Raw genomic sequence first — 54,071 nt, forward strand, 5'->3', positions numbered from 1 at the left:
TTTAAAATTTTTTGGGGGGGGGGGGGGGGGGGGGGGGGGGGGGGGGGGGGGGGGGGGGGGCGGGGGGGGGGGGGGGGGGGGGGGGGCGCCGGGGGGGGGGGGGGGCCCCCCCCCCCGCGCCCACGTCCCTACGCCCCCCTGCCCTTCCCCAACTCGCAGCGCCCGTCGACGCACTCACGCCGCAGCCGCCCCCGTGACACCGTCTCCAGCAGTCCGATCACCCAGCACGTCGGACACCCCCGGAAGGCCTGCAGCGCGACCGGCAGCAGGAGCAGCGCCACCGGCCCGGCGAACGGCAGCAGCGCGAACGCCCCCAGCAGCGCGCCGAATCCGACCCCGCCGCGCAGCAACTGCCCGGTCAGCGTCCCGCTCGCGTACCCCGGTCCGCCCGCCTTCACCGCTCCCCTCCGAGCGTGACCGCCCGCACCGAGGCCCGCGCCCGGTGCAGCCGCGACTTCATGGCGGCCGTGCTGAGCCCCAGCACATCGGCCACCGTCCGCCCGCTGAGCCCCTGCACGTCCCGCATGATCAGCACCCGTCGCTGGTCCTCCGGCAGCGCGGCGATCGCCTCCGCGACCCGCCCGGCCTCCAGCCGCCCGAGCACCTCGTCCTCCACCGACCGGTACGACGCCTCCCCGGCCGCCGGACGCTCCCTGAGCACCGAACGCGCCCGCCGCAGGCACTCGTTGCGCACGATCCGGAACATCCAGGAGCCCAGCGCCCCGGTCGCCCGCAGCATCCCGATCTTGCGGTACAGGATGATCAGCGCCTCCTGCGCCGCGTCCTCGGCGTCCTCCGGCGTGGCGCACAGCGAGCGGGCGAACCGCCGCACATGCGGGTGCGCCCCCGAGACCAGCGCGGCGATCGCCTCCACATCCCCGTCCCGCGCCATGGCCACCACCGAGCTCCCCACCCACTCCCGCACCTCAGCCACGCCGCCGACCCCACTTCCGCAGCACGGTCACGCTGCACGTCACGATCAGTGCCACACCGGCCGCCACAGCCACCCAGACCATCACCGGAATCCTCCTCCTCCGCCCCGGCGCTCACCGAAGCCGCCCATAAGAGGCGGCGACCCCGCGGAAGGATTCACCCCGCCCGTGAAACCGGGGCCGGGGTCGGGGTCGGAGCCTGAGCCGGGGCCGGCAGATCCGGCGCGTACGTGAACCAGACCACCTTGCCGGTGCCCGAACACTCCCAGCCCCACCCCTCGGCCAGCGCCTCCACCAGCAACAGGCCCCGGCCGCCGGTGGCTTCGGGCTCCGCCCCGTCGCTCACGAGCGCCGGACGGACGTCCGCGACCTCGACCCGCAGCAGGCCGTTCGCCCAGCGCGCGGTGACGGTACAGCGCTCCCGGGTGTGTTCCACCGCGTTGGCGATCAACTCGCCCGCGCACAGCTCGACTTCCCCCAGGGCCTCCGCCGAGAGCGGCACGCCCCGCTTGCGCGCGCTCTCCACCACCGACCGCCGCGCGGCCACCACCGCCTCCTCGTCAGGCGGGACGGCCCAGGCGCCGAGAACGGGCGATCCGGCCTTCTCCGACAGGCTGATGGTCATGAGGGGCTCCGTCCGGTCAGTGGTGCGCACGGGGCACGAGCGCCTCCGCACGGCCGATGGGCTGACGTACAGTCAACGCGGGTACACGGAGAGGGAGTATCGGCGAAGCTGGTCCGGTCGTTGAACCGGTTGAACGGAGAACGGGGATCGCGATGGCGAGACGACCGCGCACACCCAACACCGCGCTGGCCGCACTTCTCCTCCAGGCGCGTTGGAGCAACGACCAGCTGGCCCGCGCGGTGAACCGGACAGGGGTGGAGGCCGGTCTCGCGCTCACCTACGACAAGTCGTCCGTCTCGCACTGGCTCTCCGGCGTGCGGCCGCGCGCGGAGGTCCACGAGCTGCTCCGGGAGGCCTTCGCGCGCCGACTGGACCGCCCGGTGACACCGGAGGAGACCGGCTTCGGCGAGCACGACCGGCGAGGCGGTCGCACCAGCACACTGTCCGACCTGATGTCGATCGGAAAGGCCGATATGGATCCGTCCCGCCGTGGGGTGCTCGCTGCCGGGCTGTACTCCGTCGCGCTCACCCTGCCCGTGTTCGACGATCCGGAGGCCGCCGAGCGGGCCGCCCGGGCGGGGACGGGCCGGACGGTGCGGGTGGGGGCGGGCGAGGTGGGGACGGTCCGGGCGATGACGGAGCGGATCGCCGGGATCCTCGACGAGCTGGGCGCGGCGCACGCCCGGCCGATGGCGGCCGCGTTCCTGGTCAACTCGGTGGGGCCGTGGCTCCGGGCGGCCGGGAGCGCTCCGGTGAAGGCGGAGCTGCTCGCGGCGGCGGCCGATCTCACCTATCTCACCGGCTGGATGGCGATGTACGAGACGGCCCACGGACTGGGGCAGCAGTACTACGTCCAGGCGCTGAGGCTGGCCCGCGAGGCGCGGGACCACACCACCTACTGCCGGACCCTGCGCGGCATGGCCCTGCAGGCCTCGAACCTCGGCTACGGACCGAGGGCGCTGGAACTCGCGGACTCCGCCGCCGAGGCCGCTCCGGCGGCGGGGCCGCGGCTGCGGGCCTTCCTCGCCGGTCAGCAGGCGCACGGCGCCGCGATGGTGAAGGACCGCCGACAGGCGTTCGCCCGGCTGGCCGAGACCGAGGCGGCGCTCTCCCGCGCGGACGGGCGCAACGACGCCGTCGGCGGCTACGACCAGGCCGCCTTCCACTTCCACGTCTCGCACGTGCTGTACGAACTCGGCGACCTGCCGGGCTCGATCAAGGAGCTCCAGACCTCCACCCGGGCCCGTCCGGGCCACGAGAAGCAGGGGCGGGTGCACGCCAACGGGCTGCTCGCGCGCAGGCAGTCGGAGCTCGGCCACATCGAGGCGGCGTGCGAGACCTGGCACGGCTTCCTCGACGACTACGTGACGCTCAGCTCCGCCCGGGGAGACGAGCACTTCCGCGCCCTCGGCGCCGCGCTGCCCGGCCACGCGCAGATCCCGGCCGTCCGCGGCCTCCGGCAACGCACCCATGACGTGGCCCGCCAGAAGGCCGCTTAGCGCCTGTGCGGGCAACCGGAACCGCCGTGCGGACCGGGTCGCGGAGCGGCGGGGGTGCCAGGGGGACAGGGGCAGGGTGGTCAGCCGAGTTCGGTGAAGAGGGTGAGCTGGAGGGCACCGGGGGCTTCCAGGCGGGAGTTGAGGGAGTTCCAGGGGGTGCGGACCGGCTCGGCGATCACCTCGGCTCCGGCGGCGGAGAGCCGGGCGGTGGTGGCGGTGGCGTCGTCGACCTGGAAGGCGACGCGGAGGTGGCCGGCGACGCGGCGGCCGACCTCGACCTCGTCGATGTAGTCGGCGTGGCTCGGGTCGGCGATCTCCAAGGTGGCGCGGCCGGCTTCGAGGATGGTGACCCGGCCGTCGGGGGAGGCGAAGGCGCCGCGTTCGGGCAGGCCCAGGACGTCGCGGTAGAAGTGCAGCGCCTGCTCGTAGTCGGCGGCGGTGACGACCAGACGGAGTTCGCGCACGGCGGGGATCTCGTCGGACGGCTGGGACACATCGGCTCCTCTGCCGGAAACGGAAGGCGGCCCCACCGACAACTGCGGTGGGGCCGCTTTCATTTCAGGAGCGGGGCGTCAGTGCCGGTGGCTCCGGCGGCGGGAGGCGAGCACGAGGGCCGCACCGCCGAGGACGACGGCGGCGCCGATGCCGCCGATCAGCGCGACCTGGCTGCCCGTCGCGGCGAGGCCGCCGCCGCTGCCCGGCTGCTGCGGCGTGCCGGTGGGGGCCGGGTGGGCGCTGTCGCTACCGGTCGCGGTCGCCGAGGACGAGGCCGAGGCGGAGGACGAGGCGGAGGACGACGGCGAGGTGCTGGGCGAGGTGCTGGGCGAGGCGCTCGGCTCGGTGGAGGGCGAAGCGGAGGGCGAGTCCGTCGGGGACGGCGAGGAGGTGGTCACCGTGACCGTGGCCGTGCACTCCCCCGCCGTCGAGCCGGCCGGGCAGTTGCCACCGGGCCGGTCGGCCACCACGGTGTTGCGCAGCGTGTGGTCCCCGGCGGCCGGGTCCTTCACCTTCACCGAGTACGTCACCCGGGCGCTGCCGCCGACCGGCAGGTCGCCGGTCCAGCCGAGCACCGGCTGGGTGTAGGACACCTTGCCGGCGCTCGCGGTGGCGTCCCCGTTGTAGACGGCGTCGTCGAGGACGGCCGACAGGTCGTCGGTGACGGTCAGCCCGGTGAGCGGCGCGTTGCCGGTGTTGGTGATGTCCACCTGGTACTTCACGGTGTCGCCGGGCAGGGCCTGGGCCTTGTCGGCGCTCTTGGCGAGCCGGTAGCCGGCGTGCTCGGCGACGGTGTTGCGCACGGTGTTGCTGGTGCGCTGCTGGTCGCGGCCGGTCTGGACCCCGCGGTAGGCGAGCGAGGAGGTGTTGTCGAGCTTGGTGCCCGGCGCGAGCCCGGCGTCGACCCGGGCCCGGAAGGAGACGGTGGTCTCGGCGCCCGGTGCCAGGTCGGCGGCTATGCAGGTGACGTTGCGCCCGGAGGCGGTGCAGCCGGGGCCGGAGCCGTCGACGTAGCTGGTGCCGGCGGGCAGCACGTCGGTCAGGGTGACGCCGGTGGCGGTGTCGAGGTCGGCGCTGGTGCCGTCCTTGTGCCGGTTGGCGAGGTTGAAGCTGTAGGTGATCTCGGCGCCGGGGTCGACGGTACCGGGCGGGTTGTTCGTGGTGGAGCCGGCCGGCTGGTTGGCCTTGGTGATCTGCAGGTCCGGTTCCCGGGCGTCGACGGCGAGCCAGACCGCCTGCGGGTGCAGCGCGTCGCCCGCGCCGTTGATCCGGAGCACGGCCTGGTGGCTGCCGCCGGGGATCCTGCCGGTGACGTCGATCATCCGGGCGTCGTAGCCGTAGTTGTTGACCGGAGCGGGCTGGCGGGTGGTGATGTTGCTGCCGGTCCCGTCCGCCGCGACGTGGTCGATCCGGCTGGTGAAGGCGTTGTCGGTGGCGACGCCATTGGGGCCGGGCATCGGCAGCAGCGTCAGGTTGTCGGTCGTGGAGCCGACCAGCAGCTGGTCGCCCTGGATCGGCACGTCGCCGTCGCCGACGGTGACACCCATGGTGGCCGGCGGGGCCGTGGCGGGCGTGCGGATGCCGGAGAGGGTGAGCGTCGCCAGGTTGTCGGGGCTGCGCAGCAGCTGGAAGCCGTCCCAGACCTGGAGGTAGCGCAGCGGCTCCGCCTGGTTCTCGTAGGCGACGACCAGCGACCAGCCGCCCCAGCAGCCGACGTTGTTGCCGCCGTAGTTCTGCGCGGAGGAACGTCCGGCGCACGCCTGGATGTTCGCGACGGTGTAGCTGCCCGGGCCGGCGGCCTTCACCTGGGCGGTGACGTCCTTCACGCCCGCCCCGGCCAGCAGCGGCTCCGGCGGGGTGCCGCCGACCTGCTGGTCGAACCAGTCGTAGGTGTCGGCGGTGAGCTGCTCGTAGGAGGAGCCGCCCGGAACCTTCCAGGACACCTGGTTGCCGGTGTTGATGTCCCCGGAGGTGCCGCCGGCGTTGCTGGTGTTGGTCGGGTTGAACTGCCAGTACAGCCGCGCCGACAGCACCTTGGCCCCGGCCGGGATCTCCAGCTGCGCGGAGGACGCGTTGTTGCCCGGCGCGTTCGGGTCGCTCTTCACGTACTTGGTGCGGTTGTTGTTGGTGCCCTCGGTGTCGTTGCAGACCGAGCCGTCGCTGTCGTCGCACGTCAGCACCGAGTTGGACGCCATGGTGAGGTTGCCGTGTGCGAGCAGATCCACCGTCGGGTCCGGGCCGATCGGCCGCTGGGCGCCCGCCCCGCGAGCGGCCTTGCCCGCGGCCGTGGCGGCCGACGCCGTGGGGGCCACGAGGGCCGCGGACGACGCGAGCACGAGTGCCGAGGCGGCGAGGGCCCCGAGGACCGCCCGGCCGGGCGTGCGCCGGGGCCGGTGTGCGGGTGCCGGGCGTTCCCCGCCGGCGGCGGGAGGCGTGCGGTCTCTCATGGGGGACTCCAGGGATGTTCGAGGGTACGGGAGGGCGAGGGGTCCCTCCCGGCGGAATCGAATCGTGATGATACGTCCGATTTCAACCAGACCCAATAATATGTCACATTCCTTAGTTCATCCCTCAACAGTTTCGCCGCGACCTCAAGCGGCGGGCCGGGAAAACCCGTTGACCGTCCCGGACCCCTTTGTGTCAGCATGACGATATGAGCGACGAACGCACGATCGACCCCGTGGAGACCCGCGACCGCGCCGCGCTGACCGCCGCCGTGGCGGCCGGCGCGGAGCCCAAGTGGCTGATGTTCTGGGGGCATCAGGACCAGCGGGACGGCTCGCTCGGGCCCGGGGTGCTGAGCCAGTGGTGGCCCGACCACCCGTTCACCGTCGACGGCGTCGAGTACGCCACCGCCGAGCACTGGATGATGGCGGGCAAGGCCCGGATGTTCGGCGACGAGCGGACGCTCGCCCGGATCCTCGCCGCGGCGAGCCCCGCCGAGGCGAAGAAGCTGGGCCGCCAGGTCCGGAACTTCGACGACGCGGCCTGGAAGGCCGGGCGGTTCGAGCTGGTCGTCGAGGGCAACGTGGCCAAGTTCGGCCGCCACGAGGAACTCGGCGCCTATCTGCTGTCGACACGTCAGCGCGTCCTGGTGGAGGCCAGCCCGCTCGACCGGATCTGGGGCATCGGCCTGCGCGCCGACAACGAGAGCGCCGGGCGCCCCGCCGAATGGCGCGGCGAGAACCTGCTCGGCTTCGCCCTCATGGAGGCCCGCGCCCGGCTGGCGGCGACCACCGGGACCGCCGCCGCGCGGTGAGCTGTCGGACGGCGCGCCCGCGGGGCACGCGCGCCGGTCGGCTCACCACTTCTGCGCCCCGCGCGCTCCCGGACACCACTCGCAAGCCAGTGGACGCACTGCCGTAACGCCTACGCCGTATTTCGACGCGAGGATGTCTTGCCGTCAGGGCCAAGTTGGACAGGTTGCGGTGATCATGCGTACACGGCACATGGAACAGCCCCTCGCCCCGGACGCGGGCGGCAGTGAGAGCGAGCAGGCGGCTCTCGAACTCAGGGCGCAGCTGGACGAGTTACTGCGTGCCCGGCAGTACGCGGGGCAGCGCGAGCGGCGGCTCGCCGAGGCGCTGCGGGCGCTGCCCGACCGGCAGCGGCCGGACGGCGAGCTGCTGCGGCAGCTGACCCAGGCGCGGACCCTGCGCGAGGGGCTGGGGGCGCGCTGCCTGGAGCTGAGCGACCAGCTGAAGGCGCTGGAGGAGCGGCTGCGGCAGCCGACGCCGCGTCGGTGGATCCCGCGTCAGCCCACCGGCGCGCCCGCCGACCCGTCCACCGGCATGCCCGTCGACGCGCCCCCCGGCACGCCCGTCGGCGTGCCCACCCACGCGCCCACCGACGAGAGCGGACACACCGACGGAAACGGACCCGACGGGAGCCGAGCCGACGGCAGCGGAACGCACGACGCCCGGCAGGCCGCCGCCGCGCAACCGACACCCCCCGCCCCGCCCCGGCGCCGCTCCCCCGCCGAGCTGTCCGCCTTGGCCGAACGCATCACCGCCCTGTACCGCCGGGCCTCCCCGGACGAGGCCGCCGGCATCCTGGACCAGGGCGCCGAGCACCTCACCCCGCAGGACACCGCCCACCTGGCCGCCCTGCTCGCCCGCCGCGGTCCGGCCGGCGCCTCCGTCCAGCTCGTCCGCAGCGCCGTGCACGCCGGACCCAAGCACGCCGCCACCACCCTCGCCGAGCTGCGCGAGGCCGGGCTGGCCGAGGAGGCCGGCGACCTGTTCCACGCGCTCCGCTCCTGCCCGGCCGCCGCCCTGCCCGCGCTGCTGGACGCGCTGGAGCGGGCCGGGCAGCACGCCGACGGCGACACCCTGCTCTGGGAGTGGGGCTCCGCGCCGACCGCCGAGCTGGCCGCGCTGGCCACCGGGCTCTACCGGTCGGACCGCACCGCCGACGCCCGGACCCTGCTGCGCCAGGCCGCCGGCCGGCCCACCGGGGACCTCGCCGCCCTCGCCGTCACCATGGCCCCGCCGCTGCCCGCCCTGCTGCTGGGCGAGCTGCCGGCGCTGCGCCCGCCGGCCGAACTGGTCCGGCTGGCCGCCGCGCTGGCCGGCCGCCCGGACCTCTACGAGTCGCTGCTCACGCCACTGCTCGACGATCCCGTCCGCCACCGCACCACGCTCGCCGCCCTGCGCACGGCCGGCCTGCCCACCACCCCGGCCGGCCGCCCGCGTTCCCGCTGGGGTCGGCGCCAGGGCGCGTCCTAGGTCCCGACCGGAGCAACACGGAGCCCCCGCCCGCCCGGAAAGGGCGGACGGGGGCTCGGTGCGGGCGGACGGACGTCAGCAGCCGATGAGGCGCGCCGCCAGGTAGGACTTCACCTGGTCGAGCGAGACGCGCTCCTGCGTCATGGTGTCGCGCTCGCGCACGGTCACCGCGTTGTCCTCCAGGGTGTCGAAGTCGACCGTGACGCAGAACGGCGTGCCGATCTCGTCCTGGCGGCGGTAGCGCTTGCCGATGGCACCGGCGTCGTCGAACTCGACGTTCCACGCGGTGCGCAGGTCGGCGGCCAGGCCGCGGGCCTTCGGCGAGAGGTCGGCGTTGCGCGACAGCGGCAGCACCGCGACCTTGACCGGGGCCAGGCGCGGGTCCAGGCGCATGCCGACGCGCTTCTCCATGACGCCCTTGGCGTTCGGCGCCTCGTCCTCGAAGTAGGCGTCGAGCAGGAAGGCCAGCAGGGCGCGGTTGAGGCCGGCCGCCGGCTCGATGACGTACGGGAAGTACCGCTCGCCGGACTCCTGGTCGAAGTACTTGAGGTCCTGGCCGGAGGCCTCGCTGTGCACCGACAGGTCGTAGTCGGTGCGGTTGGCGATGCCCTCCAGCTCGGAGAACTCGCTGCCGCCGAAGTTGAAGCGGTACTCGATGTCCACCGTGCGCTTGGCGTAGTGGGAGAGCTTCTCCTTCGGGTGCTCGAACAGGCGCATGTTCTCGGTGCGCAGGCCGAGGCCGACGTACCAGTCCCAGCGCTGCTGGAGCCAGTACTCGTGCCACTGCTCGTCCTCGCCCGGCTTGACGAAGAACTCCATCTCCATCTGCTCGAACTCGCGGGTCCGGAAGATGAAGTTGCCGGGGGTGATCTCGTTGCGGAAGCTCTTGCCGACCTGGGCGATGCCGAACGGCGGCTTCTTGCGCGAGGTGGTCTGGACGGCCTTGAAGTTGGTGAAGATGCCCTGGGCGGTCTCCGGGCGCAGGTACGCCAGGCCGCTCGCCTCCTCGGTGACGCCGAGGTGGGTCTTCAGCATGCCCGAGAAGTCCTTGGGCTCGGTGAACTGGCCCTTGGTGCCGCAGTCCGGGCAGTTGATGTCCTGGAGGCCGTTCGGCGGCGGGAAGCCGTGCTTGGCCTCGTACTTCTCCTCCAGGTGGTCGGCCCGGTGGCGCTTGTGGCAGGAGAGGCACTCGGTCAGCGGGTCGTTGAAGGTCTGGACGTGGCCGGACGCCTCCCAGACCTCGCGGGCCAGGATCACCGACGAGTCGAGTCCGACGACATCCTCACGGGCCTGGACCATCGCACGCCACCACTGGCGCTTGACGTTCTCCTTGAGCTCGACGCCCAGCGGACCGTAGTCCCAGGCGGCACGCGTGCCGCCGTAGATCTCGCTGCAGGGGTAGACGAAGCCACGGCGCTTGCTCAGGCTGACGATCGTCTCGATCTTGTCGGCTGCCACAGTGCTCTCTTCAGTACGTACGGCCCGGTCAGGGCACGGCTGGTTGCGCGTACCCGAATACCTCAGGTTACCGGCCATATGGGTACGGGGTTCAAATCGGTATCGCCGGTACCGGCCCACTCACCGTCACACCTCGTTCACCCGTCCGAGTGATTTGACAATCATTTCCATCTAATCTGAGAATGGTTGTCATGATGATCCGACGACGTGCCCGCAGCGCCATAGCCCTGGGCGCCACCGCCCTCGCCGCCGCCCTCACCCTGACGGCCTGCGGCGACGGCGGTGGCGCCCGGAGCGCGGACGGGAAGCTGAACGTCGTCGCGTCCTTCTACCCGATGGAGTTCCTCGCCTCGACCATCGGCGGCGAGCACGTGAAGGTCACCGGCCTGACCCCCGCCGGCGTCGAACCGCACGACCTCGAACTCACCGCCAAGCAGGTCGGACGCGTCCAGAAGGCCGACGCGATCGTCTACCTCAAGGGCCTGCAGCCCACCGTCGACAAGGCGGTCGCCGACTCCCGCGCCAAGTACCGGATCGACGCCACCGCCGCCGCCCCGCTGGAGGACCACCACCTCCCCGAGGACCACGCGGAGGACGACGGCCACGACCACCACCACGACGAGGCCGCCGGCGACCCGCACATCTGGCTCGACCCGACCCGCTACGCCGCGGTGGCCCGCGGCGTCGGCGACGGCTTCGCCCAGGCCGACCCGGCGCACGCCGCCGACTACCGGCGCAACACCGACGAACTGGTCGGCCGGCTCACCACCCTGGACCAGGAGTTCAAGGACGGACTGAAGGACACCAGGACCCGCACCTTCGTCACCAGCCACGCCGCCTTCGGCTACCTCGCCGAGGCCTACGGCCTCACCCAGGTCGCCATCAACGGCGTCGACCCCGAGTCCGAGCCCACCCCGGCCCGCCTCGCCGACGTCCAGAAGGCCGCCAAGGAGAACGGCGCCACCACGATCTTCTTCGAGACCCTGGTCAGCCCCAAGCTCGCCGAGACCGTCGCCAAGGACCTCGGCCTCAGGACCGCCGTCCTCGACCCGCTGGAAGGCGTCAAGGACCCGGCCAAGGACGACTACCTCACGGTCATGCGGCAGAACCTGGCCAACCTCAGGACCGCCCTGGGCGCCGACGGGAACGCCGCCCCGGACGCCACCGCCACCCCCACCAGCTGACGGGACCACCGGCATGACTCCCCCGACACCCCCGGCCGTCCGCCTGCACGACGCCGTCGCCTCGCGCGGCGGGCGGCCGGTGCTGCGCGGCGTCGACCTCACCGTCCGCCCCGGCGAAGTGGTCGCCCTGCTCGGCGCCAACGGCTCCGGCAAGTCCACCACCGTCAAGGCCGTCACCGGCGCCGTCCCGCTGGAGCGCGGCGGCCTGGAACTCTTCGGCACCCCGCTCGCCCGGTTCCGCGCCTGGCACCGGATCGGCTACGTCCCCCAGCGCACCACCGCCGCCTCCGGCGTGCCCGCGACCGTGCGCGAGGTCGTCTCCACCGGCCGGCTGCCGCTGCACCGGCTGCTGCCGTTCCGCCGCGCCGACCGCACCGCCGTGGACCGCGCGCTGGCCGCCGTCGGCATGCTCGACCGGGCCGGCGACGGCGTCGCCGACCTCTCCGGCGGCCAGCAGCAGCGGGTGCTGATCGCCCGCGCGCTGGCCGGCTCCCCCGACCTGCTGATCATGGACGAGCCGATGGCCGGCGTGGACGCCGCCAGCCAGCAGGTGCTCGCCGACACCCTGCGCGCCGAGGTCGCGCGCGGCGCCGCCGTCCTGCTGGTGCTGCACGAACTCGGGCCGCTGGAGCCGCTGATCGACCGCGCCGTGGTCCTGCGCGACGGCTGCGTCGCCCACGACGGCCCGCCCGTCCCCAACACCGGCCTGCACGCCCTGCCCGGCCACGACCACGTCCACCCGCACGCCGACCACGGCCACGACCACGAACGGATCCGGGGACTGCTGTCATGACCGAGATGCTCAGCTACGACTTCATGCAACGGGCGCTGATCGCCGCCGTCCTGGTCGGCATCACCGCCCCCGCCGTCGGCATCTACCTGGTGCAGCGCCGCCAGGCCCTGATGGGCGACGGCATGGGCCACGTCGCGATGACCGGTGTCGGCCTCGGCTTCATCTTCCAGACCAGCCCGGTCTGGATGGCGGTGCTGGTCTGCGTGCTCGGCGCCGTCACCATGGAACTGGTCCGCTCGCGCGGCAACCAGCGCGGCGACATCGCCCTCGCGATGCTCTTCTACGGCGGCATGGCCTGCGGCAAGCTGCTGGTCTCCAAGTCCGCCCAGGCGGGCGCCGGTTCACTGGAGAGCTACCTCTGGGGCTCCATCCTGACCGTCTCCCCCGCCGACCTGGCCACCATCGCCGCGCTCGGCGCCGTCGTCGTCGCCGTCACCCTGGGCCTGCGCCGCCAGCTCTTCGCGATCTGCCAGGACGAGGACTTCGCCAAGGTCACCGGCGTCCCGGTGCGACTGCTCAACCTGCTGCTCGCGGTGATGGCCGCGGTCACCGTCACCGTCGCCATGCGGGTGGTCGGCCTGCTGCTGGTCAGCGCGCTGATGGTGGTCCCGGTGGCGGCCGCCCAGCAGCTCACCCGCTCCTTCGCCGCGACCCAGGCCGGCGCCATCGCGGTCGGCGTGATCGTCGCGCTGGCCGGCGTCACCGGCTCCTACCAGCTCGACGTGCCCTCCGGCCCGGCCATCGTGCTGCTCGCCATCGCGGTGTTCGCGGTGTTCAGCGCGATCGCCGCACCGCTCGCCCGGCGCCGCCACCGCGGCGCCCCCGACGCCGCCCCGAAGGTCTGCGACGTCCGTCTGCCGGACCCGGAGCCGGCTGCGGCGGGCACCCCGGGCCGGGCCGACGCGGCCACTCCGGCGCCCGGTGCGGGGCTGGCACAATGAGGTGCCAGCCGCCCCAACCACCAGGAGGACCCACGGTGACCACCGCAGGCCCGTCGCCGCGAGCCCGATCGACCCGGCAGCGCGCCGCCGTCTCGGCGGTCCTGGACGAGATCGAGGACTTCCGCAGCGCGCAGGAGCTCCACGACATGCTGAAGCACCGGGGGGACTCGGTCGGCCTCACCACCGTCTACCGGACGCTCCAGTCGCTCGCCGACGCCGGCGAGGTCGACGTCCTGCGCACCGCCGACGGCGAGGCCGTCTACCGCCGCTGCAGCAGCGGGCACCACCACCACCTGGTCTGCCGGCAGTGCGGCGCCACCGTCGAGGTCGAGGGCCCGGCCGTCGAGCGCTGGGCCAACTCGGTCGCCGCCGAGCACGGGTTCAGCGACATCGCGCACACCCTGGAGATCTTCGGCACCTGCGCGGAGTGCGCCAAGAGCGCCTGAACGCGCGCCCGAACGACGACGAGGGCCCGCGGGAGAGTCACCTCCCGCGGGCCCTTCCGCGTACCGGGCGCCGGACGGCGCGCTCAGCGCTGCGCCGGCACCTCGGCGGCCAGCTCGGCCGGCACCTCGTTGGGGATCGCCCCGCCGAACCGGCGGTCGCGCATCGCGAACTGCTCGCAGGCCCGCCACAGATCGCGGCGGTCGAAGTCCGGCCAGAGCACGTCCTGGAACACGAACTCCGCGTACGCCGACTGCCAGAGCAGGAAGTTGGACGTCCGCTGCTCCCCGCTGGGCCGCAGGAAGAGGTCCACGTCCGGCATGTCCGGGTGGTACAGGTACTTGGCGAGGGTCTTCTCGTTGACCTTCTTCGGGTCCAGCCGGCCCGCCGCCACATCGGCCGCGATCGCCGCCGCGGCGTCCGCGATCTCGGCCCGGCCACCGTAGTTGACGCACATGTAGAGCGTGACGGCGTCGTTGTCCCTGGTCTGCTCCTCGGCGACCTGCAGCTCCTGGACGACGCTCTTCCACAGCTTGGGCATCCGGCCCGCCCAGCGCACCCGCACGCCCATCGCGTCCATCTCGTCGCGGCGGCGGTGGATGACGTCCCGGTTGAAGTTCATCAGGAACTTCACCTCGTCGGGTGAGCGCTTCCAGTTCTCGGTGGAGAACGCGTACAGCGAGATGTTCTTCACGCCCAGCTCGATCGCGCCCTTCAGCACGTCCAGCACGACGCCCTCGCCGACCTTGTGGCCCTCGGTGCGCGGCAGCCCGCGCTCCTTCGCCCAGCGGCCGTTGCCGTCCATCACGATCGCGACGTGGTTGGGGACCAGCTCGCCGGGGATCTTCGGGGGCCGGGCGCCGCTGGGGTGCGGGGACGGGGGAAGGTACTCCCGCTGCTTGCCGCCGCCGAAGAGCCGTCGCGCTGCCATGTGCTCACTTCTCCACGTATCTCATCGAGCGGATGCCCCGCTCCAGGTGCCACTGCAGATAGGCCGCGACCAGGCCGCTGCCCTCCCGCCAGTACCTCGGCTCGCAGGCGTCGGCCGTCCGCCAGTCCCCTGACAGCAGCGCCCCGAGCAGTACCAGTGTCTCAGGGGAGGGTACGGCACATCCGGGCACGCGGCAGTCCGCGCACAGGACGCCGCCCGCCTGGAGCGAGAAGAACCGGTTGGGGCCCTCCATGCCGCACTTGGCGCAGATGTCGAAGCTCGCGCCGTACCCGTTGACCGCGAGCGAGCGCAGCAGGAAGGCGTCCAGCACCAGGTGCGACTCGTGCAGCCCGGCCGCCAGCGTGCGCAGGCCACCGACCAGCAGCAGGTACTGCTGGACGGCCGGCTGGCCCTCGTTCTCGGCGAACCGTTCCGCCGTCTCCAGCATGGCCGTTCCGGCGGTGTAGCGGCCGTAGTCGGCCACGATCGGACCGCCGTACGGGGCGATCGTCTCCACCTGGGTGCAGAGCGGCAACCCGCGCCCGATCAGCTCACTCCCCCGGCTGAAGAACTGCACGTCCACGTGCGAGAACGGCTCCAGGCGCGCGCCGAACTTCGACTTGGTCTTGCGCACCCCGCGCGCCACCGCGCGCACCTTGCCGTGGTGGCGGGTGAGCAGGGTGATGATCCGGTCGGCCTCGCCGAGCTTCTGTGCCCGGAGCACCACGCCGTCGTCCCGGAAGAGGCTCATGCGCCCGCCTCGCCGCAGCGGGCCCCCGACAGCGCGGCCTCGAACAGTGTGGACATCCCACCATTGTCCCCCAGCCGTCGCACCCCGACGGACAGCCGTGTGCCCGCACCGGGCCGTGGGGGGTCGCCGAGCGGTGCGGGTCACGGCGGGCCCCGGGGGGGAGGCCCGGTTGTGGGGGTCCAGGAGGAGGGACCAGGAAGGACTGGGGGGACGGGGAAGGAGGTCTAGTACGGCGTCCGGGTCGCCGCCTCCAGCAGCGCCCCCACCCGCGCCTGCGGCAGGTCCAGGCAGCGCCCGACGGCGTCCAGCGCCTCCCGCTCCTGCGGCCGGTACCGGCCGTCGGCCAGGGCGATCGCCGCGCCCTGCAGCAGCAGCCGCTCCCGGCCCGGCTGGGCCAGGTGCGGGGCGAGCGGTTCGAGCACCGCGTGCAGTTCCACGGCCAGTCCCCCGGCCATGCCGTGCGCGTCGTAGAGTTCGCCGCCGAGCCCCGACAGCGCCGCCAGCGCGGCCAGCACCTGGGCCTCGCCGCAGTCCTCGAAACCGGCGTCGCGCACCGCCGCGCAGGCGGCCTCGCGGGCCGCGCGGTGGGCGGTGCCGCCGGCGGCCAGCAGGGCCAGCGCGACGGTGTACTGGGCGTCGCGCAGCATCCCGCCCAGGCGCACACAGGTGGGCTGTTCCAGGCTCTCCACCCCGAACCGGCCGTGGCAGCTGGTGCACTGCACGCTGCCGATCACCGGTCCGAGCGGAAGCACCGGGGTTCCCAGCAGCCGCAGCCACCGCCGGCCGTGCTGCCGGCGGTAGTTGCGGTCCCCGCCACAGCCTGGACAGAAGAAGTCACCGAGAACGTCAGTCCGCCACCGCGGGCGAACACCCCACATCCCTGTCACGGCGCCACTCCCCAGACATGGCAGGCGGCCTGCACAACAATGGGCAGGTCACGCGACCGGCCGCCGGGCCGTCCCACCGACCCGGCTTTCCGGTGGGACGATGTTGCCACGGTTGCCGACAGGTGTCAGTACTTCGAACGGCCCGATCCACGAAAAAATGTGGCGCAGGACACAGCGTGCGCGCCCCGGGCGCCGGACGCGCCCGGTCCGGCCCGGGAACGCCGCCGGGCCGCCCCCGAGGGGACGGCCCGGCCATGACCACTCGTACGAACTACCCGCGCCGCGCCCGGTTGACGGCGCTGATCATCGCCTTCAGCGAGGCCAGCACGGTGTTGCCGTCGATCCCGACGCCCCACAGCACCCGGCCGTCCACCGCGCACTCGACGTACGCGGCGGCCTGGGCGTCGCCGCCCTCGCTCAGCGCGTGCTCGGCGTAGTCCAGCACCCGTACGTCCACGCCGATCTGCGCCAGCGCGTCGGCGAACGCCGAGACCGGGCCGTTGCCGGTACCGGCCAGGGTGACCGGCGAGCCGTCCACCACGGCCTCGGCGGTCAGCGCGTCCCGGCCGTCCTCGGTGGTCAGGCGGCGCGAGCCGCCCAGCGAGATCCGGCCCCACGGGTTGGCCGTGGTCGGCAGGTACTCGTCCTCGAAGACCCGCCAGATCTCGGCCGGGGAGACCTCGCCGCCCTCGGCGTCGGTCTTGGCCTGGATGATCCGGGAGAACTCGATCTGCATCCGGCGCGGCAGGTCCAGCTTGTGGTCGTTCTTCAGCACGTACGCCACGCCGCCCTTGCCGGACTGGCTGTTGACCCGGATGACCGCCTCGTAGGTGCGGCCGACGTCCTTCGGGTCGATCGGCAGGTACGGCACGCCCCAGGTGTGCTCCTCGACCGGCACGCCCGCCGCGGCCGCGTCCGCCGCCAGGACGTCGAAGCCCTTCTTGATGGCGTCCTGGTGCGAGCCGGAGAAGGAGGTGTACACCAGGTCGCCGGCGTACGGGTGGCGCGGGTGCACCTCCATCTGGTTGCAGTACTCGGCGGTGCGGCGCACCTCGTCGATGTCGGAGAAGTCGATCTGCGGGTCGATGCCCTGCGAGAACAGGTTCATGCCCAGGGTCACCAGGTCGACGTTGCCGGTCCGCTCGCCCTGCCCGAACAGGCAGCCCTCGATCCGGTCGGCGCCGGCCATGTAGGCCAGCTCGGCGGAGGCGACGGCGGTGCCCCGGTCGTTGTGCGGGTGCACCGACAGGCAGACGAACTCGCGGCGCGACAGGTTGCGCGACATCCACTCGAACTGGTCGGCCTGGACGTTCGGGGTGGCCCGCTCGACCGTGGCCGGCAGGTTCAGGATGATCTCGCGGCCCTCGCCCGGCTGCCAGACGTCCATGACCGCCTCGCAGACCTCCAGCGCGAAGTCCAGCTCGGTGTCGACGAAGATCTCCGGCGAGTACTGGTAGCCGAAGACGGTGTCGTCGCCCAGCAGCTTCTCGGCGTACTCCATCACCAGCCGGGTGCCGTCGACGGCGATCGCCTTGGTGGCCGCCTCGTCGTTGCGGAACACCACCCGGCGGAACAGCGGCGCGGTCGCGTTGTACAGGTGCACGGTCGCGCGCGGCGCGCCGACCAGCGACTCGATCGTCTTCTCGATCAGCTCCTCGCGCGCCTGGGTCAGCACCGAGATGGTGACGTCCTCGGGGATCGCCCCCTCCTCGATCAGCGAGCGCACGAAGGCGTGGTCGGTGGCCCCGGAGGAGGGGAAGCCGACCTCGATCTCCTTGTAGCCCATGGCGACCAGCAGGTCGAACATCTTGCGCTTGCGGGCCGGGGACATCGGGTCGATCAGCGCCTGGTTGCCGTCCCGCAGGTCGGTGGAGAGCCAGCGCGGCGCCTTGGTGATCACCTTCGACGGCCAGGTGCGGTCCGGCAGGTCGACGGTGCCGAAGGGCAGGTAGCGGCCGTACCGCATCCCCGACGGGGCCTGGCGTACCGAGCCGGCGGTGATCGGGGTGGGACGGTCGACGAACGCGCGGGCGGCGGGAACGGGCGCGGCGGAGCTCTGCTCGGTCATGGAGGTGAGTCTCGGCTTCCTGTGATGCGTGGTGCGGGCTGGTCGGGGCGGTGTCCTCACCCGAGGTGTCGTCACCCGACTCGGCCGGCCTGCTGCCGCTCGCGGCCCTCCGTGGGGCCACCGGAATTCAGCGCGCAGCACAGTCCCCGCGGCGAGGGAGCCGGCCCTGGTGGACTACAGGCCCTCGACGCGGCAGCTAAGAAGAAGCAGCCCGTTGCGCATGATGCGGCCCAGCCTAACCCAGCGCCGCGCGACCCCGAAGCCGGCCGCCCGCTGTTCCCACCCCTTGAGACGGCGCACGGCGGCGGCCGGGCGGCGCGCAATCCCGTTCGCGCCGGTGACAACAGGTCATCGATGCCTCACCCTGGGCCACATGACAGCCGAACCGACGCTCTGCGCGATCGTTCCGCCGTACGTCCTGGACCGCCTCGCCGAGGACGGTCACGAACCCGCCGTCCGCTCCCTCGCCCTCGACGCCGCGCACCGGGCCGCGCGGCTCGCCGCCGCCCTCCCGGCCCCGGCGGCCACCGACCGCCTGGAGCGGGTGATCTCCGACGCCGGGCACCGCGAGCGCCTGCCCGGACGCACCGTGCGCCGGGAGGGCGAGAGCCCACTGCCCGACCAGTCCGTCAACCACGCCTACGACGGCCTCGGCGCCACCTGGACCCTGTTCTCCGCCGTCTTCGGGCGGCACTCCATCGACGACCAGGGCCTGCGGCTGGACGCCACCGTCCACTACGGCCAGGACTACGACAACGCCTTCTGGGACGGCCGGCGGATGGTCTTCGGGGACGGCGACGGCGAGGTGTTCGGCGACTTCACCGCCTGCGTCGACGTCATCGGCCACGAACTCACCCACGGCGTCACCCAGTTCACCGCCGGCCTGGAGTACCGCGACCAGCCCGGCGCCCTCAACGAGTCGGTCTCCGACGTCTTCGGCTCACTGGTCAAGCAGTACGCGCTGCACCAGGACGCCGCCGCGGCGGACTGGCTGATCGGCGAGGGGCTGCTCGCCCCCGGCGTGCAGGGGGTCGCGCTGCGCTCGATGAAGACGCCCGGCACCGCGTACGACGACCCCCGGCTGGGCAAGGACCCACAGCCCGCCCACATGCGCGACTACGTGCGCACCGCCCAGGACAACGGCGGGGTGCACATCAACTCGGGCATCCCCAACCACGCCTTCTACCTGCTCGCCACCGCGCTCGGCGGCTCGGCCTGGGAACGCGCCGGCCGGATCTGGTACGACGCGCTGACCGGCCGGCGGCTGCCCGCCGACGCCGACTTCACCGCCTTCGCCCGGGCCACCGTGGCCGCCGCGAAGGCCCGCTTCCCGGAACCGGAGGTCGCCGACACGGTGACCGCGTCCTGGGCGAAGGTCGGCATCAGCCCGACTTGAGCCGCAGTTAAGTCAAGGTCCGGGAAAACCCCGGCAAACGCCATCGCTGGGTAGCACCATGGACACCATGCGTATCCAGGTGACCCGGACCGGCGGCCTCGCGGGACACGTCCGCCGCGCTGAGCTCGACACCACCGAGCGGGTGGACGCCCCGCACGTGCACGCGCTCGCCCGCGAGGCCGTCGCGGGCGGGCTGCGCACGCCCTCCTACGGGGTGCCGGACGGCTTCCACTACGAGATCACCGTCGACGGGCGGACGGTGCACTGCGCCGACCCCAAGCTCACCGAGTCCCAGCGCGAACTGGTCTCCCTGGTCCTGCGCGAAGGGGCCTAGCCGGGCCCGGCCGCAGCCGCGCCCAGGGGTTTCACAGCCAGCCGTCGAGGGAGGCCAGGAAGCCCGGGAGGTCGTCCCGGTGGATGGTGTGGCCGGCCCCGGCGACCGTCCGGACCTCGTAGCCGAGGCCGCGCAGGGTCGCGGCGTCCTCGGGCCCGATCAGCCAGCTGTCGTCGGCGAGCTGCACCAGCGAGGGCACGGCCGGGGCGCCGGGCAGCGCGGCCCGGTCGCGCAGCGCGGAGAGCGCCAGCGCGGTGTCCGGGTCCCACAGCGCCAGGGTGGCCAGCTCGGTCTCCACGTCGTCGGCGCCCCAGCCCGGGTTGACCGCGGTGAGCTGCTCCCGGGTGGCCTGCTTGAACTGGGTGAAGACCGCCGGGTCGAACAGACCCGGCCGGGCGAACCGCCAGGCCGGGTCGGAGTAGACCGCCCGGGCGGGCCGCAGCCGCTCCACCGCGTGCAGCAGGGTCAGCGCGCCCAGCGAGTGGCCGATGGCCAGGTCGGCGCCCCGCGGCAGGGTGTCGACCAGGTCCTCGGCGTACCGCTCGGGGCCGTAGCGCTCCGCTGGGGTGGCGCCCTCGCCGCGCGGGCTGGCGCCGTGGCCGCGCAGGTCGACGGCGATCACCCGGTAACCGCGCCCGGCGAGCGCCGGGCCGACCGACCGCCAGCTGCGGTGGTCGGACATGATCCCGTGGACCAGCAGCGCGACCCGCTCGCCGGTGCCCCACTCACGCGTGTGCAGCTTCATGCGGCGCCCTCCCCGGCGGTCGGCGGTCAGAACCCGAGCTTGCGCAGCTGCTTGGGGTCGCGCTGCCAGTCCTTGGCGACCTTGACGTGCAGGTCCAGGTAGACCGGGGTGCCGAGCAGCGCCTCGATGTGCTTGCGGGCGGTGGTGCCGACGTGCTTGAGCCGGGCGCCCTTGGCCCCGATCACGATCGCCTTCTGGCTCTGCCGCTCGATGTAGACGTTGGCGTGGATGTCGAGCAGCGGCCGGTCGGCCGGACGGCCCTCGCGCGGCAGCATCTCCTCGACCACGACGGCCAGCGAGTGCGGCAGCTCGTCGCGCACGCCCTCCAGCGCGGCCTCGCGGATCAGCTCGGCCACCATGATCTGCTCGGGCTCGTCGGTGAGGTCGCCGTCCGGGTAGAGCGGCACGCCCTCCGGGAGCAGCTTGCTGATCAGCTCGCCGACCAGCTCGACCTGCTTGTCGCCGACCGCCGAGACCGGGATGATCTCGGCCCACTCGATGCCCAGCTCGGCGCCGAGCTGGTGGACGGCGATCAGCTGCTCGGCCAGCCGCTTGGAGTCGACCAGGTCGGTCTTGGTGACGATGGCGACCTTGGGGGTCTTCTTGATCTCGGCGAGCTCCTTGGCGATGAACTTGTCGCCGGGGCCGAGCTTCTGGTCGGCGGGCAGGCAGAAGCCGATCACGTCGACCTCGGCCCAGGTGCTGCGGACCAGGTCGTTGAGGCGCTCGCCGAGCAGGGTGCGGGGCTTGTGCAGGCCGGGGGTGTCCACCAGCACCAGCTGGGCGTCCGGGCGGTGCACGATGCCGCGAACGGTGTGCCGGGTGGTCTGCGGGCGGTCGGAGGTGATCGCGACCTTCGTCCCCACCAGAGCGTTGGTCAGGGTCGACTTGCCCGCGTTGGGCCGGCCGACGAAGCACGCGAAGCCGGAGCGGTACGAGGAGGAAGGGGCATTCATGGGCTCCATTCTCCCTGATCACCCCCGCCGGGGCGGACACCGGCCGTCGGGGCGCTCACTTCTTCCCCTTGAACGCCGCGCCCAGGCCCCAGCCGAGGACGATCACCAGGAAGGAGACGGAGCCCCAGAGCCAGAACGGCGACCCGGTCTCCTGCCACTTGCCCATGCCCATCACGCCCGCCAACAGCCCCGCGAAGAACGCGAACGTCCCCAGCATCGCCCAGCCCCCTCACCGTGCCGGCTCCCCGCCCGTCCCCGGTGAGATTATCCGCCCGAATCAGGGGGCCGGAACGGGCCGGTGCCCGGGGCACGAGCCCCGGGCACCGTACGGACCGCGCGCGTTCGGCGAGCCCCGACCAAGGTGCTCAGCGAGCTCCGACCGAGGCGCGCAGCGCCCCGTCCGGGCCGGCCAGCAGCAGCGGGGTGCCCGCACCGCCGAGGTCCCGGACCGCCGCGAGGTCGGCCTCCGCGGGCTGCTCCGCCTCGGTCACCACGGCCGCCGCCTCCAGCGACTTCGCGCCGCTGGCCACCGCCATCGCCACCGCCGTCTGCACCGCGCTCAGCCGCAGCGACTCCAGCGCGACCGTCCCGGCCACGTAGGTGCGACCGGTCTCGTCACGCACCGCGGCCCCCTCCGCCACGCCGTTGCGGGCGCGGACGGAGCGGGCCAGGGTGATGATCTTCTTGTCTTCGGGGTCCAGCTCGACGATGTCACTCATGCCCAGGAGCATAGGCCCCGGCCGCGGGACCGGCGGGCGTCCTCAGTGCCCGACCGGGTTGGGCGGCCCGGGCCGCATCACCTTCACGAAGGTCTTGGGGCCGCTCGGCATCCCCAGTTCCTCCCCCGTCCGCTTGCGCCAGTACGGGTTGTCGTGCGGCAGGTGGCTGCTGACCCGCCCGTACATCCCGAACGCGGTGATCACCACGCCGAAGGCGAAGGCGAAGATCACGTTGGAGATGCCGAAGTTCAGGATGTTGGCGTCCGGCCGGCCGAGCACCGTCAGCCCGTAGAACCCGGAGAGGATGAACAGCACGCCGGCCGCCATGTTCAGATTGGCGGCGAAGTTCCCTCCCACGACCGCGCCGATCACCAGGATCGCGCCCACCACGATGGACAGGACGCTCAGCGCGCCGTTGGTGGACATCCCGGCGATCTCATTGCCCTGGGTGTTCAGGAAGCCCGGGTGGTCGGCCAGCCCCAGGCTGCCGAACACGATCAGGAAGACCCCGCCGAGCCCCGCGCCGATCCGCCAGACCAGCACCAGTTTGTGGTCGACGGGCAGTTCGTCTTGCAGCTTCATGGCGACCTCCGAGGTGGCCGTAACGCCTGGCTCCGTCCCTGGGGACGGCTAGCTGTAGGGGTGGGCCCCCTGCATGTGCGGCACCTCGTGCATGTACAGCGAGCCGCACTGCTGGCAGCCCCGGAGCCCGGTCCCCCACTCCTGCTCCGGCCGGCTCTCCGCCTCGGCGGGAATGGTCCGGCCGCACAAGGCCGTGGCCGGGTCCTTCTCCCGCACGACGTGCCACACCTTCACCCCGCCCGCGCTCCCCTGCGGGCCGTACTCCGCGCGAAGTTGGTGAGTCATGCCTCCCATCGTCGCTCCGGAAGCACCCGAACGCTACTCGCCGCCCTCCCGGTCCGCCCCCGGCCCGGTGCCCACCGGGGCGGCGACGACGGAGCCGATCCGGTTGCGGCGCCCGGCCGAGCTCTCGGCGGTCAGCCGGATCGCGGTCAGTCCGCCCGGGACCTCCTGCGGCACCGGGATCTCGCAGGACGAGCCGGGGATCGGCACCCGGCCCAGGTGCTTGGCCAGCAGGCCGCCGACCGTCTCGACGTCCTCGTCCTCCAGCTCGATCCCGAACAGCTCGCCGAGGTCCTCCACCAGCAGCCGGGCGGTGATCCGGTACGAGCCGTCGCCGAGGTCCTCCACCGGGGGGATCTCCCGGTCGTACTCGTCGGTGATCTCGCCGACGATCTCCTCCAGGATGTCCTCGATGGTGACCAGACCGGCCGTGCCGCCGTACTCGTCGATCACGATCGCCACGTGCGAGCGCATCTGCTGCATCTCGCGCAGCAGGTCCGCGGCCGGCTTGGAGTCCGGGACGAACACCGCCGGCCGCAGCACCGCGCCGACCTCGTCGGACTCCGAGTCCCGGTTGATGTGGGTGCGGCGCACCAGGTCCTTGAGGTAGACGATGCCGACCACGTCGTCCTCGTTGTCGCCGACCACCGGGATCCGCGAGAAGCCCGAGCGCAGCGCCAGGGTCAGCGCCTGCCGCACGGTCTTGTGCCGCTCGATCATCACCAGGTCGGTGCGCGGCACCATCACCTCGCGCACGATGGTGTCGCCCAGCTCGAAGACCGAGTGCACCATCCGGCGCTCCTCGTCCTCGATGACGTCGTTCTTCTCCGCCAGGTCGACCAGCGCCCGCAGCTCCGCCTCGGAGGCGAACGGGCCCTCCTTGTAGCCCTTCCCGGGAGTCAGGGCGTTGCCGAGCAGGATCAGCAGCCGTGGGATCGGGCCGAGGATCCGGGCCAGCGGCAGCAGCACGAAGGAGGCCGCGGTGGCGGTAGTGAGCGGGTGCTGGCGGCCGATCGTGCGCGGGGAGACGCCCACCGCCACGAACGACACCAGCACCATCACGCCGAACGCCAGCAGCACGGCCTGCCAGGTCGTGTCGATGGTGCGCACACACACCACGGTGACCAGGACCGCCGCCGCCATCTCGCTGGCCACCCGGATCAGGGTGGCCAGGTTGAGGTAGCGGATCGGGTCGGTGGCCAGCGCCAGCAGCCGGGCCGAGCCCTTGCGCCCGGAGCGCACGGCCTCCTCCGCCCGGAAGCGGGAGACCCGGGAGATGCCCGCCTCGGCGCACGCGGCCAGCCAGCCGAGCACGACGAGCAGCACGGCACCGAGGATGAAACTCGTACTCTCACCACTCACAGGGGTTCGGGCTCCGCGCTCAGTGGGTGGTGGGGGCCGGCGAGATGCCGCCGAGGCCCCGCTCGGCCCGCCAGCCGTCCAGGATCGCCTTCTGGAGGCCGAACATCTCGGCCTCCTCGTCCGGCTCCTCGTGGTCGTAGCCGAGCACGTGCAGCACGCCGTGGACGGTGAGCAGCTGCAGCTCCTCGTCCATCGAGTGCTTCGACGGGGCCGCCTTGCCCTGCTGCTCGGCGACCTCGGGGCAGAGCACGATGTCGCCGAGCAGGCCCTGCGGCAGCTCCTCGCCCTCCTTGCCGGGGCGCAGCTCGTCCATCGGGAAGGACATCACGTCCGTCGGGCCCGGGAGGTCCATCCACTGGATGTGCAGCTCCTCCATCGCCGCCCCGTCCACCAGGATCACGGACAGTTCGGACTGCGGGTGGATCCGCATCTTGTCCAGTGCGTAGCGGGCGACGTCGAGGATGGACTCCTCGTCGGCGTCCCAACCGGACTCGTTGGCGATGTCGATCGACATGACGGGCTGGTTACTCAGCTTTCGGTGCGATGGGACTGTCGGGGTGCGCGCGAGCCGCGCCGCTGGGCGGGCTTGACCGGGAGCCTGCGCTCCTCGGTCTCCTGGGCCTCCTGGCGGGCGTCCCAGCGCTCGTACGCGTCCACGATCCGGCCGACCAGCTTGTGGCGGACCACGTCGGTGCTGGTGAGGACGGAGAAGTGGATGTCGGGCACGTCGGCCAGGATGTCCTGGACGACCTTGAGGCCGCTGCGGGTGCCGCCCGGGAGGTCGATCTGGCTGGTGTCGCCGGTGACGACCACCCGGGAGTTGAACCCGAGGCGGGTGAGGAACATCTTCATCTGCTCGGGCGAGGTGTTCTGGGCCTCGTCGAGGATGATGAAGGCGTCGTTGAGGGTGCGGCCGCGCATGTAGGCGAGCGGTGCGACCTCGATGGTCCCGGCGGCCATCAGGCGCGGGATGGAGTCCGGGTCCATCATGTCGTGCAGCGCGTCGTACAGCGGGCGCAGGTACGGGTCGATCTTCTCGTAGAGGGTGCCGGGCAGGAAGCCCAGCCGCTCCCCCGCCTCGACGGCCGGGCGGGTCAGGATGATCCGGTTGACCTCCTTGGCCTGCAGGGCCTGCACGGCCTTGGCCATCGCCAGGTAGGTCTTGCCGGTGCCGGCCGGGCCGAGGCCGAAGACGATCGTGTGCTTGTCGATCGCGTCGACGTAGCGCTGCTGGTTGAGGGTCTTGGGACGGATGGTCCGGCCCCGGTTGGACAGGATGTTCGCGGTGAACACCTGCGAGGGCGCCGGGCTGTCCGGGTCGTCCGCGGCACCGCGGAGCATGGCGATGGAGCGCTCCACGGCGTCCTCCGTCAGGGGTTGGCCGGTGCGCAGCACCAGCATCATCTCGCTGAACAGCTGCTTGACGAGGGCCACCTCGGCGCGCTGGCCGGTCGCGGTCACCTCGTTGCCGCGGACGTGGATGTCGGCGGCGGGGAAGCCCTGCTCGATCACCCGCAGCAGCGAGTCGGCGGCGCCGAGCAGGGTGACCATCGGATGCTTCTCGGGGATGACGATCCGGGCGCTGACGCGGCCGTCGTCGGCCGCCTCGGGGCGCGGCTGTCCGTTGGTACGGGTCTGCGATGTGTCACTCATAGGTCGGCGCTGGGGCCTGCCTCATCCCATCCGTGTCTCGTGGTGCCGCTCGGGTCTCTCCGGGGCACCAGGGTACGCCGCGCACGTGATCGACGCGGCGGGCGGCGGGGCCGCACCCGACGATGCTGCGGCAGATCGCCGGGGTCGCGCGACCGGTTTTCCGCACCAGTCGCCCGCCGTACCGGCGTCGGCGCGGGTACGCGTACGGCCGGGTCACGTGCGCCGGGGCGGTACTGGTACCCGGGCGAGGTCCTCGGCAAGCACGATCGGCCCGTCGAAGTGCTTGCGGGCGTCGGCGAGGTGCCGGCCGAGGTCCGGGTAGCGCTGGGAGAAGTGGGTCAGCACCAGGCTGCGGGCGCCCGCTTCGGCGGCGACCTTGCCGGCCTGGCCGGCGGTGAGGTGGCCGTGGTCCTCGGCGAGCCGGGCGTCGGCGTCGGTGAAGGTGGCCTCGACGACCAGCAGGTCGGCGCCCTCGGCGAGTTCGTGCACGCCCTCGCAGAGCCGGGTGTCCATGACGAAGGCGAACCGCTGGCCGGGCCGGGGCTCGCTGACCTCGTCCAGGGTGATCCGCCGGCCGTCCGTCTCGATCGCGCCCTGCCGCTGCAGCCGGCCGACGTCCGGGCCGCCGATGCCCAGGGCGGCCAGCCTTTCGGGCACCAGCCGGCGGCCGTCCGGCTCGCTGAGCCGGTAGCCGAAGGACTCGACCGGGTGCGAGAGCCGGACCGCGTCCAGCGCGAAGCGGGCGCCGGGCACCGGCAGCGGGCCGGACTCCTCGATCGGGCGGGGCCGCAGCACGGCCGTCTCGTGGTAGGCGGTGGCGTGGCGCAGCCGCTCGAAGTACACCTCGCCGGAGGCCGGGAAGTAGACGTCCACCGGGTGCGGGACCCGGTCGAGGTTGATCCGCTGGATCACCCCGGCGAGGCCGAGGCTGTGGTCGCCGTGGAAGTGCGTGACGGCGATCCGGGTGAGCTGGGTGGCCGAGACCCCGGCGCGCAGCATCTGGCGCTGGGTGCCCTCGCCGGGGTCGAGGAGCAGGCCCTCGCCGTCCCAGCGCAGCAGGTAGCCGTTGTGGTTGCGGTGCCGGGTCGGCACCTGGCTGGCGGTGCCGAGGACGACGAGTTCGCGCTGCGACACCCTGTCAGACCATGTCCTCGGTCATCGACCTGCCGCCGAGCACGTGGACGTGGGCGTGGAAGACCGTCTGCCCGGCGCCGGCGCCGGTGTTGAAGATCAGCCGGTAGTCCGCGACGCCCTCGTCGGCGGCCACCCGGCCGGCCTCGGCGAGCAGTTCGCCGGCGATCTCCGGCTCCTCGGCGGCCAGCGCGGCGGCGTTGGGGTAGTGGGCGTGCGGGATCACCAGGACGTGCAGCGGGGCCTTCGGCGCGATGTCGCGGAAGGCGAGCACCCGCTCGGTCTTGCGCACCACGGTGGCCGGGATCTCGCCCGCCACGATCTTGCAGAACAGGCAGTCGGGCTGCGGCTCGCCGGCCATCGGGTTCTCCTCGCTGGTGCTGCTCGGTCGGTCCGTACGGCGGCATGCTAGCCGAGCCCGGGCGGTGCGCGGGCAACGGCGGCGGGGTCTTCGCCGGCCGCTCGGCGAGCGCCGCCAGGGCCAGCCGCACGCCCTCGGCGAGCTGCGGGTCCTCCCCCGCGGCCCACGCGTGCGGCGGGAACGGCACCTCGACGTCCGGGTCCACGCCGTGGTTCTCCAGGCCCCAGCCGACCCGCTCCGACCAGAACGCGTACTTCGGCTGGGTCACCAGGGTGCCGTCCACCAGCGAGTAGCGGCTGTCGATGCCGATCACCCCGCCCCAGGTGCGGGTGCCGACCACCGGGCCGATGCCGAGCGCCTGGATGGCGGCGTTGACGATGTCGCCGTCCGAACCGGAGTACTCGTCGGCCAGCGCGACGACCGGCCCGCGCGGCGCGTCCTCGGGGTACGGCGACGGATTGGCGACGTCCCGGGCGACGCCCCAGCCGATGACCCGCCGGGACAGCTTCTCGATCACCAGCTGCGAGGTGTGACCGCCCCGGTTGCCCCGGATGTCGACGATCACGCCCTCCCGGGCCATCTCCGAGCGCAGGTCGCGGTGGATCTGGGCCCAGCCGGTGGTCTGCATGTCCGGGATGTGCAGGTAGCCGAGCCGGCCCTCGGACAGCTCGCGCACGGTGGCCCGCCGGCCGGCCACCCAGTCGTGGTAGCGCAGCGCCTCGTCGTCGGCCAGCGGGACGACCACCGGGTGGCGCCGGTCGGTGCCGTCCTTGCCGGCCACGGTCAGCTCCACCGGCTGCCCGGCGGTGCCCGCCAGCAGCGGCGCCGGGCCGGTCACCGGGTCCACCGGGCGGCCGTTGACCGCCAGCACGGCGTCCCCCGGGCGGATCGCCGCGCCCGGGGCGGCCAGCGGAGAGTGCGCCCGCGGGTCCGAGGACTCGCCGGGCAGGATCCGGGCGATCCGCCACACCTCGCCGTCGCGGACCAGGTCGGCGCCGAGCAGACCCTGCCGGCGGGCCGCCTCGGTGTGCCGGCCGGGCGGCACCACGTACGCGTGCGAGGTGCCCAGCTCGCCGTGCACCTCCCAGAGCAGGTCCACCAGGTCGTCGTGCGAACCGAGCCGTTCCACCAGCGGGCGGTAGCGGTCCAGCACCCCCGCCCAGTCGACCCCGGAGAGGTCCGGGCGCCAGAAGTTGTCCCGCATCAGGCGGCCGTTCTCGTCGTACATCTGCCGCCACTCGGCCGCCGGGTCGACGGTCACCCGCAGCCGGTCCAGGTCGACGTCGATCTCCTCGTCCTCCCCGGACGCCTTGTGGCCGGCCGGCAGGATCCGCAGCTCGCCCTCGTCCAGCACCGCCAGCCGGGTGCCGTCGCCGCTCACCGCGAACGCGTCCAGCCCGTCCACCAGCTGCTCGGCCCGGCGCTTGCGGAAGTCGAAGCGCTCCAGGGTGGGCCGCGGGCGCTCGTCGTCCAGCGAGGCGGCCTCGTCGCCCAGCTCGCCGACCAGCGGGACGCGGGTCCACAGCACCCCGTCCTTGGCGGCCCGCAGGGTGCCGAACCGGCCGCCCTCGACCGGGAACGGCACGATCCGGTCGGCGATGCCGTCCAGGTCGACCCGGGTCACCGGCGGCGCGTCGGCCCCGCCCTCCTCGCCGTCCGCCCGCTTGCCCCTGGGCTCGTCGTCCTCGCCGCCGACGGTCCGCCCGGCCCGGCTCGGCCCGAACGGGGACGGCGTGTCGGCGGCCAGCGTGATCAGGTACGGACGGCAGCCGTTGGGGAACGACAGGTCGAAGACGTGCGAGTCGTACACCGGGTCGAAGTTGCGCACCGACAGGAAGGCCAGGTGCCGGCCGTCCGCGGTGAAGGCCGGCGAGTAGTCGACGAACCGCTGCGGGGTCGCCTCGGAGACCGTCCGGGTGGCCAGGTTGGCCAGCACGATCTGACGCAGCGACCACGGCCCGAGGGTCGGCTGCGACCAGGCCAGCCAGGCCGAGTCCGGGCTGAACGCCAGCCCGCCGACCTCGCCGTCGGTGCTGTGCGCCAGCTCGTGCACGGAGCCGTCGGCCAGCGAGACCAGCAGCACCCGGCCGTCGTGCGCGCCGACCGCCAGCTGCTTGCCGTCCGGCGAGACCACCAGCGCGCGGACCCGCCCCAGCTCCCCGGCGGCCAGCCGGCGGCGCTCGGCGCCGAGCACCTCGGGCGCGTACTCGATCGCGTCCTCGCCCCCGGCGTCGGTCACCCAGACCACGCCCTGCCCGGCGTCCTCGCCCGCCGCGCCCGGCACCACCCGGGCCAGCCGCCCGCGCACGCCCGGCGTCTCGTCCAGCACCCGGGCCGGACCCTCCCGGTGGGCCAGCCAGTGCACGGTGCCGCGCACCACCACCGCGCCCGCCCGGCCGGTGCGGTCCGGGGCGGCGCCCTCCAGCCAGTACGCGGCGGACACCGGGCGGGGGCGGCGGCCGGCGCGCGGTCCGGCCGGCCGGACGTCGAGGCGGCGCGGCTCGGCACCCGCCAGGTCGTCCAGCAGCCACAGCTCGCCGGCGGCGTGCCAGACCACCCGGGCGCCGTCGGTGGCGGCGTCGCGGGCGTAGAAGCCCTCCGGGGAGCCGCCGTGGCGGCGCAGGTCGGAGCCGTCCGGGAGGCTGGAGTACGGCGCGCCGACGCCCTCGTGGTCGGAGAGGAACGCGATGCGCTCCCCGACCCACAGCGGCGACTCGATGTTGCCGTCCAGCTCCTCGTGGACCCGCTCGAAGCGCTCGGTGCCGATCCACAGCTTGCCGGCCCGCCCGCCCCGGTACCGCTTCCACCAGGCCGGCTCCACGCCGAACGCCGAGACCAGCAGCGTCCGGTCACCACCCGGCTCGAAGGCCAGCCCGCCGACCGGGCCGTACGGCAGCCGCACCGGCTCGCCGCCGTCCAGCGGCACGGCGTGCGCCCAGGTGCGGCGCAGCGAGGCCTGCCCGGCGGCGGTGGTGGCGATCGGCCGGCCGTCCGCCGTCCAGCCGCGCAGCTGGGTCTGCGGGTCGCCCCAGTGGGTGAGCCGGCGGGACGGGCCGCCGTCCACGGGCGCGAGGTGCACCTCGGGGGCGCCGTCCCGGGTCGAGGTGAAGGCGACGTACCGGCCGTCCGGGGAGAACCGGGGGCGGCGGACCGGGACGTGATCGGCCGTCAGCCGCCAGGCCCGGCCGCCGTCCAGCGGGGCGAGCCACACGTCGTTCTCGGCCACGAAGGTGATCAGGTCGCCGTGCAGGTGCGGATGGCGCAGATAGGCGCCCACGGGAGTGCTCTCGGGTTCGCTCACACCCGTCACCCTAGGCACCCGGCCGCGTCGCCCGCCCGGACTTTACCGACCGCGAACCCCCACGGGGGACGCTCCCCCGGGACCGGCTAGGACCAGCGGCCGGTGCGGCCCAGCAGCAGCGCGCCGGCCGCCACCCCCGCGGTGGAGGTGCGCAGCACCGAGGGGCCGAGCCGGTACGGCCTCGCGCCGTGCTCGGCGAAGGCCGCCAGCTCCTCCGGGGAGACCCCGCCCTCCGGGCCGACCACCAGCACCAGGTCCCCGCCGTCCGGCAGCGCGGCCCCGGCCAGCGGCTCGGCGCCCTCCTCGTGCAGCACGGCCGCGAAGGCGGCGCCGGCCAGCACCGGGGCCAGCTGCCGGGTGGTCATCAGCTCGCGGACCTCGGGGAAGCGCAGCCGGCGCGACTGCTTGCCGGCCTCCCGCGCGGTGGCCCGCCACTTGGCGAGCGCCTTGGCGCCGCGCTCGCCCTTCCACTGGGTGATGCAGCGCGAGGCCGCCCAGGGGATCACCACGTCCACGCCGACCTCGGTCATGGTCTCCACGGCCAGCTCGCCCCGGTCGCCCTTGGGCAGCGCCTGGACGACCACGATCCGCGGCGCCGGCTCCGGCTCGCGGCGCACGGCCGTCACCGTCACGTCGACCGCGTCCTTGCCGTGCACCGCCGCGACGGTGCCGTCCACGCCCAGGCCCAGGCCGTCCGCCAGGGTGACCGCCTCGCCCGGCTCCAGCCGCTTCACGGCGGCCGCGTGCCGGCCCTCCGGCCCGTCCAGCCGCACCGGCGCGCCGGGCGCGGCGGCGGCGATCCGCTCGGTGTCGACGACGAACACGGGCGCGGTCATGCGGGGAACCTCCGGGGTGGGAACGGGAACGGGGACGCCAAAGGGGTGCCGAGGAAGCCTCGGCACCCCCGCGCGGGACGGCTACCGGCCGTTGAAGGCGTCCTTCAGCCGGGAGAACAGCCCCTGCTGCCCGGGCGCGAACTGGCCGGACGGCCGCTCCTCGCCGCGCAGCACCGCCAGACGGCGCAGCAGGTCCTCCTGCTCGGCGTCGAGCTTGGTGGGCGTCTGCACCTCGACGTGCACTATCAGGTCGCCCCGGCCGCCGCCGCGCAGGTGGGTGATGCCCCGGCCGTGCAGCGGGATGGACTGGCCGGACTGGGTGCCGGGCCGGATGTCGACCTCCTCCACCCCGTCCAGCGTCTGCAGCGGCACCTGGGTGCCGAGCGCGGCCGCCGTCATCGGGATGGTGACGGTGCAGTGCAGGTCGTCGCCGCGCCGCTGGAACACCGCGTGGGTGGTCTCGGCGATCTCGACGTACAGGTCGCCGGCCGGGCCGCCGCCGGGGCCGACCTCGCCCTCGCCGGCCAGCTGGATCCGGGTGCCGTTGTCGACACCGGCGGGGATCTTGACGGTCAGGGTGCGGCGGGCGCGGACCCGGCCGTCGCCGGCGCACTCCGGGCACGGGGTCGGCACGACGGTGCCGAAGCCCTGGCACTGCGGGCAGGGCCGGGAGGTCATGACCTGGCCCAGGAAGGACCGGGTGACCTGGGAGACCTCGCCCTTGCCGCGGCACATGTCACAGGTCTGCGCGGAGGTGCCGGGGGCCGCGCCCTCGCCGCTGCAGGTGGTACAGGTGACGGCGGTGTCGACCTGGAGTTCCTTGGTGGTGCCGAAGGCGGCCTCCTCCAGGGTGATCTCCAGGCGGATCATGGCGTCCTGGCCGCGCCGGGTGCGCGAGCGCGGGCCGCGCTGGCCGGAGGCGGCGCCGAAGAAGGCGTCCATGATGTCGGAGAAGCCGAAGCCGGCCGCCCCCGCGCCGAAGCCGCCCGCCCCGCCGCCGCCGCCGTTGGGCGAGAGCGGGTCGCCGCCGAGGTCGTAGACCTGGCGCTTCTGCGGGTCGGAGAGCACCTCGTAGGCGGCGTTGATCTCCTTGAACCGCTCCTGCGTCTTCGGGTCCGGGTTGACGTCCGGGTGCAGTTCGCGCGCCAGGCGCCGGAACGCCTTCTTGATCTCGTCCTGCCCCGCATCCCGTCGGACGCCGAGTACCGCGTAGTAGTCCGTGGCCACCAAATGCTCCGCTTGTTCCGCCTGTAAGAGTGCTTGCGACTGCGGGACGCGTCATGTGGATGACGCGCGCCCGTTCCTACGACTCGGCCAGGATCTGGCCCACGTACCGTGCCACCGCTCGCACCGCCCCCATTGTGCCCGGATAGTCCATCCGAGTCGGACCGATCACACCCAGTTTGGCCACGCTTTCGTCGCCCGAACCGTAACCGACCGAGACGACCGACGTGGAATTCAGCCCCTCGTAGGCGATCTCGCGGCCGATCCGGACCGTCATCCCGGCGTCCGCGGTCTCACCCAGGAGGCGGAGCAGGACGACCTGCTCCTCCAGCGCCTCCAGCACCGGCTGGATAGTGAGCGGGAAGTCATGGCCGAAACGGGTCAGGTTGGCCGTGCCGGCCAGCATGATCCGCTCCTCGCTCTGCTCGGCGAGCGTCTCGAAGAGCGTGGCCAGCACGGTCGTCACGGTCGGCCGGTCGGCCGCCTCGAACAGCGCCGGCAGCCCTTCCAGCAGCCCGGGGACGTCCGGGAGGCGCTGGCCGGCGGCCCCCGCGTTGACCCGGGCCCGCAGATCCGCCAGCAGCGTCTCGCCGACCGTGCCCGGGCAGTCCACCAGCCGCTGCTCGACCCGGCCGGTGTTGGTGATCAGCACCAGCATCACCTTGGCCGGGGCCAGCGCGACCAGCTCGATGTGCCGCACCGTGGAGCGGCTCAGCGAGGGGTACTGCACCACCGCGACCTGGCGGGTCAGCTGGGCCAGCAGCCGCACCGTGCGGGCGACCACGTCGTCGAGGTCCACCGCGCCGTCCAGGAAGTGCCGGATCGCCCGCCGCTCGGGCGCGCTCATCGGCTTGACCTCGGCCAGCTTGTCGACGAACAGCCGGTAGCCCTTGTCGGTGGGGATCCGCCCGGCGCTGGTGTGCGGCTGGTGGATGTACCCCTCCTCCTCCAGCGCCGCCATGTCGTTGCGGACGGTGGCCGGGGAGACCCCGAGGTTGTGCCGGTCCACCAGGGCCTTGGAGCCGACCGGCTCCTCCGTCCCCACGTAGTCCTGGACGATCGCGCGAAGCACCGCGAGCTTGCGGTCGTCGAGCTGGCGGACCTCACCGGCCATGGGGCACGCACCTCCGTCTTCACGCGTTGTCCGTTGTGACACGCCGTTGTGGCATGTGTCCGCATTTCGAGCTGTCCGGTCCGGCCCCGCGGGGCCCCGGCCTTGGCACTCTGAACACCCGAGTGCCAGATCCGTACCTGCCAGTGTAAGGCCCGGGTCCGACGGCAGGAACGGCCCGGCCGGAGTGATCCTGCCCGCAGTCCGCGGCGCGCGGATGATGCCGCGGGCCCGCCCGGGTGGCAGCATCGAAAGCGGACGGCGAACGGAGGAACAGCGATGTCGACCTCGGGCCAGCACACCCGTTTCGCCCCCGACCGCGGCCTGACCGGCCGGATGGTGGGGACGATGTTCCTGATCGGACTGCTGTACGTCGGCTTCACCGGGCTGCTCATCGCCCTGCTGCGCGGTGCCTGGCCGATCATCGTCCTGATCTCCGGCGGCCTGTTCGTCGCCCAGTTCTGGTTCAGCGACAAGATCACCGAACGGGCCATGGGCGCCCATCCGGTCACCCCGGAGCAGTACCCGCAGCTGCACGGCGCCGTCGACCGGCTCTGCGCGCTCGCCGACATGCCCAAACCGCGGGTCGCCGTCGCCCGCAACGACATGCCGAACGCCTTCGCCACCGGCCGCAACCCGCAGAACGCGGTGGTCTGCGTCACCACCGGCCTGCTGCGCCGGCTGGAGCCGGAGGAACTGGAGGGCGTGCTCGCCCACGAGCTGTCGCACGTCGCCCACCGGGACGTCGCCGTGATGACGGTGGCCGGCTTCCTCGGCGTCCTGGCCGGCGCGATGACCAGGATCGCCATGTACGGCGGCTTCATGGGCGGCGGGCGCAACAGCAACGACCCCAACGCCGCGATCGTCGCGCTGGTCGTCCCGCTGGTGTCGATCGCCGTCTACGCGATCAGCTTCCTGCTGACCCGGATGCTCTCCCGCTACCGGGAGCTGGCCGCCGACCGGGCCGCCGCCCAGCTCACCGGGCGGCCCAGCGCGCTGGCCTCGGCGCTCACCAAGGTGACCGGCCAGATCGCCGCCATCCCGACCAAGGACCTGCGCCAGGCGCAGGCCTACAACGCCTTCTACTTCGCCCCCGCGCTGAGCGCCCGCGAGGCCGCCACCCAGCTGTTCTCCACCCACCCGACGCTGGAGCAGCGGCTGGCCCAGCTCGCGAAGATCTCCGCACAGCTCGGCCGCTGACCCGTTGACCCTCCCCCCGGAAGGACCGCCGTGGGAATCCTGGACGCGCTGTTCGGCCGCACCAAGCCCGTCAAACCCGACCTCGACCAGCTGTTCGGGGTGCCGTCCGCCGCGCTGACCCTGGAGGCCGCGGCGGGCTTCCGGCCCACCGGGCTCGGCTCGGTCTGCTTCGCCTCGGTCGAGGGCGGGGCCTTCGACGAGGTCGAACGCCAGGTCCGGGCGCTGCTGGACGCCGACACCGAGCGCGGCGGCGTCCCCGTCGAGGCGTCCAAGGACGACTACGGCTACTCCTGGCTGCTCGCCCGGCACACCGCCGAGGAGCTGCCCGACCTGGTCAACGACCTGCACGCGGTCAACAGCGAGCTGGAGGCGAACGGCTTCGGGCCGCAGCTGCTCTGCTCGCTGGTCGGTTTCCGCGACGCCGCGGGGCGCCGGCCGCTGGCCCTGGTCTACCTGTACAAGCGCGGTACCTTCTACCCCTTCGCGCCGCTGCCCGGCCGCGGGGAGAAGCGGGACAGCCCGCTGGAGCTGGAGGTCAACGCGATGCTCGGCAACGACCTGCGGCTGGAGAAGGACCTCACCCGCTGGTTCCCGGTCTGGGGCGCGCCGGGACTGTGAGCGCGGGGGCGCGGACGCCGGGGCGCGGGGCGCGGACGCCGGGGCGCGGGGCGCGGACGTCGACGCGCGGGCCCGGCGCGCGGGCCCGGCGCGCGGGCCGGAAATCCGGTGGCCACCGCTCCCCCGCTCGCCTAGGGTCCGACCATGATCGACTGGAGTGCGCTCGAAACCGCCGCCCCGACCCCCGACACCCTCGCCGCCGTGAGCGCCGCCCTGCGCTCCGCCGACCCGCACGTGCGCGACACCCTCGCCTACGAGCAGCTGTGCCGCTGGGCACCCCTGCTCACCCCGGAGCAGCGCCTGGCCCTCGGCGACGAGATGGCCGAGCGGCTGTCCGACCCCGAGATCCAGGCCCGCACCTTCGCCCCGCTGGTGCTCGCCGAGCTCGCCGACCTCGGCGCCCACCGCCCGGCCTGGCAGGACGCCTTCGCCCACTGGTACGTCGCCGAGACCGATCTGCGCGGCTGGGACCCGGAGCTCGGCTGGCTGCACGCCGTCGCGCACGGCGCCGACTACCTGGCCGCCCTGGGCCGCGGCCGGCTGCTCGCCGACCCGACGCCGCTGCTGGAGCTGGCAGCCGCCCGGCTGCTCGCCCCCACCGACCACGTGCTGGACGCCATGGAGGACGACCGGCTCGGCCTCGCCCTCGCCCAGATCCTCGCCCGCCCCGACCTGACCGAGCGCCAGGCCCTCGGCTGGCTCGACCCGATCGCCGCCCAGCCGCCGCGCCGCCCCTCCGCGACCTCCGGCGGCGTGCCCGCGGTCGTCTCCAACACCCTGCGCACCCTGCGGATGCTGCACGTGCTCGCCGACCGGGGTGTGCGCATGGAGCGCGGCGCCGATCCGGTGCCGCTGCCGCACTCGGCCGCGCTGCGCGAGCGGATCGCCGGGATCCTGGTGGTGAACTCGCCGTTCACCGGCTGACGCCTCGTAGACTCCGTGGAATGCGCAGCCGCCAGTACGGACCCGACCTGACCCCGCCGTGGAAGAAGCAGGCCCCCGCGCCGGAGGTGCCCGCCGAGCGGGACCTGGTGGTGGAGGAGGCGGCGAGCGGGTTCTGCGGGGCGGTGGTGCGCTGCGAGAAGACCGCCGAGGGGTTCACCGTCACCCTGGAGGACCGGTTCGGCAAGCACCGGGTCTTCCCGATGGTCCCGCGTGGCTTCCTGCTGGAGGGCCGGACGGTCACCCTGGTCAGGCCCTCGGCCCCGGCCCCCTCCCACGCCCCCGGCCGCACCGCCTCCGGCTCCGTCGCCGTCCCCGGCGCCCGCGCCCGGGTGGCCCGCGAGTCGCGGATCTACGTCGAGGGCCGGCACGACGCCGAGCTGGTGGAGCGGGTCTGGGGCGACGACCTGCGGATCGAGGGCGTGGTCGTCGAGTACCTGGAGGGCGTCGACGACCTGCCCGCGATCGTCGCCGACTTCGCCCCCGGCCCGGGCCGGCGCCTGGGCGTCCTGGTCGACCACCTGCTCCCCGGCACCAAGGAGCACCGCATCGCCGCCCGGGTCACCGGCCCGCACGTGCTGGTCGTCGGCCACCCCTACATCGACGTCTGGCAGGCCGTGAAGCCCTCCTCCGTCGGCATCCCCGCCTGGCCCGCCGTCCCCCGCGGCGAGGACTTCAAACTCGGCACCTGCCGCCGCCTGCGCTGGCCCGAGGACACCCCCGCCGCCTGGAAGCGCATCCTCGCGAAGGTGAACTCCTACAAGGACCTGGAGCCCGAGCTGCTGGGCCGCGTCGAGGAGCTGATCGACTTCGTCACCCTCCCCGAGTGACACTCGGCCGTATATCCTTTTCGGCAATCGGATATACGCCGTAGGAGGTCGCCATGTCCCGCACCGTGATCGACCTGGACGACGAGGCGCTGGCCGACGCCGCCCGCTACCTCGGCACCACCACCAAGAAGGACACCGTCAACGCCGCCCTGCGGGAGATAGCGGACCGCCGGCGCCGGGCCGCGGCACTGGCCCGGATGCGCGGGATGGTCGCCGAAGGCGAGATCGACTTCTCGGTCATCGGCTACCCCGACGGCGCCTCGGGCACGTCCGGAAGGCCGGCCACATGACCGAGGAGTTCCTGATCGACACCAGTGCGCTGGTCCGGCTGATGCGCGGCCAGACCGGCGCGGCCTGGGAGGAGGCCGTGACGGCGGGGCTGGTGCTGCTCTGCGAGCCGGTCCGCCAGGAGTTCCTGCGCGCGGTAGGCGGCCGGGCCGCCTACTTCGAGGCGACCGGCCTGCTCCGGGAACTCTTCCCGTCCCAGCACCTGCGCGACAGCGCCTGGGAGGACGCCGCCGAGTTGCAGGAGCGCCTCGCCCAGTCCGGCGCCCACCAGTGCGCGAGTCCGGTGGACCTGCTGGTCGCCGTCACCGCCGCCCAGCACAAGCTGACGGTCCTGCACCAGGACGCCGACTTCGAGACCATGGCCCGGCTGACCGGGCAGCCCGTCCGGCGGATCGACTAGTCCACCAGGTCACGCACCACCGCGTCGGCCAGCAGGCGGCCGGGGAGGGTGAGGGCGGCGCGGCCCTGCTCGTAGGGGGCGGGGGCGAGCAGGCCGTCGGCGAGGGCGCGGGCGGCGGCCGCACGGCCGGTGGCGGTGAGCAGGTCCAGGGGGATGCCCTCGGCCAGGCGCAGTTCGAGCAGGATCCGCTCGACGCGGCGGTCCTCGGCGGTGAGGCGCTCGCGGCCCTGGGCGGGGGTGCGCTGCTCGGCGAGGGCCCGGGCGTAGGCGGCCGGGTGCTTGGCGTTCCACCAGCGGACGCCGCCGACGTGGCTGTGCGCGCCGGGGCCGGCGCCCCACCAGTCGCCGCCGGTCCAGTACAGCTCGTTGTGGCGGCAGCGGCCCTCGGGGGTGGTGGACCAGTTGGAGACCTCGTACCAGGAGTAGCCGGCGGCGCTCAGCGCCTCCTCGGCGATCAGGTAGCGGTCGGCGTGCACGTCGTCGTCGATCATCGGCAGTTCGCCGCGGCCGACCCGGGCGGCCAGTCGGGTGCCCTCCTCGACGATCAGCGAGTAGGCGGAGACGTGGTCGGGCCCGGCGCCGATCGCGGCGTCCAGGGAGGCCCGCCAGTCGTCGTCGGACTCGCCGGGGGTGCCGTAGATGAGGTCGAGGTTGACGTGCTCGAAGCCGGCCGCGCGGGCCTCGGCGACGCAGGCCTCGGGACGGCCGGGGGTGTGGTGGCGGTCGAGCAGCCTGAGCACGTGCGGGCGCGCGGACTGCATGCCGAAGGAGATCCGGTTGTAGCCGCCCTCGCGCAGTTCCGCCAGGTACGCCGGGTCCACCGACTCCGGGTTGGCCTCGGTGGTGACCTCGGCACCGTCGGCGAGCCCGAACTCGTCGCGGATCGCGGCGAGCATCCGCACCAGGTCGCGGGCCGGCAGCAGGGTCGGGGTGCCGCCGCCCAGGAAGACGGTGCGCACCGGCGGGGCGTCCGCGCCGAGGACCCGCCGGGCGAGCCGGACCTCGGCGACCACGTTGTCCGCGTACGTCTCCTGGGAGGCGACGGTGCCCGAGGAGCGCAGCTCGGTGGCGGTGTAGGTGTTGAAGTCGCAGTAGCCGCAGCGGCTCGCGCAGTAGGGCACGTGCAGGTAGAAGCCGAACGGCCGCGAGCCCAGCCCGTCGAGGGCGTGCGCGGGCAGGGAACCGTCGGACGGCACCGGTTCGCCGTCGGGGAGTGCGGAGGGCATGACCCCATTGTCCCGTACGGCCGGGGTGATCCCCACGGGCCGTACGGGACGGGCGGGACGGACGGGAGCGAGGGCGGGCCCGGCGGGCGGCTCAGGCCTCGTTGGCGCCCGTGTACATCGCGGTGACCGCCTCGGCGTAGGTCCGCTCCACCACCGGGCGCTTGATCTTCAGGCTCGGGGTGAGCTCGCCGTGCTCGACGTCCAGGTCGCGCGGCAGCAGGTGGAACCTCTTGATCGTCTGCCAGCGCTGGAGCTGCCCGTTGAGCCGCCGCACGAAGCCCTCGATCAGCTCGTGGGTCCGCGGGTCGGCGACCACCTCGGCGTAGGACGCGCCCGCCAGGCCGTGCTCGGCGGCCCACGGCATGATCACCGCCTCGTCCAGGCCGATCAGCGCGGTGCAGAAGTTGCGGCCGTTGCCGATCACCAGGACATTGCTGACGAACGGGCAGACCGCCTTGAACTTGCCCTCCACCTCGCTCGGCGCCACGTACTTGCCGCCGGAGGTCTTGAACAGGTCCTTCTTGCGGTCGGTGATCCGCAGGAAGCCGTCCGGGGACAGCTCGCCGATGTCCTCGGTGTGGAACCAGCCGTCCGCCTCCAGCACCTCGGCGGTCTTCTCCGGCAGGTTGTGGTAGCCGCGCATGACGCCGGGGCCGCGCAGCAGGATCTCGCCGTCCTCGGCGATCCGCACCTCGGTGCCCGGCAGCGGACGGCCCACCGTGCCCACCCGGATGTCCTCGGCCCGGTTGACGCTGGAGCCGGCGCTGGTCTCGGACAGGCCGTAGCCCTCCAGGATCGGCACCCCGGCGCCGACGAAGAAGTAGCCGATCTCCGGGGCCAGCGCGGCGCTGCCGGACACCGCCCCGCGCAGCCGCCCGCCGAACGCGGCCCGGATCTTGGCGTACACCAGCCTGTCGGCGAGGGCGTGCTTCATCCGCAGCGCCGCCGGGGCGGTGCCCACGCCGGTCGCCACCCGGCTGTCCTGGACCGCGCGGGCGTACTCGCGGGCGGTGCGCGCCGCCCACAGGAAGATCTTGTACTTGGCGCCGCCCTGCGCCCGGGCCTTGCCCGCGATGCCGTTGTAGACCTTCTCGAAGATCCGCGGCGCCGAGGCCATGATGGTCGGCCGGATCACCGGCAGGTTGTGGATGATCCGGTCCACCCGGCCGTCCACCGCCATCACGTGCCCGGTCGCGATCTGCCCCGAGATCAGCGTCTTGCCGAACACGTGCGACAGCGGCAGCCACATGAACTGCACGTCGTCGGCGGCCAGCAGTCCGCTCGCCTCCTGCGCCCGGCCCTCGTAGGCCCAGCAGTCGTGCACCAGGCGCACGCCCTTGGGGCGGCCGGTGGTGCCGGAGGTGTAGATGAGGGTGGCCAGCTGCTCCTTGTCGAGGGCGGTGACCGCCTTCTCGACGGCGTCCGGGTGCCCGGCCAGGTGCTCGGCGCCGAGCCGCTCCAGCTCGGCGAGGGTGATCACGCGCAGCCGGCCGGCCGGCGGGGGCCCGTCCGGCGCGTCGAACAGGATCACCGTCTCCAGCCCGGGCAGCCGGTCCAGTTCGGCGACCACCTTGTCCAGCTGCGCGGTGTTCTCGGCGAACAGGGCCCGGGAGCCGGAGTCGGAGAGGATGAACGCGGTCTCGTCGGCGTTGGTGCTCGGGTAGACGGCCGTGGTGGCCGCGCCCGCGCACATGTTGCCGAGGTCGGCGAGGATCCACTCCAGGCGGGTGGAGGAGGCCAGCGCCACCCGGTCCTCGGCCTCGATGCCCAGCGACAGCAGCCCGGCCGCCACCGCGTGCACCCGGGCCGCGGTCTGCGCCCAGGTCAGCGACCGCCACTGCTCGGCGCCGGGGGTGCTGTCCGCCGCGTGCTCGTCCACCGGGACGGGGTAGCGGTAGGCCTCGCCGCCGGGGGTCAGCGCGACCCGTTCCCGGAACAGGTGGGCGACGGAGGCGGGACGCCCGGCGACGATGTCGGGACGGCCGGAGTCGATCAGGGACTGCGCGGAACTCAACGAGGACCTCCGGGGGAGGGTGGCCGTCTGGAAGAGGTGGCGTCCGTAGGGGCGGCCGCCGGCCCCCTGGCAACCGGGACTGGTACCGATGAGTAACAAGAGGGCTGCCAGCAGCCTAGGGGGAAACCGGTCATTCCGTAAGGGGGCGGACCGACCTGGCACCTTGTCGGACCGCCGGTGCCCGGCACAACCGCGCCCCGCGGAACGTTCGGCAAAGGGCTGGACAAAGATCCGGCTCGCTTGCCCGGAATCTCATGTACCGGCCTCCCGAGCAACGAGAATTGGGATGCCAAAGCCGCCGCCGACGACAAGAGTGAGCCAGTGCTGATCAGACTGCTCAGGGCGTACCTGCGCCCCTACACCCGACCGATCATCCTGCTGGTGCTCCTCCAGCTGGTCTCCACCCTCGGGCTGCTCTACCTGCCCACACTCAACGCCGACATCATCGACAGCGGAGTGATCAAGGGGGACACCGGCTACATCCTGCGCGTGGGCGCCGTGATGATCGGCGTCACCCTCCTCCAGACCCTCTGCTCGATCAGCGCCGTCTACTACGGCGCGCGCACCGCCATGGCGGTGGGCCGCGACATCCGGGCCGCCGTCTTCGACCGCGTCCAGAGCTTCTCCGCCCGCGAGATCGGCCAGTTCGGCGCCCCCTCCCTCATCACCCGCACCACCAACGACGTCCAGCAGGTCCAGATGCTGGTGCTGATGTCGTTCACCCTGATGGTCGCCGCACCGATCATGTGCGTCGGCGGCATCATCATGGCCCTCAACCAGGACGTGCCGCTCTCCGGACTGCTGCTGGCCGTCGTCCCCGCCCTCGGGGCCGTCGTCGCCCTCCTCGTCCGCCAGCTGCGCCCGCGCTTCCGCAGCATGCAGGAGCGGATCGACACCGTGAACCGGGTGCTGCGCGAGCAGATCACCGGCATCCGGGTCATCCGCGCCTTCGTCAAGGACGACCACGAGCAGAACCGGTTCGCCGGCGCCAACGAGAGCCTCACCGGCGTCTCGCTGCAGGTCGGCAAACTGATGGCCTACCTGTTCCCGAGCGTCATGCTCGTCGTCAACGTCTCCAGCGTCGCCGTGCTGTGGTTCGGCGCCCACCGGATCAACAGCGGCGACATGGAGATCGGCGCCCTGACCGCCTTCCTCTCCTACCTGCTGCAGATCCTCATGAGCGTCATGATGGCCACCTTCATGTTCATGATGGTGCCGCGCGCCGAGGTCTGCGCCGAACGCATCCAGGAGGTGTTCGACACCTCCTCCAGCGTGGTGCCGCCCGCGGCCGGCGTCACCGAGGTGCTGCGCCGCGGCCACCTCGAACTGCGCGACGTCGACTTCCGCTACCCCGGCGCCGAGGCGTCCGTGCTGCGCGGCATCGGCATCACCGCCCGCCCCGGCGAGACCACCGCCGTCATCGGCTCCACCGGCAGCGGCAAGTCCACCCTGCTCGGACTCGTCCCCCGGCTGTTCGACGCCACCTCCGGCCAGGTCCTGCTCGGCGGCGTCGACGTCCGCGAACTCGAACCCGGGACGCTGTCCGACAGCGTCGGCCTCGTCCCGCAGAAGCCCTACCTGTTCACCGGCACCGTCGCCAGCAATCTGCGCTACGGCCGGCCCGACGCCACCGACGAGGAACTCTGGCACGCCCTGGAGATCGCCCAGGCCAAGGAGTTCGTCGAACGGCTCCCCGAAGGCCTGGACGCGCCCATCTCCCAGGGCGGCGGCAACGTCTCCGGCGGCCAGCGCCAGCGCCTGGCCATCGCCCGCACCCTGGTGCGCCGGCCCGACGTCTACCTCTTCGACGACTCCTTCTCCGCGCTCGACTACGCCACCGACGCCAAGCTGCGCAAGGCGCTCGCCCGCGAGACCTCCGACGCCACCGTGGTGATCGTCGCCCAGCGCGTCTCCACCATCCGCGACGCCGACCGGATCATCGTCCTGGACGAGGGCGCCGTCGTCGGCAGCGGCACCCACGGCGAGCTCATGGCCGGCAATCCGACGTACCGGGAGATCGTGCTCTCCCAGCTCACCGAGCAGGAGGCGGCGTGACCAGCCCCGACAAGTCCGCGCCCGGCTTCGACAAGGCGCCGCCCGGCGGACGTCCCGGCGGGCCGGGCGGGCCGGGAGGTCCCGGTGGACCCGGTGGTCCGGGCGGCCCCGGTGCGGGCGGCCGGCCGGCCCAGGCCGGCGACTCCCAGGCCGCCGCCGCCCGCCGCGGCCCGGCCGGCCCCGGCCGCTTCATGGGCGGCCAGGGCGCCGAGAAGTCCATGGACTTCAAGGGCTCCGGCAAGCGGCTGCTCAAACTCCTCCGCCCCGAACGCGCCCTCATCGCCGGCGTGCTCGGCCTCGGCGTCCTCAGCATCGGCGCCGCCATCGTCGGCCCCAAGATCCTCGGCAACGCCACCGACCTGATCTTCGCCGGAGTCATCAGCGGCCGCTTCCCCGCCGACGCCTCCAAGCAGCAGATCATCGACGGCCTGCGCGCCCGCGGCGACGGCGACCTCGCCAACCTGCTCTCCTCCGTCGACTTCACCCCCGGCCAGGGCATGGACTTCGGCGCCATCGGCACCGTCCTGCTCTGGGTCCTCGCCATCTACGTCGCCTCCGCCGTCTTCGGCGTCGTCCAGGGCCGCCTCGCCGCCCGCGCCATCCAGCGCACCGGCTACCGGCTGCGCCAGGACACCGAGGCCAAGCTCGCCCGGCTGCCGCTCAGCTACTTCGACAAGCAGCCCCGCGGCGAGGTCCTCAGCCGGGTCACCAACGACATCGACAACATCAGCCAGACCATGCAGCAGACCATGGGCCAGGTGGTCAACTCGCTGCTCACCGTGGTCGGCGTGCTCGCCATGATGTTCTGGATCTCCTGGCTGCTCGCCCTCATCGCGCTGATCGCCGTCCCGCTGTCCGTCGTCGTCGCCACCCGCGTCGGCAAGCGCGCCCAGCCCCAGTTCGTCCAGCAGTGGAAGTCCACCGGGCAGCTCAACGCGCACATCGAGGAGATGTACACCGGCCACACCCTGGTCAAGGTCTTCGGCCGGCAGAAGGAGTCCGCCGAAACCTTCCGCGAGCACAACGAGGCCCTCTACGCCTCCAGCTTCAAGGCCCAGTTCATCTCCGGCGTCATCCAGCCCGCGATGATGCTCATCGGCAACCTCCAGTACGTGCTGATCGCCGTCGTCGGCGGCCTGCGGGTGGCCAGCGGCGCGCTGTCCATCGGCGACGTCCAGGCGTTCATCCAGTACTCCCGCCAGTTCAGCCAGCCGCTCACCCAGGTCGCCAGCATGGCCAACCTGGTGCAGTCCGGCGTCGCCTCCGCCGAACGCGTCTTCGAACTCCTCGACGCCCCCGAGCAGACCCCCGAACCGGCCATGCCCGAACGCCCCGACGCCCTGCGCGGCCGGGTCGTCTTCCAGGACGTCGCCTTCCGCTACGACCCCGACAAGCCGCTCATCGACGACCTCTCGCTCAAGGTCGAACCCGGCCAGACCGTCGCCATCGTCGGCCCCACCGGCGCCGGCAAGACCACCATGGTCAACCTGCTGATGCGCTTCTACGAGGTCAGCGGCGGCCGGATCACCCTCGACGGCGTCGACATCGCCGCCATGTCCCGCGAGGAACTGCGCTCCGGCATCGGCATGGTCCTCCAGGACACCTGGCTGTTCGGCGGCACCATCGCCGACAACATCGCCTACGGCGCCGACGGGGCCACCCGCGAGCAGGTCGTCGAAGCCGCCAGGGCCGCCCACGTCGACCGCTTCGTGCGCACCCTGCCCGACGGCTACGACACCGTCATCGACGACGAGGGCACCGGCGTCAGCACCGGCGAGAAGCAGCTCATCACCATCGCCCGGGCCTTCCTCGCCCAGCCCTCGATCCTGGTCCTCGACGAGGCCACCAGCTCCGTCGACACCCGCACCGAGGTGCTCATCCAGCGGGCCATGGCCCGGCTGCGCACCGGGCGCACCAGCTTCGTCATCGCCCACCGGCTCTCCACCATCCGGGACGCCGACGTGATCCTGGTGATGGAGAACGGCTCCATCGTCGAACAGGGCGGCCACGACGAGCTGATCGCCACCGACGGGGCCTACGCCCGGCTCTACAAGGCGCAGTTCGCCGAGGCGGTCGCCGAGGTCGAGTAGCGCCGCGGCCACCGGGGAGCCCGGGGCGGACGGTCCCACCGCCGCCCCGGGCTCCCGCGCGTCCGGGCCCGCCGCCCTCGGCCGCCACGGCGGCGGGCGCTACGGTGGGGCCGTGAGTGACGAACCGTCGACAACCGCCGCCGCCCGGCCGGGGGCCACCGGCACACCCGCCGCCGCCACCGGCCCGGACGTCTTCGAGGCCCACCGGCGCTACCTCGGCTCCGTCGCCTACCGGATGCTCGGCTCCTTCACCGACGCCGAGGACGTCCTCCAGGAGGCCTGGCTGCGCTGGCGCGCCGCCGACCGCACCGCCGTCGCCGACCCCCGTGCCTACCTCACCACCGTCGTCACCCGCCTCTGCTACGACCAGCTCGGCTCCGCCCGGGCCCGCCGCGAGTCCTACTTCGGCGAATGGCTGCCCGAACCGTCCCTCTCCTACCAGGACACCCCGGCCTCCCCCGCCGACCTCGCCGAACGCGGCGAGTCCGTCTCGCTCGCGCTGCTCGCCGTCCTCGAACAGCTCACCCCCGCCGAACGCGCCGCCTTCGTCCTGCACGACGTCTTCGCGGTCGGCTTCGACGAGATCGCCGCCTCCCTCGACCGCAGCCCCGACGCCACCCGCCAGCTCGCCTCCCGCGCCCGCCGCCGGATCAAGGCCGGCGGACGCCGGGCCGACGCCGACCCCGCCGAGCACCGGCAGGCCGTCGAGGCGTTCGCCGCCGCCAGCGCCCGCGGCGACATCGCGGGCCTGCTCGCCGTCCTCGACCCCGACATCGTCTGGCACTCCGACGGCGGCGGCGTCGTCACCGCCGGCGCCCGCCCGGTGCTCGGCTCCGCCAAGGTCTCCCGGCTGGTCCTCGGCCTCGTCAACAAGTGGGTCACGGCCGAGGCCGTGGTGGAGTTCGCGCTGGTCAACGGCGAGCCCGGCCTGGTCTGGTACGCCCGGCCGGGCGTCATCGGCGGCGTGCTGGCCTTCGCCGTCGCCGACGGCCGGATCACCGAGGCCTACGCCGTCGTCAACCCCGAGAAGCTCGCCCACCTCAACGCCCCCGCCACCCCTCCGGGAGTGTGACGCGGGTCACCGTCACAGTCCCGCGGGCGCCGTCGTCCCCCTTCCGAACACGCGGAGAAGCGTTCCCCGGCCACCCCGGGGACGCCGCGACAGGACGCCGACGACGGCGCCACGAAGGAGCGGGACGACATGAACGAGAAGCAGATCGTCATACTGGGGGCCGGCTACGCGGGCCTCGCCGCCGCGGCCCGGGCCGGAAAGCGCGGCCGGGTGACCCTGATCGCCCCCGAGAGCCGCATCCTGCACCGCATCCGCCAGCACGAGACCACCGCCGGCCTCCCCGTGACCCGGCCCGCCGTCGCCGAGGTGCTGCGCGGGCGGGGCGTGCGGCACGTCCGGGCCCGCGCCACCGAACTCGACCTCGGCGGGCGCAAGGTGCTCCTGGACAACGACGACACCGTCGCCTACGACACCCTGGTCTACGCCCTCGGCAGCCGCACCTCCTGGCACGGCGTGCCCGGCGCCGAGGAGCACGCCTACCCCGTCGAACGGGCCGCCGAGGTCGCCGAGCGGCTGCGCGCCGCCGAGCGCCCAGGCACCGTCGAGCGTCTGGGCACGGCCGAGCGCGCCGGCAGTGCCGAGCGCCCGGGCACCGTCGCGGTCGTCGGCGGCGGCGCCACCGGCATCGAGCTGGCCGCCGAACTCGCCGAGGCCCACCCCCGCTGGACCGTGCGGATCGTCACCGGCGACCGGGTCGGCGGCTGGTTCTCGGCCAAGGGCCACGACCACGTCCACCGGGTGCTGCGCGGGCTCGGCGTCGGGATCCACGAGCAGAGCGCCGTCACCGCCGTCGACGCCGAGGGCCTCACCACCACCGCCGGCCGGATCCCCGCCGACCTGGTCGTCTGGGCCGCCTCGATGGAACCGCACCCGCTCGCCGCCCGGGCCGGCCTCGCCGTCACCCCCGCCGGACAGGCCGTCGTCGACGACCACCTGCGGTCGGTCTCGCACCCCGAGGTGTACGTGATCGGCGACGCCGCCGAGGTCACCGTCCCCGGCACCGGGACCCTGCGGATGGGCTGCGCCACCGCCCTGCCGCAGGGCCAGTACCTCGGCAAGGTGCTCACCGGGCGCACCGACAAGCCGTTCGCCTTCCGGTACACGGCGCAGTGCCTGAGCCTGGGGCGGCGCGAGGGGCTGTTCCAGTTCATCCACGGCGACGACTCGATGCGGCCCACCGTGCTCACCGGGCTCGCCGGGCGGCTGGCCAAGGCGGCGATCCTCAAGAGCGTGGTGCTGTCGCTGCGCTGAGCGGCCCGTCGCCGGGGAGGAACGCACGAGGGGCCCGGGACGCGGTGTGCGTCCCGGGCCCCTCGCGGTGGCGCCGTGGTTACTTCTTCTCGCCCTTGGGGGCTTCGGCGTCGGTGGACAGCGCGGCGATGAAGGCCTCCTGCGGGACCTCCACGCGGCCGACCATCTTCATCCGCTTCTTGCCTTCCTTCTGCTTCTCCAGCAGCTTCCGCTTGCGGGAGATGTCGCCGCCGTAGCACTTGGCGAGCACGTCCTTGCGGATCGCGCGGACCGTCTCGCGGGCGATCACGCGCGAGCCGATCGCGGCCTGGATCGGCACCTCGAACTGCTGGCGGGGGATCAGCTTCTGCAGCTTGCCGGCCATCATCACGCCGTAGCTGTAGGCCTTGTCCTTGTGCACGATCGCGGAGAACGCGTCCACCGCGTCGCCGTGCAGCAGGATGTCGACCTTCACCAGGCTCGCGGTCTGCTCGCCGATGGGCTCGTAGTCGAGCGAGGCGTAGCCGCGGGTCTTGGACTTCAGCTGGTCGAAGAAGTCGAAGACGATCTCGGCGAGCGGCAGGGTGTAGCGCAGTTCCACCCGGTCCTCGGACAGGTAGTCCATGCCCTGGAGGTTGCCGCGGCGGGACTGGCAGAGCTCCATGATCGCGCCGACGAACTCGTTCGGCGCCAGGATGGTGCCGCGCACGACCGGCTCGTAGACCTCGGCGATCTTGCCGGTCGGGAACTCGCTCGGGTTGGTGACGGTGTGCTCGGTGCCGTCCTCCATGATCACCCGGTAGACCACGTTCGGGGCGGTGGAGATGAGGTCGAGGTTGAACTCGCGCTCCAGGCGCTCCCGGATGATCTCCAGGTGCAGCAGGCCGAGGAAGCCGCAGCGGTAGCCGAAGCCGAGCGCCACCGACGTCTCCGGCTCGTACACCAGGGCCGCGTCGTTCAGGCGCAGCTTGTCCAGCGCGTCGCGCAGCAGCGGGTAGTCCGAGCCGTCCAGCGGGTAGAGGCCGGAGAACACCATCGGGCGCGGGTCCTTGTAGCCGCCCAGGGCCTCGGTGGCACCCTTGTGCTGCGAGGTGATGGTGTCACCGACCTTGGACTGCCGGACGTCCTTCACACCGGTGATGATGTAGCCCACCTCGCCGACGCCCAGGCCGTCGGCGACCTTCGGCTCCGGCGAGATGACGCCGATCTCCAGCAGCTCGTGGGTCGCGCCGGTGGACATCATGGCGATGCGCTCGCGCTTGGTCAGCTGGCCGTCGACGACCCTGACGTAGGTGACCACGCCGCGGTAGGCGTCGTACACCGAGTCGAAGATCATCGCGCGGGCCGGGGCGTCCGCGACGCCGACCGGGGCCGGGACGGTGTTGACGATGTGGTCCAGCAGGTCCTCGACGCCCAGACCGGTCTTGGCGCTGACCTTCAGGACGTCGCCCGGGTCGCAGCCGATGATGTGCGCGATCTCCTCGGCGTACTTCTCCGGCTGGGCGGCCGGCAGGTCGATCTTGTTCAGCACCGGGACGATCGTGAGGTCGTTCTCCAGCGCCAGGTACAGGTTGGCGAGGGTCTGCGCCTCGATGCCCTGGGCCGCGTCGACCACCAGGATGGTGCCCTCGCAGGCCGCGAGGGAGCGGGACACCTCGTACGTGAAGTCCACGTGGCCCGGGGTGTCGATCATGTTGAGGATGTGCGTGGAACCGGCGGCGGGGCCGGTCTTCGGCGCCCAGGGGAGTCGGACGGCCTGCGACTTGATGGTGATGCCGCGCTCGCGCTCGATGTCCATGCGGTCGAGGTACTGGGCGCGCATCTGCCGCGGGTCGACCACACCGGTGATCTGCAGCATCCGGTCGGCGAGCGTCGACTTGCCGTGGTCGATGTGGGCGATGATGCAGAAGTTGCGGATCAGCGCCGGGTCGGTACGGCTGGGCTCTGGCACATTGCTGGGGGTCGCGGGCACCTTGGTCCGATTCTCCGTTGGTCCGGGGGCCGGGGGTGTCCGGATCATCGCTGACCGGCTTCCCGGGCGACCGGACGGTCGTCCGATCGAGATAGTTCCTCCCATCTTCCCACTTCCCCCGCGCGGGTCGCGCGCCGCCGTCCGGTTCGGGCCTCCCGGCACCCGTCGGAAGGGCCCGCGGGTGCCTTGCGCCCGGGCGGCGGCACAGTGGGGCGGGACGGGGCAGGATGGCCGACCATGATCCTGGAAAGCGCCCTGCTCGACGTCCTGCCCGGCCGGGAGGAGGAGTTCCTCGCCGCCTTCGCCGAGGCCCGCCCGCTGATCGCCGGCCGGCCCGGCTTCCGCTCCCTGGAGCTGCGCCGCTGCCTGGACGAGGGACGCGGCTCCCGGTTCCTGCTCCACGTCGAGTGGGAGACGCTCGCCGACCACACCGAGGGCTTCCGCCGCTCCCCCGAGTACCGGCGGTGGCGCGAACTGCTGCACCACTTCTACCGGCCGTTCCCCGAGGTCGAGCACTACGGCGAGCCGGTCCTGCGGGCCTGAGCGGGGTCCGCCCGGTTTTGGCCGGGCCCGGCGCCCCTGGTAGCGTGGGGCGCTGCACCTGGCCTCGGCATGCCCTCTCAGCAGGTCCGACGGCCGCGCGGTGCAGCCCTCCCCCAGCCTCCGGCCGGGAGGGACATCCAGAACCGATGACACAGACTGAGGCTCCTTCGTGGCGAACATCAAGTCCCAGATCAAGCGCAACAAGACCAACGAGAAGGCGCGCCTGCGCAACAAGGCCGTCAAGTCCTCGCTGAAGACCGCGCTGCGCAAGGCCCGTGAGGCCGCTGCCGCCGGCGAGACCGAGAAGGCCACCGAGCTGGCCCGCGCCGCCTCCAAGGCGCTGGACAAGGCCGTGAGCAAGGGCGTCATCCACGCCAACCAGGCCGCCAACAAGAAGTCGGCCATCACCAAGCGCGTCAACGCGGCCGCCCAGGCCTGACGCCCCCGGGGCCGCCTCGACGGTCCCACCCTCCTCGGGACGGCCCGGCCCTCTACCCGGACACCCGAGGTGCGCAGCACACTTCGCACCGCACGCGGCCTGCGTTCGCCACGCGGGTGCGGTGCACAGAGATCAACCGGAAGCGTCGGCCCCGCCGCCCCTTCCCCGTACTGCCCGGCCGGTTCCCCACCGGCCGGGCAGTTCGCGTTCGCGGGCGCGCTCGCCGGCGGGCGTGCGGGCGGGCGTGCCTGCGGGCGGGCGTGCCCGCTGGTGGGAGTACTCAGCCGATCTTCGTCCAGCTCTGGCAGCCCTGCGTCTTGAAGACGACGTCGGACTTCTTGATCGTGACGACGCCCTGGCCGGTCAGGTTCTCGTTGGCGATGATCGAGTCGAGGTCGCCGTCGGCGGAACGGGCCCGCTCCCAGTAGCACATGCGGGCCACGCCGCCGGCCGGGCCGGCCGTGCGGTAGGTGCCGGGCCGGATGTCGGTACCGACCAGGAAGGTGCCGCTGCCGTCGATCGTGTCGGCGGGCGCGGCGGGCGCGGTCTCGGCGGGCGGCGCGGCCGCGGGCGGTGGCGCGGTCACCGTCGCCGTCGTCGTGACGGTCACGGTGACGGCCGGGGCCGGTGGCGCGGACGGTGCCGGGGCGGTGACCGTCGCGGTGACGGTCTGCGTGACCGTGGGCTGCGGAACCGGACCGGTGGCCGCCGCCGTCACCGCCGCCGAGCCGTTGGAACAGGCCGTCAGGGCGGCCAGCAGTCCGGCCGCCGTGACGATCGTGATGGTGCGCGTGCGCAAGGTCCCCCCTGGGACGTATGGCCGATGAGGGCCCCGACCCTACCGGCCGGGAGGAGCGCCACGATGGCTGTCCCGCCCTCCGGGACGAGCGGTAGGGTCCCGGGTGTCCGGCACCCACGCCGAGGGCCCGAGGGGGGCACACATTGGGGACACCTCCGCCACCACCGCCACCGCCGCCGTCACCGCGGAGCGGCCCCAGCTTCGTCGGCTACCCGCAGCAGCCGCAGCCGTCGGTGCCCGCGCCGACCGGCCAGCCCGGCTTCGGGCCGCCGCCCGGTCTGCCCAGCGCGCCGGGTGTGCCGGGTGTGCCTGCCGCCCCGGGCGGCAGGCGGAGCGGGGGCCTGCGGCGCAACGCGGTGTGGGCGTTCGTCGGCGCGGTCCTCGCCTCCGCGGTCTGGACCGGCACGGTCGTCGCGGTACCCGGCATCGTCCACGGCGAGTCCGGTGCGAAGAGCGTCCGCGGCTACCACGCCGTCGACAAGATCTGCGAGGCGGGCAAGCTCACAGCGTTCCGCGGCAAGTACAAGATGGTGGACAACTACCCGCTGGAGCACGCCGGCCGCAGCGGGTCCATGGACGTCATGCGCTGCTACGCGCTGATGAAGCGCACGCCCGGCGACAGCGAAACCACCGACTACGCCACCCTCGACATCCGTGCCGAGCTGCACAAGGCGGTCGACTCCGTGCCCGAGTTCGCCGCCCTGCGGCACTACTTCGAGCAGCAGAAGTACGAGATCACCGACGTGCCCGGCCTCGGCGAGGAGGCCTACCTCGCGTACGGCGACGAGCCGACCAGCTCGGACAAGACCTTCCACGACATCAACTACTACCTGCAGGTCCGCGACGGCGCGATGACGTACTCGCTGTACTGGACGGACAACTACCAGGTCGGCAAGAACCACACGCTGGACCGCGAGACCGTGCGCAAGGCCATGACCGACGACACCCGGGACATGCTCAAGGCGATCGGTGGGCCGTAGCGGCGGGCCCGCTCCGTCCGCGGGTCTGGCCACGGGCCGCCCACGGGCTCAGTACGACGGCGGCCGGGAACCGGCTCGGGAGGCCCTGGCCACGGCGACCACGGCCCGCTCCAGCGCGAAGGCCGGGTCGTCGGAACCGCCCTTGACGGCGGCGTCCGCCTGCGCGATCGCGGTCAGCGCCGTGGCCACGCCGTCGCCCGTCCAGCCGCGCATCTGCTGACGGACCCGCTCGACCTTCCACGGCGGCATGCCCAGCTCGCGCGCCAGGTCCGCCGGGCGCATGTTGCGCCCGGTGCTCGCCAGCCGGCCGATGCTGCGCACGCCGGAGGCCAGCGCGTAGGTGATGCCGGTCGGCGGCTGGCCGACGGCGAGCGCCCAGCGCAGCCGCTCCAGCGCCTCGGCGGCCCGGCCGGTGACCGCCAGGTCCGCCACCTCGAAGCCGGTGGCCTCGGCCCGGCCGCTGTAGTAGCGGGCCACCACGGTCTCGTCGATGGCGCCCTCGACGTCGGAGGTCAGCTGGCTGGCGGCGGCCGCCAGCTCGCGCAGGTCGCTGCCGAGCGCGTCCAGCAGGGCCTGGCAGGCCTCCGGGGTCGCCGAGCGGCCGAGGGTGCGGAACTCGCCGCGGACGAAGGCCAGCCGCTCGCCCGCCTTGGCGAGCTTGGCGCAGGCCACCTCGCGCCCGCCGGCCTTCCGGGCCGCGTCCAGCAGGCCCTTGCCCTTGGCGCCGCCCGCGTGCACCAGGACCATGATCACTTCGTCGGCGGGGGCCTCGATGTACGCCTTGACCTCCTTGACGGAGTCGGCGGAGAGGTCCTGGGCGGCCCTGACCACGATGACCTTGCGCTCGGCGAAGAGCGACGGGGTGGTCAGCTCGGCCAGGCTGCCCGGCTGCAGGCCGCCCGGGGGGAGGTCCCGCACATCGGTGTCCGGGTCGGCCGCCTTCGCCGCGGCCACCACCTGGGCGACCGCGCGGTCCAGCAGCAGCTCCTCCTGGCCGACCGCGAGGGTCAGCGGGGCGAGCAGGTCGTCGGGTGCACTCTTCCTGGCCATCGTCTACCAGCATCCCACGGGGGACGGACAGCTCCGGCCCTGGAGAATGGGCGGGTGACCGAAGACCCCACCGCCGACCCCACCGCCGACGCCGCGACCGATCTGCCGGACGGCTTCGACCCGCACGCCCGGCAGCTGCTCGTCCTGCCCGACCGCGACGCCGCCGAGGAGGCCGCCGAGGCGCTCGGCACGGACCACCCCGACCTCGGCGAGCTCGAAATCGTCCGCGACGCCCTCGCGGGGGAGGACGACGCCGAGGACGCCCAGTGGCTGGTGGTCGTGGAACCTCCGGAGGACGGCTGGAACCCCCACCGCCTCCGCGCCCTCGACGCCGTCGCCGCCTCCTACGAAGGCTGGCGCGAGGAGGGCTGACCCGGTGTGGCCTTTCCTGGAGCAGGAAGTCGGCTCGGCCGACTTCCTGCTCCAGGGGGTGGGAGCCCGGGCGGCCTGCTTCCACTCGGCGCTGCGGTCGCCTCGTTGCCGGGTTGGTCCGCGGCGGTGGGGGGGGGGGGGCGGGCCACGACACCACCCCCCCGCGGGGGGGGGGCCCCCCCCCGCGCGCACCCCCAGGCACAGCAACCACACCCCGGGGTGT

General features: G+C 73.2%; 52 protein-coding genes and 1 pseudogene. 23 read left to right on the top strand and 30 right to left on the bottom strand.

Translation table 11 applies throughout. The annotated features are described in order from the left end of the window. Positions 1 to 128: 128 nt before the first annotated feature. The 3 genes from ACFU9E_RS30010 to ACFU9E_RS30020 all read right to left on the bottom strand — a co-directional run bounded on the left by ACFU9E_RS30010 (position 129) and on the right by ACFU9E_RS30020 (position 1,557). Positions 129 to 398, bottom strand: coding sequence for a hypothetical protein (locus ACFU9E_RS30010; RefSeq protein WP_380685474.1), 270 nt, complete (start codon positions 396 to 398; stop codon positions 129 to 131). Then, positions 395 to 892, bottom strand: a complete 498-nt coding sequence (locus tag ACFU9E_RS30015) for an RNA polymerase sigma factor (protein ID WP_380685477.1) — start codon at positions 890 to 892, stop codon at positions 395 to 397. The genes ACFU9E_RS30010 and ACFU9E_RS30015 overlap by 4 nt, the downstream gene beginning before the upstream one ends. A gap of 197 nt (positions 893 to 1,089) precedes the next feature. After that, positions 1,090 to 1,557: an ATP-binding protein gene (locus ACFU9E_RS30020; RefSeq protein ID WP_380685472.1), complete on the bottom strand. Its 468-nt coding sequence runs from the start codon at positions 1,555 to 1,557 to the stop codon at positions 1,090 to 1,092. Positions 1,558 to 1,709: 152 nt separating this feature from the next. Here ACFU9E_RS30020 and ACFU9E_RS30025 point away from each other — a divergent pair, with 152 nt between their 5' ends. Beyond that, the gene (locus tag ACFU9E_RS30025; RefSeq protein ID WP_380685471.1) at positions 1,710 to 3,056 is read left to right on the top strand and encodes a hypothetical protein; all 1,347 of its coding nucleotides are present in this window, start codon (positions 1,710 to 1,712) and stop codon (positions 3,054 to 3,056) included. 80 nt (positions 3,057 to 3,136) lie between these two features. On the opposite strand, the gene ACFU9E_RS30030 is transcribed toward ACFU9E_RS30025, so the two are convergent. Together ACFU9E_RS30030 and ACFU9E_RS30035 are read right to left on the bottom strand one after the other, a co-directional pair. After that, positions 3,137 to 3,550 (bottom strand): VOC family protein, encoded by a 414-nt coding sequence (locus tag ACFU9E_RS30030; protein WP_380685469.1) that lies wholly within the window; start codon positions 3,548 to 3,550, stop codon positions 3,137 to 3,139. A 78-nt stretch (positions 3,551 to 3,628) separates the two neighbouring features. After that, a complete protein-coding gene (locus ACFU9E_RS30035) occupies positions 3,629 to 5,998 on the bottom strand; it encodes a hypothetical protein (protein WP_380685467.1) in 2,370 nt (789 codons plus the stop codon). 206 nt (positions 5,999 to 6,204) lie between these two features. On the opposite strand from ACFU9E_RS30035, the gene ACFU9E_RS30040 reads away from it, so the two are divergent. Both ACFU9E_RS30040 and ACFU9E_RS30045 read left to right on the top strand, forming a co-directional pair. Further along, on the top strand, positions 6,205 to 6,810 hold the full coding sequence (locus ACFU9E_RS30040; RefSeq protein ID WP_380685465.1) for an NADAR family protein: 606 nt from the start codon (positions 6,205 to 6,207) through the stop codon (positions 6,808 to 6,810). A 190-nt stretch (positions 6,811 to 7,000) separates the two neighbouring features. Beyond that, positions 7,001 to 8,278, top strand: coding sequence for a hypothetical protein (locus ACFU9E_RS30045; protein ID WP_380685463.1), 1,278 nt, complete (start codon positions 7,001 to 7,003; stop codon positions 8,276 to 8,278). Positions 8,279 to 8,353: 75 nt separating this feature from the next. Here the strand turns inward: ACFU9E_RS30045 and ACFU9E_RS30050 are convergent, their stop codons facing one another. Next, positions 8,354 to 9,736 (bottom strand): glycine--tRNA ligase, encoded by a 1,383-nt coding sequence (locus tag ACFU9E_RS30050; RefSeq protein WP_380685461.1) that lies wholly within the window; start codon positions 9,734 to 9,736, stop codon positions 8,354 to 8,356. A gap of 191 nt (positions 9,737 to 9,927) precedes the next feature. Here ACFU9E_RS30050 and ACFU9E_RS30055 point away from each other — a divergent pair, with 191 nt between their 5' ends. The 4 genes from ACFU9E_RS30055 to ACFU9E_RS30070 are packed head-to-tail and all read left to right on the top strand — an operon-like array spanning position 9,928 to position 13,100. Then, on the top strand, positions 9,928 to 10,920 hold the full coding sequence (locus tag ACFU9E_RS30055) for a metal ABC transporter substrate-binding protein (RefSeq protein WP_380715500.1): 993 nt from the start codon (positions 9,928 to 9,930) through the stop codon (positions 10,918 to 10,920). Between the two features lie 13 nt (positions 10,921 to 10,933). After that, entirely contained in the window at positions 10,934 to 11,713 is a 780-nt protein-coding gene (locus ACFU9E_RS30060; RefSeq protein ID WP_380289069.1) for a metal ABC transporter ATP-binding protein, read from the top strand. Beyond that, positions 11,710 to 12,654, top strand: a complete 945-nt coding sequence (locus ACFU9E_RS30065) for a metal ABC transporter permease (protein ID WP_380689674.1) — start codon at positions 11,710 to 11,712, stop codon at positions 12,652 to 12,654. The genes ACFU9E_RS30060 and ACFU9E_RS30065 overlap by 4 nt, the downstream gene beginning before the upstream one ends. A gap of 35 nt (positions 12,655 to 12,689) precedes the next feature. Next, positions 12,690 to 13,100, top strand: coding sequence for a Fur family transcriptional regulator (locus ACFU9E_RS30070; RefSeq protein ID WP_380689676.1), 411 nt, complete (start codon positions 12,690 to 12,692; stop codon positions 13,098 to 13,100). Between the two features lie 83 nt (positions 13,101 to 13,183). Here ACFU9E_RS30070 and ACFU9E_RS30075 read toward each other — a convergent pair whose 3' ends face one another. From ACFU9E_RS30075 to leuA, 4 genes are all read right to left on the bottom strand, one after another. Beyond that, a complete protein-coding gene (locus ACFU9E_RS30075) occupies positions 13,184 to 14,029 on the bottom strand; it encodes an isoprenyl transferase (protein ID WP_380689842.1) in 846 nt (281 codons plus the stop codon). 4 nt (positions 14,030 to 14,033) lie between these two features. Next, positions 14,034 to 14,780 (bottom strand): DNA repair protein RecO, encoded by a 747-nt coding sequence (recO, locus tag ACFU9E_RS30080; RefSeq protein WP_355375105.1) that lies wholly within the window; start codon positions 14,778 to 14,780, stop codon positions 14,034 to 14,036. Positions 14,781 to 15,004: 224 nt separating this feature from the next. Then, on the bottom strand, positions 15,005 to 15,514 hold the full coding sequence (locus ACFU9E_RS30085) for a TerB family tellurite resistance protein (RefSeq protein WP_350566386.1): 510 nt from the start codon (positions 15,512 to 15,514) through the stop codon (positions 15,005 to 15,007). Positions 15,515 to 15,938: 424 nt separating this feature from the next. Next, positions 15,939 to 17,735 (bottom strand): 2-isopropylmalate synthase, encoded by a 1,797-nt coding sequence (gene leuA / locus ACFU9E_RS30090; RefSeq protein WP_380684894.1) that lies wholly within the window; start codon positions 17,733 to 17,735, stop codon positions 15,939 to 15,941. A gap of 373 nt (positions 17,736 to 18,108) precedes the next feature. On the opposite strand from leuA, the gene ACFU9E_RS30095 reads away from it, so the two are divergent. Beyond that, positions 18,109 to 19,131, top strand: coding sequence for a M4 family metallopeptidase (locus ACFU9E_RS30095; RefSeq protein ID WP_380684895.1), 1,023 nt, complete (start codon positions 18,109 to 18,111; stop codon positions 19,129 to 19,131). A 67-nt stretch (positions 19,132 to 19,198) separates the two neighbouring features. Continuing rightward, positions 19,199 to 19,465: a protealysin inhibitor emfourin gene (locus ACFU9E_RS30100; RefSeq protein WP_344337572.1), complete on the top strand. Its 267-nt coding sequence runs from the start codon at positions 19,199 to 19,201 to the stop codon at positions 19,463 to 19,465. Positions 19,466 to 19,496: 31 nt separating this feature from the next. Here the strand turns inward: ACFU9E_RS30100 and ACFU9E_RS30105 are convergent, their stop codons facing one another. The 15 genes and pseudogenes from ACFU9E_RS30105 to hrcA all read right to left on the bottom strand — a co-directional run bounded on the left by ACFU9E_RS30105 (position 19,497) and on the right by hrcA (position 33,731). Then, positions 19,497 to 20,210 carry an alpha/beta fold hydrolase gene (locus ACFU9E_RS30105; protein ID WP_380684896.1) on the bottom strand — a complete coding sequence of 238 codons (714 nt, stop codon included), beginning with the start codon at positions 20,208 to 20,210 and terminating at the stop codon, positions 19,497 to 19,499. A 26-nt stretch (positions 20,211 to 20,236) separates the two neighbouring features. Further along, entirely contained in the window at positions 20,237 to 21,166 is a 930-nt protein-coding gene (gene era / locus ACFU9E_RS30110; protein WP_380684897.1) for a GTPase Era, read from the bottom strand. A 55-nt stretch (positions 21,167 to 21,221) separates the two neighbouring features. Next, complete coding sequence (locus tag ACFU9E_RS30115; protein ID WP_355375122.1) at positions 21,222 to 21,383, bottom strand: hypothetical protein; 162 nt, start codon at positions 21,381 to 21,383, stop codon at positions 21,222 to 21,224. Between the two features lie 148 nt (positions 21,384 to 21,531). Then, positions 21,532 to 21,897: a cytidine deaminase gene (locus ACFU9E_RS30120; protein WP_380627779.1), complete on the bottom strand. Its 366-nt coding sequence runs from the start codon at positions 21,895 to 21,897 to the stop codon at positions 21,532 to 21,534. 30 nt (positions 21,898 to 21,927) lie between these two features. Then, positions 21,928 to 22,467 carry a DUF4383 domain-containing protein gene (locus ACFU9E_RS30125; RefSeq protein WP_380684898.1) on the bottom strand — a complete coding sequence of 180 codons (540 nt, stop codon included), beginning with the start codon at positions 22,465 to 22,467 and terminating at the stop codon, positions 21,928 to 21,930. 48 nt (positions 22,468 to 22,515) lie between these two features. Beyond that, complete coding sequence (locus ACFU9E_RS30130) at positions 22,516 to 22,752, bottom strand: hypothetical protein (RefSeq protein WP_380684899.1); 237 nt, start codon at positions 22,750 to 22,752, stop codon at positions 22,516 to 22,518. Positions 22,753 to 22,785: 33 nt separating this feature from the next. Next, positions 22,786 to 24,111, bottom strand: a complete 1,326-nt coding sequence (locus ACFU9E_RS30135) for a hemolysin family protein (protein WP_380684900.1) — start codon at positions 24,109 to 24,111, stop codon at positions 22,786 to 22,788. Positions 24,112 to 24,130: 19 nt separating this feature from the next. After that, entirely contained in the window at positions 24,131 to 24,625 is a 495-nt protein-coding gene (gene ybeY, locus ACFU9E_RS30140; protein ID WP_355375134.1) for an rRNA maturation RNase YbeY, read from the bottom strand. A 14-nt stretch (positions 24,626 to 24,639) separates the two neighbouring features. Then, positions 24,640 to 25,764 carry a PhoH family protein gene (locus ACFU9E_RS30145; protein ID WP_380684901.1) on the bottom strand — a complete coding sequence of 375 codons (1,125 nt, stop codon included), beginning with the start codon at positions 25,762 to 25,764 and terminating at the stop codon, positions 24,640 to 24,642. A 213-nt stretch (positions 25,765 to 25,977) separates the two neighbouring features. After that, positions 25,978 to 26,898 carry a ribonuclease Z gene (locus ACFU9E_RS30150; protein ID WP_380684902.1) on the bottom strand — a complete coding sequence of 307 codons (921 nt, stop codon included), beginning with the start codon at positions 26,896 to 26,898 and terminating at the stop codon, positions 25,978 to 25,980. A gap of 4 nt (positions 26,899 to 26,902) precedes the next feature. Then, positions 26,903 to 27,256, bottom strand: coding sequence for a histidine triad nucleotide-binding protein (locus ACFU9E_RS30155; protein ID WP_380684903.1), 354 nt, complete (start codon positions 27,254 to 27,256; stop codon positions 26,903 to 26,905). Between the two features lie 70 nt (positions 27,257 to 27,326). Further along, positions 27,327 to 30,557: pseudogene (locus ACFU9E_RS30160) on the bottom strand (S41 family peptidase); the annotation flags it as partial. Between the two features lie 86 nt (positions 30,558 to 30,643). Further along, positions 30,644 to 31,393 (bottom strand): 16S rRNA (uracil(1498)-N(3))-methyltransferase, encoded by a 750-nt coding sequence (locus ACFU9E_RS30165; RefSeq protein ID WP_380683685.1) that lies wholly within the window; start codon positions 31,391 to 31,393, stop codon positions 30,644 to 30,646. Between the two features lie 81 nt (positions 31,394 to 31,474). Next, positions 31,475 to 32,620 (bottom strand): molecular chaperone DnaJ, encoded by a 1,146-nt coding sequence (gene dnaJ / locus ACFU9E_RS30170; RefSeq protein WP_350546220.1) that lies wholly within the window; start codon positions 32,618 to 32,620, stop codon positions 31,475 to 31,477. A gap of 76 nt (positions 32,621 to 32,696) precedes the next feature. Further along, complete coding sequence (hrcA, locus tag ACFU9E_RS30175) at positions 32,697 to 33,731, bottom strand: heat-inducible transcriptional repressor HrcA (RefSeq protein ID WP_380683684.1); 1,035 nt, start codon at positions 33,729 to 33,731, stop codon at positions 32,697 to 32,699. Positions 33,732 to 34,007: 276 nt separating this feature from the next. Here hrcA and htpX point away from each other — a divergent pair, with 276 nt between their 5' ends. The 6 genes from htpX (at position 34,008) to ACFU9E_RS30205 (ending at position 38,006) form a co-directional block, all read left to right on the top strand. After that, positions 34,008 to 34,928: a zinc metalloprotease HtpX gene (htpX, locus tag ACFU9E_RS30180; RefSeq protein WP_380683683.1), complete on the top strand. Its 921-nt coding sequence runs from the start codon at positions 34,008 to 34,010 to the stop codon at positions 34,926 to 34,928. A gap of 30 nt (positions 34,929 to 34,958) precedes the next feature. After that, a complete protein-coding gene (locus ACFU9E_RS30185) occupies positions 34,959 to 35,546 on the top strand; it encodes a hypothetical protein (RefSeq protein ID WP_380683682.1) in 588 nt (195 codons plus the stop codon). A 144-nt stretch (positions 35,547 to 35,690) separates the two neighbouring features. Beyond that, positions 35,691 to 36,470 carry a DUF2785 domain-containing protein gene (locus tag ACFU9E_RS30190; protein WP_380683681.1) on the top strand — a complete coding sequence of 260 codons (780 nt, stop codon included), beginning with the start codon at positions 35,691 to 35,693 and terminating at the stop codon, positions 36,468 to 36,470. A 20-nt stretch (positions 36,471 to 36,490) separates the two neighbouring features. After that, the gene (locus tag ACFU9E_RS30195; RefSeq protein ID WP_380683680.1) at positions 36,491 to 37,318 is read left to right on the top strand and encodes a DUF3097 domain-containing protein; all 828 of its coding nucleotides are present in this window, start codon (positions 36,491 to 36,493) and stop codon (positions 37,316 to 37,318) included. A gap of 53 nt (positions 37,319 to 37,371) precedes the next feature. After that, a complete protein-coding gene (locus ACFU9E_RS30200; RefSeq protein WP_380683679.1) occupies positions 37,372 to 37,608 on the top strand; it encodes a type II toxin-antitoxin system VapB family antitoxin in 237 nt (78 codons plus the stop codon). Further along, the gene (locus ACFU9E_RS30205) at positions 37,605 to 38,006 is read left to right on the top strand and encodes a PIN domain nuclease (RefSeq protein ID WP_380683678.1); all 402 of its coding nucleotides are present in this window, start codon (positions 37,605 to 37,607) and stop codon (positions 38,004 to 38,006) included. The genes ACFU9E_RS30200 and ACFU9E_RS30205 overlap by 4 nt, the downstream gene beginning before the upstream one ends. On the opposite strand, the gene hemW is transcribed toward ACFU9E_RS30205, so the two are convergent. After that, a complete protein-coding gene (gene hemW, locus ACFU9E_RS30210) occupies positions 38,003 to 39,232 on the bottom strand; it encodes a radical SAM family heme chaperone HemW (protein WP_380683677.1) in 1,230 nt (409 codons plus the stop codon). The two genes, ACFU9E_RS30205 and hemW, sit on opposite strands and share 4 nt — an antisense overlap. 91 nt (positions 39,233 to 39,323) lie before the next feature. After that, the gene (locus tag ACFU9E_RS30215; protein WP_380683676.1) at positions 39,324 to 41,246 is read right to left on the bottom strand and encodes an AMP-dependent synthetase/ligase; all 1,923 of its coding nucleotides are present in this window, start codon (positions 41,244 to 41,246) and stop codon (positions 39,324 to 39,326) included. Between the two features lie 321 nt (positions 41,247 to 41,567). Here ACFU9E_RS30215 and ACFU9E_RS30220 point away from each other — a divergent pair, with 321 nt between their 5' ends. From ACFU9E_RS30220 to ACFU9E_RS30235, 4 genes are all read left to right on the top strand, one after another. Next, complete coding sequence (locus ACFU9E_RS30220) at positions 41,568 to 43,301, top strand: ABC transporter ATP-binding protein (protein ID WP_380683675.1); 1,734 nt, start codon at positions 41,568 to 41,570, stop codon at positions 43,299 to 43,301. Between the two features lie 191 nt (positions 43,302 to 43,492). Further along, a complete protein-coding gene (locus ACFU9E_RS30225) occupies positions 43,493 to 45,391 on the top strand; it encodes an ABC transporter ATP-binding protein (protein WP_380715503.1) in 1,899 nt (632 codons plus the stop codon). Between the two features lie 112 nt (positions 45,392 to 45,503). Then, a complete protein-coding gene (gene sigJ / locus ACFU9E_RS30230) occupies positions 45,504 to 46,463 on the top strand; it encodes an RNA polymerase sigma factor SigJ (RefSeq protein WP_380690032.1) in 960 nt (319 codons plus the stop codon). A 129-nt stretch (positions 46,464 to 46,592) separates the two neighbouring features. Further along, positions 46,593 to 47,714: an NAD(P)/FAD-dependent oxidoreductase gene (locus ACFU9E_RS30235; protein ID WP_380690030.1), complete on the top strand. Its 1,122-nt coding sequence runs from the start codon at positions 46,593 to 46,595 to the stop codon at positions 47,712 to 47,714. A 79-nt stretch (positions 47,715 to 47,793) separates the two neighbouring features. Here the strand turns inward: ACFU9E_RS30235 and lepA are convergent, their stop codons facing one another. Beyond that, positions 47,794 to 49,665 (bottom strand): translation elongation factor 4, encoded by a 1,872-nt coding sequence (gene lepA, locus ACFU9E_RS30240; RefSeq protein ID WP_380687902.1) that lies wholly within the window; start codon positions 49,663 to 49,665, stop codon positions 47,794 to 47,796. Between the two features lie 237 nt (positions 49,666 to 49,902). On the opposite strand from lepA, the gene ACFU9E_RS30245 reads away from it, so the two are divergent. Both ACFU9E_RS30245 and rpsT read left to right on the top strand, forming a co-directional pair. Continuing rightward, positions 49,903 to 50,208, top strand: coding sequence for an antibiotic biosynthesis monooxygenase family protein (locus tag ACFU9E_RS30245; protein ID WP_380687900.1), 306 nt, complete (start codon positions 49,903 to 49,905; stop codon positions 50,206 to 50,208). Between the two features lie 169 nt (positions 50,209 to 50,377). Beyond that, entirely contained in the window at positions 50,378 to 50,647 is a 270-nt protein-coding gene (rpsT, locus tag ACFU9E_RS30250) for a 30S ribosomal protein S20 (RefSeq protein WP_350566336.1), read from the top strand. A 280-nt stretch (positions 50,648 to 50,927) separates the two neighbouring features. On the opposite strand, the gene ACFU9E_RS30255 is transcribed toward rpsT, so the two are convergent. Then, the gene (locus ACFU9E_RS30255) at positions 50,928 to 51,446 is read right to left on the bottom strand and encodes a hypothetical protein (protein WP_380687899.1); all 519 of its coding nucleotides are present in this window, start codon (positions 51,444 to 51,446) and stop codon (positions 50,928 to 50,930) included. A gap of 305 nt (positions 51,447 to 51,751) precedes the next feature. Between ACFU9E_RS30255 and ACFU9E_RS30260 the strand changes: the two genes are divergently transcribed. Continuing rightward, positions 51,752 to 52,426 (top strand): hypothetical protein, encoded by a 675-nt coding sequence (locus ACFU9E_RS30260; RefSeq protein WP_380687897.1) that lies wholly within the window; start codon positions 51,752 to 51,754, stop codon positions 52,424 to 52,426. Positions 52,427 to 52,474: 48 nt separating this feature from the next. On the opposite strand, the gene holA is transcribed toward ACFU9E_RS30260, so the two are convergent. Beyond that, positions 52,475 to 53,476 carry a DNA polymerase III subunit delta gene (holA, locus tag ACFU9E_RS30265; protein WP_380687895.1) on the bottom strand — a complete coding sequence of 334 codons (1,002 nt, stop codon included), beginning with the start codon at positions 53,474 to 53,476 and terminating at the stop codon, positions 52,475 to 52,477. Positions 53,477 to 53,578: 102 nt separating this feature from the next. On the opposite strand from holA, the gene ACFU9E_RS30270 reads away from it, so the two are divergent. Continuing rightward, a complete protein-coding gene (locus tag ACFU9E_RS30270; RefSeq protein WP_380687904.1) occupies positions 53,579 to 53,848 on the top strand; it encodes a hypothetical protein in 270 nt (89 codons plus the stop codon). The last annotated feature ends 223 nt before the right edge of the window (positions 53,849 to 54,071 follow it).

This window comes from Kitasatospora sp. NPDC057595, assembly GCF_042800875.1.
Classification (GTDB): domain Bacteria; phylum Actinomycetota; class Actinomycetes; order Streptomycetales; family Streptomycetaceae; genus Kitasatospora.

Coding starts and splice junctions, on each gene's coding strand:
- ACFU9E_RS30020 (WP_380685472.1), bottom strand. CDS start 1,557: ATGACCATCAGCCTGTCGGAGAAGGCCGGATCGCCCGTTCTCGGCGCC.
- ACFU9E_RS30245 (WP_380687900.1), top strand. CDS start 49,903: ATGATCCTGGAAAGCGCCCTGCTCGACGTCCTGCCCGGCCGGGAGGAG.
- ACFU9E_RS30060 (WP_380289069.1), top strand. CDS start 10,934: ATGACTCCCCCGACACCCCCGGCCGTCCGCCTGCACGACGCCGTCGCC.
- ACFU9E_RS30120 (WP_380627779.1), bottom strand. CDS start 21,897: ATGCTCCTGGGCATGAGTGACATCGTCGAGCTGGACCCCGAAGACAAG.
- ACFU9E_RS30105 (WP_380684896.1), bottom strand. CDS start 20,210: ATGAAGCTGCACACGCGTGAGTGGGGCACCGGCGAGCGGGTCGCGCTG.
- ACFU9E_RS30225 (WP_380715503.1), top strand. CDS start 43,493: ATGGGCGGCCAGGGCGCCGAGAAGTCCATGGACTTCAAGGGCTCCGGC.
- ybeY (WP_355375134.1), bottom strand. CDS start 24,625: ATGTCGATCGACATCGCCAACGAGTCCGGTTGGGACGCCGACGAGGAG.
- hemW (WP_380683677.1), bottom strand. CDS start 39,232: ATGCCCTCCGCACTCCCCGACGGCGAACCGGTGCCGTCCGACGGTTCC.
- ACFU9E_RS30100 (WP_344337572.1), top strand. CDS start 19,199: ATGCGTATCCAGGTGACCCGGACCGGCGGCCTCGCGGGACACGTCCGC.
- holA (WP_380687895.1), bottom strand. CDS start 53,476: ATGGCCAGGAAGAGTGCACCCGACGACCTGCTCGCCCCGCTGACCCTC.
- ACFU9E_RS30235 (WP_380690030.1), top strand. CDS start 46,593: ATGAACGAGAAGCAGATCGTCATACTGGGGGCCGGCTACGCGGGCCTC.
- ACFU9E_RS30155 (WP_380684903.1), bottom strand. CDS start 27,256: ATGGCCGGCGAGCCGCAGCCCGACTGCCTGTTCTGCAAGATCGTGGCG.
- htpX (WP_380683683.1), top strand. CDS start 34,008: ATGTCGACCTCGGGCCAGCACACCCGTTTCGCCCCCGACCGCGGCCTG.
- ACFU9E_RS30145 (WP_380684901.1), bottom strand. CDS start 25,764: ATGAGTGACACATCGCAGACCCGTACCAACGGACAGCCGCGCCCCGAG.
- ACFU9E_RS30075 (WP_380689842.1), bottom strand. CDS start 14,029: ATGGCAGCGCGACGGCTCTTCGGCGGCGGCAAGCAGCGGGAGTACCTT.
- ACFU9E_RS30200 (WP_380683679.1), top strand. CDS start 37,372: ATGTCCCGCACCGTGATCGACCTGGACGACGAGGCGCTGGCCGACGCC.
- recO (WP_355375105.1), bottom strand. CDS start 14,780: ATGAGCCTCTTCCGGGACGACGGCGTGGTGCTCCGGGCACAGAAGCTC.
- ACFU9E_RS30065 (WP_380689674.1), top strand. CDS start 11,710: ATGACCGAGATGCTCAGCTACGACTTCATGCAACGGGCGCTGATCGCC.
- ACFU9E_RS30025 (WP_380685471.1), top strand. CDS start 1,710: ATGGCGAGACGACCGCGCACACCCAACACCGCGCTGGCCGCACTTCTC.
- ACFU9E_RS30165 (WP_380683685.1), bottom strand. CDS start 31,393: ATGACCGCGCCCGTGTTCGTCGTCGACACCGAGCGGATCGCCGCCGCC.
- ACFU9E_RS30190 (WP_380683681.1), top strand. CDS start 35,691: ATGATCGACTGGAGTGCGCTCGAAACCGCCGCCCCGACCCCCGACACC.
- ACFU9E_RS30040 (WP_380685465.1), top strand. CDS start 6,205: ATGAGCGACGAACGCACGATCGACCCCGTGGAGACCCGCGACCGCGCC.
- hrcA (WP_380683684.1), bottom strand. CDS start 33,731: ATGGCCGGTGAGGTCCGCCAGCTCGACGACCGCAAGCTCGCGGTGCTT.
- ACFU9E_RS30205 (WP_380683678.1), top strand. CDS start 37,605: ATGACCGAGGAGTTCCTGATCGACACCAGTGCGCTGGTCCGGCTGATG.
- ACFU9E_RS30115 (WP_355375122.1), bottom strand. CDS start 21,383: ATGCTGGGGACGTTCGCGTTCTTCGCGGGGCTGTTGGCGGGCGTGATG.
- leuA (WP_380684894.1), bottom strand. CDS start 17,735: ATGACCGAGCAGAGCTCCGCCGCGCCCGTTCCCGCCGCCCGCGCGTTC.
- ACFU9E_RS30095 (WP_380684895.1), top strand. CDS start 18,109: ATGACAGCCGAACCGACGCTCTGCGCGATCGTTCCGCCGTACGTCCTG.
- ACFU9E_RS30130 (WP_380684899.1), bottom strand. CDS start 22,752: ATGACTCACCAACTTCGCGCGGAGTACGGCCCGCAGGGGAGCGCGGGC.
- ACFU9E_RS30045 (WP_380685463.1), top strand. CDS start 7,001: ATGGAACAGCCCCTCGCCCCGGACGCGGGCGGCAGTGAGAGCGAGCAG.
- ACFU9E_RS30195 (WP_380683680.1), top strand. CDS start 36,491: ATGCGCAGCCGCCAGTACGGACCCGACCTGACCCCGCCGTGGAAGAAG.
- ACFU9E_RS30015 (WP_380685477.1), bottom strand. CDS start 892: ATGGCGCGGGACGGGGATGTGGAGGCGATCGCCGCGCTGGTCTCGGGG.
- era (WP_380684897.1), bottom strand. CDS start 21,166: ATGAATGCCCCTTCCTCCTCGTACCGCTCCGGCTTCGCGTGCTTCGTC.
- ACFU9E_RS30125 (WP_380684898.1), bottom strand. CDS start 22,467: ATGAAGCTGCAAGACGAACTGCCCGTCGACCACAAACTGGTGCTGGTC.
- ACFU9E_RS30035 (WP_380685467.1), bottom strand. CDS start 5,998: ATGAGAGACCGCACGCCTCCCGCCGCCGGCGGGGAACGCCCGGCACCC.
- ACFU9E_RS30055 (WP_380715500.1), top strand. CDS start 9,928: ATGATGATCCGACGACGTGCCCGCAGCGCCATAGCCCTGGGCGCCACC.